Here is a 52,335-nt window from a genome sequence, read left to right as displayed (position 1 = left end):
TACACGGTGGCTTGGGTGTACTGCTTCTCCAGCGCCGTCGTCAGCGGAACGTCGAAAGACACCTTGTCGCCGTGGATCGCGGTGATCTTCCGCTCCGAGCGCAGGCTCCAGTTGGGCTTCCAAGCATTGGTCATGCCGATGGCATCGATCCATGCCTGGGTGGTGGGCCGCTCCACCACCACCTCGTCGCCGACGCTCAGCCCGGCCGTGCTGCCCAGCGTCAACGTCGTGGCGCCGACGGGCACGTAGGCGTCGGTGACCTGCTGTGCGGTGCCGGCGGGGGTGTAGCGGGACTTGTCGCCGATGGTCACCAGCGTCCGCGCCGACGGCTTGTCGGCCACCAGCACCGTGGAGTTGGTGGCCGCGCCGCGCAGCACGACACCGCTCGCGCCGATGTGCAACTGTCCGGCGACGTGGTAGCGGCCGGCCGAGAGCTGGACCGCGCCGCGGAGGCCGTCGCGGCCCTGCGGCAGGGCGGCGACCTTGTCGATCGCCGCCTGCACCGCTGCCGTCTCGTCACCGGTGCCCGGCGTCGGGACCGTCACCTTGACCGGCGCCTGCGGCAGCGGCACCCCGCCGCCCTCGTACCCGGCGAACGAGTAGTCGGGGATCCGGTTGCCCTGAGCGTCCTGGCCGTAGCTGAGGTGACCGTTCTTCATGCCCAGCCAGGCACCGCTCGTCGGGCCGGATGTGGCGCTCCGCGCCGGGGAAGCGGTGGCCGCCATCGCCCCGGACCATTCCAGGCCGACGCCGAGGGCTCCGGCCAGGGCGGCCGCGGCCACGCCCGCGTACACCGCACGTCGCCGGGATATGCGCACTTTGTCCCGTGCCACGGGACACCTCCTTGTTCTTGCGTTCCGACCGACGAGTGAGGCATCGGCCGCTCGCAGGCTTTCAGCCGGAGGCAGTTGAAAGGTTGCCGGCAGGTTGACGGGAGTGGGGGCGCAAGGCGGCGGCGTACGGCGCCGCACCGGCACGGTTTTGCCCGGGCAACCGAATCGGATACCTTTCGTCGATATTTTGTCCAGTGTGTGATTCCCGAAAGGCACGAGGTGGCGGAGGCAGACCACATCGCGTTCGCGGTGCTCGGCCCGGTACGTGCCTGGCGCGCGGAGACCCCGCTGGACGTCGGCCGTCCCCAACAACAGGCGGTACTCGCCGCGCTGCTCCTCAACCGGGGCCGCCCGGTCGAGCGGGACGCGCTGCTGCACGCGGTGTGGGGAGAGGAACTGCCGCCCTCCGCGCTGAACACCTTGCGCACGTACGTTTCCAGACTCCGACGCGGCCTGCGGCCGGCCACCGGGCCGGGCCCGCTGGTCTCCGCCGGCGGCGGATACGCCCTGGAGACGGCGGCCGGAACCCTCGACACCGACGCCTTCGAGGACGGGCTCGCCATGGCCGCGCGGGCCCGGGCGGCTGGCCAGTCGCACCGGGCCGAGGAACTCCTCGCCCGGACCGTGGCCCTGCCGTACGGCACGCCGCTGGCCGGACTTCCGGGCCCGTTCGCCGCGCACGAGCGGGACCGGCTGACCGAGTCGTCGCTCGGCGCCGAACAGCAGTTGGCGGAGGTGCGGCTGGAACTCGGCCGCCACACGGAGGTGATACCCGGCCTGACCGGCCTCGCCGCACGGCACCCGCTGCGGGAGCGCCTGCGCGAGCTGCTCATGCTCGCCCTGTACCGCGCCGGACGCCAGGGCGAGGCGCTCGGGGTCTTCCTCGACACCCAGCGGTACCTCGACGACGAACTCGGCGTGGCGCCCGGACCGGAACTCCAGTCGCTGTACGAGCGCATACTCCGCGCCGATCCGAACCTGGCAGCCCCGACGGCGGCACGCGCGTCCACCGTGGCGCCCGCCGCCCCGCCCGCCTACCTCGCCCCCCAGACCCTGCCACGTCCGCCGGCCGGCTTCGTGGCCCGCCCGGACGAGCAACAGCGGCTCGACGAGTTGTGCGGCGACGGGGCCGACGGCGGCCCCGGACAGACCGCGCTGCTCGTGGCCGCCGGGGCCGCCGGGAGCGGTAAGACCTCGCTGGTCGTGCAGTGGGCGCACACGGTGGCCGACCGCTTTCCCGACGGCCGGCTCTACGCCGACCTACGCGGCTTCGACGACCGGGGGCCCACGCAACCCGGGGAGATCCTGCATGCCTTCCTACGCGCCATGGGCGTACCGGACGACGAGATCCCGGCCGGCACCGCGGCGCGCGCCCGGCTGTTCCGCGACCGCACCCGCGGCCGTCGCCTGCTGGTCGTCCTCGACAACGCCCGGTGCGGCGAGGACGTGGCCCTCTGCTTCCCCGGAGACGGGCCCGCGCGCACCGTCGTGTGCAGCAGGCAGGCGCTCAACGACCTGATCGACCGGCACCAGGCCGCCTTCCTTCCGGTCGGCTCCTTCAGCGCCACCGCGGCGCATGAACTGGTCCGGCTGCGGCTGGGCGACCGGCGCGCGCTCCAGGACCCCCAGGCGGCGCGTCGCCTGGTCGAACTCTGCGACTTCCTGCCGCTGGCGCTGAGCATCGCCGTCGCCCGACTGGTCACCCACCCGCAGTGGACGGTGGCCGACCTGGTCGCCGAACTGGCGGACGGGCAGGCCCGGTTGGATGCCCTGGGACTGTCCGGCGGCCGGAGCGTCGAGCGCGAACTCACGCTCAGCCGGGGCCGCTTGTCCCCCGGCGCCGCCCGGTTGCTACCACTGCTCGCCCTCCACCCCGGCAGCGACATCGACTCCCCGGCCGCCGCCGCCCTCCTCGACGGCCCGCCGACCGAGGGCCGACGGGCCCTGGCGGACCTGGCCGCGCTCCACCTGCTCACGGAGTCCCGTCCGGGCCGCTACCAGGCCCATGATCTGGTCCGGCTCTACTGCCGCCGCCTGCTCGACGAGGAACTCTCGCCCTCCGACCGGGCGCACGCCATCGAGCGCCTGGTCGACCACTGCCTGGCCATGACCGCCGCGGCCTCGGCCGTGATCTTCGGTGACGACCACATCCCCTGCCCCCCGGTCGGCGGCGCCCCGCCCCGGGGTCTGCCCGGGTTCGCCAACCCCCAGGAGGCGCTGGGCTGGTGGGCGCCCCAGGCGTCGACGATCCGGGCACTCATCGACGTCTGCATCGCGTCGCGCGACTACGAACGCGCCTGGCGGCTGGCCACCAACGCCGCCGGCTACTACATCTGCACCGACATCAGCGCCTGGCTCGACTGCGCCACCGTCGCCCTGCGCGCGGCCGAACTGCTCGCAGAACCAGGCGCGTTGGCGCGGACGCACAGCGCCATGGGCACCGTCCTCGGCCAACTCGACCGGCCTCAGGAAGCCCTGAGGCACCTGGAACGCGCCCTTTCGCTCCACCCGCCGGGCGACCGCCACCGGACCATCACGGTCGGCATTCTCGGGGGCGTCCACCACGACCTCGGCCGCCCGGACCTCGGGGAACGGTGTTTCGCCGCAGCCCTCGACGCCGCCCGTTCCGCGGGCGACCCGTTCCTGGAGGCGTTCGCTCTGCACCGCATGTGCCTGGCCGGCATGAACGCCTTCGCCCCCGAGGAGACGCTCGGCCACGCGCGCCGCATTCAGAGGTTGGTCACCGACCGGCCTCTCTCCCAAATGGCCCTGGGGGCCATTGGTTTCGAGGCCCACGCGCTGGACCGGCTGGACCGTGCCGCGGAGGCTGAGGCCGCCTGGCTCCGACTCATCGAGTTGAGCGCCGAGGCCGGCGACGACTTCCTCCATGGGCACACCGAGGTCCAGTTCGCCGGGTTCCTCAACCGTCGGGGCCGCAAGGGAGAGGCCACGGTCCATCTCGACGTGGCAATCGCGCTGTACCGCAAGCGGACCGACGGCCGTACCGTGGCCGCCCTCACCCGACAACTCACCACCCTCGGCCCCTCCGGCCAGATCCGCACCCCCGAAATCCCGTGAGGGCGCAGGGCATGGACTGTCGGGCCAAGGGACCTCTCGGCGAACGCGCCCGCCGCCTCGAACGGACTTTCCCCGAAGGCCAGTTGTCAGGCGAGCCGGCGCTTCGCGAGTGCGCCTCGGATCTTCATGGAGTTCAGGAATCGACCGGGTTGTAGGTCTGCGGGCGGTGGACCGTACGGCCTGCGTTGGCGTCGTCGTAGAGGTCCTGGGCCTCCGTGCCGTACAGGGGTGAGTAGGTGACGCTGTCGTCGTCGGCGTCGTTCCCGCCACCGTTGTAACCGCCTACGTTCCCGATGACCTTGCCGGTTCTCGTGGAAGGGCTGTAGTCGCTGATCCACGGGCCGCCGGAGACGCCCGCGTAGAAGCCCCCGCAGCCCATCTGCATCTGTCGAAAGCCCGGCAGTCGACGGGTGGCGGCATCGCAACGCACCGCCTGGTGACCCCGGTTGACGGTGTCGGAGTAGGGGTAGCCGACCACTGTGACGTGGTTGTCGTAACCGGGTGTCCGGGCGAATGTCAGCGCACCGGCGGCGGCCTCGACGGTCTTGCCCTCGGCGTTCGTGGAGACCTGGACGAAGGCCAGGTCCAGGTCCGATGTCGCCTGTTTGGTGTTGGCCTGGTAGCGGGGGTCCATGAAGAGGCGGGTCACCGGGTAGATCCCGTAGGGCTGAGCGGTGGCGGAGGATCCGAAGCGGTAGTCGGGTACGAAGATGGCGTGCTTGGCCTGAGTGAGGCCGGAGGCACAGTGCCCGGCTGTCAGGACGAGGCTGTGACCGTTGCTGTGCACCACGCTGCCCGTACAGAACGTCGCCTTGCCGTCCACCGGGCTGCCGTCGAAGAAGAAGGTCCCGACCATGGGCATACCGTCGAAGTGCTCGGCCGCCCGAGGGAGCTCATCGTTGTGGGGAAGTTCCTTTGTGGCGGTCAGTAGTGACGTTCCCCTGCGAAGGGTGTCTGCCACATCGATCGGGACCGCTTCAGCCATCCTTTGGGCGGTCCAGTACGCCTTCTCCTCATGGTTGCGCGCCGGACCCGGCAATGGAAGGTGCCCCAACAGTCCCGTTGCCAGCGGATTTCCCTCACGAACGGTCGGCAGAATGGAAGCGCCCGCATCTTGCCCGGCGGATGCCGGAGCCACTGTCCCCAATCCGACGCGAAGAGCGTCTGCACACAACGCGAATCCCACCACCCCCAGGAACCATTTCCTACGCCGTGACACCGAATCCCCTTCATTGAAAGCACGTGCCACAAAGGGCCTTTGGTTGAATGCAGCCGGATGACCGACGACATGTTGCCCGAGTCCGACGCCCCATGAGGCATGGAGCGCCAGTCGGGCCCGACGGCGACGGCCATCGCCATTCCAGTCGAACCAGCAGTAACGAGCGTCTTGACAGCCGCCGAGAGCTATCTTCGACACTAGCCGTCCTGGACGGCCTCTTGGGCACCGAAACGCCAACGGCCCCCTTCAAGTGCCGTGCAGCGGTTGGCCTCAAGATGCTTCCTCGCACGGCGCAGCGCTACCGAAACACCGTGCGAGGAGTGCTTCACCCGCCAACAGGACGGTCTTGCGGGCCACTTGCGGAGATGTCGTCAGGGCGTAGATGCCAGGACACGTTGCGCACCCCGGGCTCGCGGGTCAATTGCACGACCAGCCGTTCCAGTGCTGCGGTAGCGGTGCTGTCCGGAGCGATAGCGACCCGTTCGATCACGGTGACGCCGCCGCCCGACCGGGTGACGTGGCGCCCGTCCAAGCGCGCGTCAACTCCTGTGAACATACGAACGCACAGGCCATGAATCCTGCCCTCCGCCTGCCGGTCACACATGACACGGAGCGTGCAATGCACCGTCATAGGGCGCCCAGAATCCTTGGGACGCACTGAACGCAGACCAGACAGAAGCACCATGAGGACACCTCTTGAAGATTTCAGACACCTACTGCGCGGAAGGTGTCCCGGTTGACGGCGCAAGAAGCACCGCGGCACGAGACGGGAGAATACTTGCTGTTTGGATGCGAGGCACACCGAACCCGAGACCGCGGACACCGAAAGCGAGTTGACCGGAGAGACCCAACTCGCCCCCAGTCGACAGAATTTGCGCTGCAAGGTCAACCCGTAGAACGTGAAGGCTACTTGAAGCCGTCCGCCACCCGGGCCCTACTCTCTGAAACCAGACATACGGAGTCAGTGGTCTTTGTTCGTTCAGACGCCTCACGGTGGAGAGTAGCGGCACACCTGCGTAAGGATGCAAGTGTTGACGCATCCTTGACATCGCATCCGCCTCTCCCCGCCGGAGCCTTGAAATCCTCGCCGGCGAAGGGGCCGACACCGGTAACCCTCTTGGGTATTGTTTGCCGACGTGTTGCGCATGCATGGGAAAATTCACAGCATGGAAATCGCACAAAGGCGCTAACCGGCCATTCCTTGGGGGCTTTGGCCGCGTGGAGCCCTGGTTGATCGCGTGACGTATGGAGCGCGAGACGGCCTTCACTTCCGCAGTCGGGATGGGGCCGGCCGCGCACGCCGCCCCTGGCCGGCGTTACACCTTGGCTGCCGCCTGGGGTTCCGCCCCGGTCCGGAACGTCCTGCGGTACGCCTGCGGCGACACCCCGATCGTCGACTGCAGGTGCTGCCGCAGCGACGTGCCCGTGGCGAAGCCGACCTCCGCCGCGATGCGGTCGACCGACAGGTCGGTGGATTCGAGCAGGTGCCTGGCCCGGTGCACCCGCTGCTGGATCAGCCACCGGCCGGGACTCGTACCGGTCTCCTCCTGGAAGCGCCGCGCGAAGGTGCGCGGGCTCATCCGGGCGTGCGTCGCCAGCTCCCGCAGGGCGAGCGGCCGGTCGAGGTTCGCGAGGATCCAGGCACGGGTGGCGGCGGTGCTGCTGGCCTCCTCCTCCGGCATGGGTTGTTCGATGTACTGGGCCTGTCCGCCCTCGCGCCACGGCGGCACGACACAGTGCCTGGCGACGTGGTTGGCGACCGCGCTGCCGTGATCACGGCGCACCACGTGCAGGCACACGTCGACGCCGGACGCGGCGCCCGCCGACGTCAGTACGTCACCGTCGTCGATGAACAACACCTCAGGGTCCAGGGCGACTTGAGGGAACAGCTCCCGGAACAGGTCCGCCATGCCCCAGTGCGTGGTCGCGGTGCGCCCGTCGAGCAGGCCGACCGCGGCGAGCGCGAAGGCGCCGGTGCAGATGGAGACGATGCGGGTGCCCGGCCTGATCCGGGCGAGGGCGTCGCGCACGGGGCCCGGCAGCTCACGGGTGAGGAGCCGGAGATCGTACGGCGGGATGACGACCGTGTCCGCGGTTTCCAATACCTGCGGTCCGTGCTCGACGGTGATCGTGAAGTCGGCGTTGGTCGCCACCGTGCGATCGTCACTCACCGTGCACGTGACGACCTCGTACGCGTCACCGGGGACCAGCGGGAAGATCCGGTTGGGGATGCCCAGCTCGAAGGCGTAGACGCCGTCGAGGGCGAGGACGACGACGCGGTGCGGGCGGCGCTCAGCAGTCATGGCACGATTCTATCGACAAATGACAATCTTGCCATTGCCCAGGTCGGGGGCGCCCCGGCAGGCTGGATGCATGACTGAGAACACCACCTCTACCCCCGCCCCGACGATGAAGGCCGTCAGCCAGCGCACGCTCGGCGACACCGACGTCCTTGAGCTCGTCGAGACCGCGCGCCCCGAGCCGGGCGTCGGCCAGATCCTCGTCGCCGTCCATGCGGCGGGGGTCAACCCCACCGACTGGAAGCACCGCAAGCACGGCAATTTCCTGGGCGAGCCCCCGTTCACGCTGGGCTGGGACGTGTCGGGCACCGTCGAGGCCGTCGGGCTCGGCGTGTCCCTCTTCCAACCCGGCGACGAGGTGTTCGGCATGCTGCCGTACCCGCACGGCGTCGGCTCGCACGCCGAGTACGTCACCGGGCCCGCCCGCGCCTTCGTGCCCAAGCCCGCCGCGTTGAGCCACGTCGAGGCCGGCGCGCTGCCGCTGGCCGCCCTCACCGCCTGGCAGGCACTGGTCGACAACGCGCAACTGGAGCCGGGGCAGCGGGTGTTGGTGCACGCGGCCGCCGGCGGCGTGGGACACCTCGCGGTGCAGATCGCCAAGGCGCGGGGAGCCTATGTGATCGGCACGGCCAGCGCCGCCAAGCACGACTTTGTTCGGGGCCTGGGCGCGGACGAGATGATCGACTACCGCACCGTCGACTTCACCGAGGCCGTCACCGACGTCGATGTGGTGCTCGACACGCTGGGTGACGAGACCTCCCTGCGCTCCCTGAAGGTGCTGCGGCCCGGCGGCATGCTGGTGTCGATCCTTCCCGGGGACGCGACCGAAGTGGTCGAGCGTGCACGGGAGTTGGGCGTGCGGAGCAGGTTCATGATCGTGGAGCACGACCAGACGGGCATGGCGGCGATCGCGGCGCTGGTCGAGTCCGGCCAGTTGCACGCGCACGTGTCCGGCACGTACCCGCTCGACGAGGCCGCGAAGGCCCACGCGGAGGGCGAAACGGGCCGCGTCACGGGCAAGCTGGTGCTCACGGCCCGCTCGTGACCGAAAATCACCGTCCGCACGACGCCGCCCGTTTGGGACCGCAACGGGCGGCACATCACCTCAGATCACCTCACCCAGGTCATCCGGCTCCGGTGATCTGACTCAGGACGTCCGACTCACGTCGGAGTCGGACTCACGTCATCTGGTCGATCAGCACGTTCAGGAAGTCGCCGGTCTCCTCCGGGGTGTTGGCCTCCGTGCACAGGCGATCCATCACGGCCGTGTACTGGTCGATCGACTCCTGCTTGTCCAGATACAGGGCGCTGGTGAGCTGCTCCAGATAGACCTTGTCGGGCAACTCCGGCTCGGAGAAGCGCAGGATGCTGAAGGGTGCACCGGCAGCCGCGTTCGCCCCGACGCTGAACGGGGCGATCTGCAGCGTCACGTTGGGCATCTGCGCCGCCTTGAGGAGGTACTGCAACTGGGCGACCATCACCTCGGTGCCACCGAAGGGGCGGCGCAGCACGGCCTCGTCGACCACCGCCCACAGTCGCGGGGCCTCGGGCCGGGCGAGCAGCTTCTGGCGCTCCATCCGCAGGGCGACCATGCGGTCGACCTTCTCCTGCGGTGCGTTGGGGTAGCCGATGCGCGTGACGGCCTGGGCGTAGTCCTCGGTCTGGAGGAGTCCCGGCAGGAACTGCACCTGGTAGGTGCGGATCAGCGCGGCGGCTTCCTCCAGGCCGAGGTGGAGCTCGAACCAGTCCTCCAGGACGTCGCTGTACTCGTGCCACCAGCCGGGCGAGTTGGCCTGGTCGGCGAGCTCGAAGAACTCGGCGCGGCGATCGGGGTCCAGCACCTTGTAGAGCGTGAGCAGATCGACCAGATCCGGTCTCTTGAAACCGACCTGGCCCCGTTCGAGACGGGTGATCTTGGCGTGCGAACCACGGATGGCCCGGCCCGCGTCCTCACGCGAGATCCCGGCCGCGGTACGCAGCCGCCGGAGTTGGGCGCCCAGCACGATACGCGCCGCAGTGGGCCCCACTTGGGGCTCCTGCAGGTAGCGCGCTATCGACAGCTCGCCTTCCGGCCGCATCGTGGCGGTCATCCCAACTCCCGTAAGCGACAGTGTTGATACGCCAAGTGTCGCACTTACCGGCCGTCAGGTACAGAATCACGCCATCCTTCCGCCGAGGAGGCTGAGCATGCGCCGCCGAGCCCGCTGGGGCGGTCATGCAGGGCGGGCCCACCGGGATGGGCCCGCCACCAGGTTGGCGCCTCAGGCCACCATCGCGTCGAAGTCGCCGTCCTTCGCGCCGCCGACGAACGCGACCATCTCAGCCCGCGTGTAGATGAGCGCCGGCCCGTGCGGGTCACGGGAGTTGCGGACGGCGAAGCCGCCGTCGGCCAGCTCGGCGACCTCCACGCAGTCGCCGCCGGGGGCGCTGCGCTTGCTCTTCCTCCACACCGCGCCCTCGATCAGGTCCGCGGACACACCGTTGTCGAACTGCTGCATCCCGCTGCTCCCTCGCTCTCCGTACAGGCTTCTCAATCCAGCATCACGAACTGCCGCACGTGCGGCTGCACTTACCGATGCAATTACGTTCGTCTCGAATGTAATTGCAGATGCACTTGCAGCGCCAGCGCTGGCCAGGGATAGTGGTTCAGGATCACCGTTCGTGACGAAGGTCTGAGAGGCGCCACGGAGTTCGTGATGACCATCCGCTCGGCAGGTTCGACTGCCGCCCCGTTCCCCACCCTGCCCCTCGGCCACTGGCTCGCGCAGGCACCGCGCATCCTGCCGTTCACCGACGACCGCACCGCCCACCCCGACGGGCTCGCCGCCCGCGCCCTCACGGCGGACGGCCAAGCGGCCGCGGAGGCACGCCGGTTCACCCACACCACGCTCAGCGGCTGGAACCTCAAGCCCGTGGTCGACAACGCCGTCCTGGTCGTCACGGAGCTGCTCACCAACGCCCTGCGCTACGGGCTCACCAAGCCCACGGGACAACCCCGCGACGCCGCCCCGCATCCGCTCTGGCTGGGCCTGTTGCGCTGTCGGGACCTCGTCCTGTGCACGGTCTGCGACCACAGCCCGGACGTTCCGGTCCTGCGGGAGCCCGACCACTTGGCCCAGAGCGGGCGCGGGCTGCACATCATCGACTGCCTGAGTTCCTCGTGGGGATGGACCACCCCGACCGCCGACGGCAAGGCGGTCTGGGCGGCACTACCGGCCGCCGACTGACCGACCTCGTCCGGCGCACCCCAACGCGCAGGACGGCGCTGACAAGGGCCCCACCCGCAGCGCCAGCGCGGGTGGGGCCCTTCGCTCTGCGGCTCAGCCCTTGCGGCCGACCCCCGCATACAGCGGCACGTCCACATCGGACCAGGTGATCGCGCCCAGCTCCACCGGGTCCGGACGCCAACGGTGGACCACCGTCAGGCCGGGATCGACCAGTTCGAGGCCGTCGAAGAAGCGCAGCACCTCGCCCTTGCTCCGCGCGTTGACGTGGGAGCCCTTGGACTCGAAGTTCTCCGAGACCTCCTGGAGCGCCTCCGGCTCGAAGTCGGCGGTGACATAGGTCAGCGCCAGATAGCTGCCCGGCGCGAACGCGTCCATCAACTCCCCGACGACGGCGTACGGATCGCACTCCGGCGGGAGCCAGTGCAACACCGCGATCAGGGTGAGGGCCACCGGTTGACCCAGGTCCAGCGTCTGTTGCAGCTTCTCGTTGCGCAGGATCTGCCCGGGGCGGGTGAGATCGGCCTGGATGTAGGCGGTGCGGCCCTGCGGGTGACTGGTGTGCAGCGCCCGCGAATGCGCCAGCACGATCGGGTCGTTGTCGGCGTAGACGACGCGGGACTCGGGTGCCCCGACCTGAACGATCTCGTGGAGGTTGGGCGGGGTCGGGATGCCGGTGCCGATGTCCAGGAACTGCTGGATGCCGGCCTCGGCGGACAGGTGGCGGACCGCGCGGTGCATGAAGCCACGGTTCTGGCGGGCGATGGTGGCCGCGAACGGCAGCGCCGCGAGCGTCCGCTCGGCCGCCTCCCGGTCCGCCGGGTAGTTGGTCTTGCCGCCGAGCAACACGTCGTAGACCCGGGCGGCATGCGGCCGATCCGTATGCAGCTCGACCGGCTCCTGCAGCCGCGCCCCCATCCAGTCCTCCGGCACCGCCATCTTTCGGCCACCTTCCGTCCACTACCGACCGGTCGTTCAACTTCCTTCGTCAGCTTAGTGCGTTGACCGGTCAGCACGTTGACCTACGACGGCGGACCACACGGAGGAGACGCCCGCGACGCGGCCGGCTGACGTGCGGAACGCGCGACCTCTGGCGGGCATCGCGAGCCGCGGCATGACACAGTGTCGGTAAGGGAGGGTTTGCGTACTGTGTCTGCTCACATAGCTCGGCGGGGCCGCTCCGCGCTGCTCGCCCTCCTCACCACGCTCGCCCTGCTCGTCCCCGGGCTCACGGAAATCGCCGCATCGACCGTCAACACGGCGGTGTCTGGCACGACGACCGTCGACACGGCGGCGCCCGGCGCGGCGACCGTCAACGGGACGCCGTCCGGCACGACGACCTGCGTGCGCCCCGCCGCCTCCGACGACGCCGCGGGACACCCCCGCGATCTTCCCCGCCTGACCCTCCCGACACCCCGTCACCTCCCCCTCCCCACACCGGTATCGGCCACCCTTCCGCCACCCCGCTCGACGGGCCCGCCACGCCCCACGTGGTTGTCCGTCCCGCCCACAACCACCACCCCCGACTCCCCCCACTACGCCGGCCGATGTCGCGACCGCGCCCCGCCCCCGCCTCCAGCCCCCTCACACCCCCATCCCACCGGGCCGCACCCGCGGCCCGCGCATGCCTGCTGGAGGCATCTTGACCCGCGCCACGAGGGTGCGGGCGCTACTCGCGCTCGCGATCCTTGCCCTCTCCACCTTCCTCGCGCTGACCCAACCCGTCCGACTCGGTCTCGACCTGCGCGGCGGAACCCAACTCGTCCTGGAGACCAGGGACTCCCCCACCGCAACCGCTGACCGCGACGCCACCGACCGCACCCTGGAAGTGCTCCGCCGACGCGTCGACGCCCTCGGCGTCAGCGAACCCAACCTCACCCGCGCCGGCGACCACCGCATCGTCGTGGAACTGCCCGGCGTCCACGACCCCGACGAGGCCGCCGAGATCCTCGGCCGTACCGCCCAACTCACCGTCCACCCGGTCCTGGGCACCGCCGCCAAGGGCACCAAGCCCGCCGACGGCGACCGCAACACCGTTCTCCCCGACGAATCAGGCACCCCACTACGGCTCGGCCCCGCCGCCCTGACCGGAGCCGAAGTGCAGCGCGCCGAGGCCGAGTTCGACGCGGAACGCGGCGGCGGCTGGTCCGTCGGCCTCGGACTGCGCGGCACCGGCGAACGGGCCTGGGCGCAGCTCACCGGCCAGGCAGCCTGCGCCGCGGCACACGACCCGGCACGCCGCGCAGCCATCGTCCTCGACAACAAGATCATCTCGTCACCGGCGGTCGAACCGTCCGTAGCCTGCGGCACCGGCATCACCGGCGGCCACACCCAGATCACCGGCGGCTTCGACCAACGCGCCGCCCAAGAACTGGCGCTGCTCATCAACGGCGGGGCACTACCGGTACCGGTGGACCTCGTCGAACAACGCGCCGTCGGCCCCACCCTGGGCGCCCAGGCAATCACCTCCAGCGCCACCGCGGCAGCCATCGGCATCGCCCTGACGGCCCTCTTCCTCACCGTCATCTACCGCCTGCTCGGCGCCCTCGCCACGCTCGCCCTCGCCTGCTACGCACTCATCTCCTACGCGGCCCTGCTGGCCCTGGGCGCGACCCTCACCCTCCCCGGCCTCGCCGGGTTCGTACTGGCCATCGGCATGGCCGTGGACGCCAACGTCCTGGTCTTCGAACGCGCCAGGGAGGAGTACGCGGCCGGCCGCGGCACCCGGCCCCGCACCCTCCGCAGCGCCCTGACAGCCGGCTTCCGCAACGCACTCAGCGCCATCGCCGACACCAACATCACCACCCTCCTCGCCGCGGGGCTGCTCTTCGCCTTCGCCTCCGGACCGGTACGCGGCTTCGGCGTCACCCTCTGCATCGGGGTAGCCGCCTCGATGGTCAGCGCGCTACTGATCACCCGGGTCCTCGCGGAATACGCGATCGCCCGCGGCCCGGTGCAACGGCGCCCGCGACTGACCGGCCTGGCCGGCCTCGGCCGCATCCGCACCTGGCTCACCCGCCGCAGCCCCAACCTCATGCGCCACCGGCGCCGTTGGCTGGCGCTGAGCGGCGCCGCCGTCCTGCTCGCCACGTCCGGCATCGCCGTCCGCGGCCTCGACTACGGCGTGGAGTTCACCGGCGGCCGCATGATCGAGTACACCACCTCCCGCCCGGTCGACGCCGAACGCGCCCGCACCGCCCTCGGCACCGCGGGCCTGGACCGCGCCCAGGTCACCACCTCCGGCGACCGCTCCCTGACCGTACGCACCGAACACCTCTCGGCCGACCAACTCACCACCACCGACCGCGTCGTGAACGAACTCGGCAACGGCGCGGAGAAGATCCGAGACGAACTCATCGGCCCGAGCCTGGGCGACGAACTGCGGAACGGCGCCCTGATCGCCCTCGGCCTGGCCCTGGCCGCACAGTTGGTATACCTAACGGTGCGCTTCCAAGGGGCCTTCGCCCTGTCCGCCGTCATCGCCATGGCACACGACGTGCTCGTGCTCGTCGGAGTCTTCGCCTGGCTCGACAAACCCATCGACGGCGTCTTCCTCGCCGCCCTGCTGACCGTGATCGGCTACTCCGTCAACGACACCGTCGTGGTCTTCGACCGCATCCGCGAACTGCGCACCACCGCCCGCGGCACCCCGTTCCCCGACCTCGCCAACCACGCGGTACTCCAGACCGTCCCACGCACCATCAACACCGGCATGGGCGCGGCCTTCATCCTCGCCGCACTCGCCGTCCTGGGCGGCGACACCCTCACCGACTTCGCCCTGGCCCTACTGATCGGCATCACCGTCGGCACCTACTCCTCGATCTTCACCGCCACCCCACTGGCCATCGCCCTCACCCAACGCAGCAACGGCAACGGCAACAACCCCGCACCACGACGGTCCCGCCGCCCTGCGCCCCGCCGCAGGGACCCACGGGACAACGGCGCTCGCGTCTAACGACCATGCCGCTGCCCGACCACTGAACAGACCACTGGACAACCGACGGGGTGGACCACTGAAGGAAGACCCCTAACACCCGCTACCGCACGCCCGCTTCCTCACCCCGACCGCCGCGACCGGTATCGCCATCACCGTCGCTACCGCTCGGCGGTGAGGAAGCGGGCGTGCACCACGGCGCGCCCCATCATGCCGGGGAGTTCCCGCCCAAACCCCGCGGCGACCTCCGGCACCGGCACGGCCCGCACCTCCCACCCGGCGGCGGCAAGCTGCCGATCGGGGTCCTCCTTGCCCTCGAAGTGCCACAACTCGGCAATATCAACCCCGAGTTGCCGTGTCACCACACGAAACTCCGGATCCTCCACAATTGGTCGAACACTCGACGCCAAATGCTCCGCAGCCAACTGACTGCCAGGCGCGGACAACGCGCTGATCCGCTCAAAGAACAACCGCTCCGCCTCCCCGGGCAAAAACGGCAACAACCCCTCCACCAACCACACGGCCGCCCGCCCCGGATCGAACCCAGCACCCCGCAACGCCGTCGGCCAGTCACCCCGCAGATCAACCGGAACGACGTGCCGACCACATCGAGGACGCGCCCCGAGCCGACCCAGCACCCCCTCCTTGAACTCCAACACCCGCACCTGATCGATCTCGAACAACTCCACGCCCGCCGGCCAGTCCAACCGAAACGCCCGCGCATCCAACCCCGCGGCCGGCACCACCACCTGCCTGATCCCCCCAGCCACCGCCCCCATCAAGAACCGATCGAGAAACCGCGACCGCACGCCCATATACGCCGCCAACGAGACCCACATCTCACGTGCGCTCTCGGACAGTTGCGCAAGCTCCCCGATCCGCCGCGGCACCGGCACCGGCGCCTCCTCCGCCGCGGCCGCAAACTCCCCGGCGTACGGATCGCTCACCAGCCGATCGTCCCGCTCACTCTCCAACGCCCGCCCAGCAGCCACGCCAAGCGCCGTCAACCCCACCCCGGAGACGATGTCCCACTGCTCAAACTCCACCACGCGGGACTCCTCCATAAATGCACACGAACCAGAAAAATCAGACTCGACTAAGCCCCTGTCACTCTGACCCGACCAACGGGGGCACGCAAGCACCTCCGGGTAGTGGTCGCACTAGATCAGCCAGGAGGCGTGCTCGACGAGTGCGTGCGGGACGTCGAGCACGGAAGAATACGGAACCAAACGTGCCCCTCGGATACTGCGTGTTGAGTGAGATCACCACGCCAACAACGAGGGGGCTCGCCTCATCACCCGCACCCGTCTGACCAACCTCTTCACTCCCCCGGGTCCAGGATGAACAAGGCTCCTTGCCCTACTTCGCACTGACGCCGTTTGCATGCCGACAGTGGGCGGCCACAGGTTCCTGCGGCCGCCCACTGAACGGGCCATTACCGAGCCATCGATTGAACGGCATTCACCCAATGCCACCACCCTTGCGTGTCGCGAAATTACGATAGATGGCACTTTCTTCCACCGATTCGAATGCGGTCTTGTCCCACCCGACCATCATCTGGCGATCAGCGCCGCAGAAATCGCCCGCGTTATGGACAAGCGCTGCCCTGTCACCGGCAATCACATAGCAGGCACCAAGGTTGACAAGGGTTAGGTGGTGCACCCGCCGGCGGGAGGCACCCCATGCGTTGACAGCATCTGGGCGCACGTCACGGTCAAACCGCTGGTTCCCCTACCGCGACCCGTAACATCCTGGCGCGCACATTTCGCGCATGTTGACCCATGGGGCAATAATCCGTCAAGGTTAATCAAAGTGAACGCATGCAACGCGTCTCGCGTTCCGTTGCCGGCAGGACCTCAGCTCCCCGCCCCAAGGTACGAACACCCACGCATTCCAAGCAGCTTTCCCAACTCGTCACTGCCATGGACACACTGGGGTCTCCCCGGTCGTGGGAGCTGTTCCTGGCCAGCAGAGAGTGGCCACGCCTGGCGCAACTTCGCGGCTCTCGCAGTCGAGACAGTCTCCAGAACGCGTGGATGGATCACAGGGGGTCCGCAGATCCGCCCACGCGAGCGCCGCCGATGGTTTGTTGCGCCCACCGCAGCAGCAGAACATGCTGTGCCCCTGGGCCATACACCTCAACATGCGCTGGCAGGAGGGCTGTACTGACAGTGGCCCGCTGTTCCACGAAATCCAGGCGCGTGGTCACCGCAGCAGCAGACGCAGCGTCCGTTCTCGGCTTGAACCCCAGCGAGCCTTCAGCGCGCCACCACTCAAGACGCCCTGAGCAGCCGCGGTCCAGCAGGCCCTCGCCTGGCTCACCGCAGGCCAAGAACTCCACCGAAAGCGCACCCTGACCAGTTGCCTCAAACTTGCCGATCCCCAACTACGCCCCATCCCCTACCCCCGCAAGGTCTCCGAGGGCGACTCCCCGAATCGTTCGCGGTATGCGAGGGAGAAGCGGCCCGGGTGGAGGAAGCCCCAGTGGGTGGCGACGGTGGTGACTGTGGTGGTGCCTGGGTCGGCGGCCAGGAGTTCCTTGCGGATGCGGTCGAGGCGGACCTCACGGAGGTAGGCGAGCGGGGTCGTGTCGAGGTGGCGGCGGAAGCCTTCCTGGAGGGCGCGTACGCCGACGCCGACGCATTCCGCGATCTCCGCGACGGTGAGCGGTTCGGCGGCGTGGCCCTCGATGATTTCCATGGCGCGGCGGACCGTGGGGGGCGCGACGCGGGGCTGCTCGCCGAGCAGTGCCGGCGTGTAGTTGTTGGGCTGGGCCATCAACAACTGGGTCATGAGCAGGGATTCGAGCTGTTTGGTGACGATGGGCTGGTTCGTCATCGTCAGGCCCTCGGGCCCCTCCGCCTCTCGGCGCATGAGGTCGACGATGTTGAGCCAGGAACGAGCGCCCGGGGTGGTGAGGTTCATGCCCAGCGAGAAGAGGATCGGGCGGCGGACGGCGCGGCCGAGCAGGCTGCCCAGGTGCGATTCCAGGGACGCCCGGTTGAACCACACGATCAGTTGCGGATTGCCGGCGCCCCAGCGCATGTCCAACTTTCCGGTCGGAGAGGGGACGGAGGCGAGTTCGGGGGAGGAAACGATCTCCTCGCGGCCGCAGGTGATTTCGGCGTAACCGGCGAGGGGGATCTGGACCAGGAAGAAGCTCTCCAGGTCACCCGGCGTTATCCGGACTTCCGTTCCGTAGTCGAGGTAGTACAGACCCGTCTGGTCGAAGGGTGCGCCGTGCAGCCGGGCGTCGAGCGTCGCCGAGCGTTGCGTGATGCGCAGCTCGTGCGGACAGAAGGCCCGGCCGACCTCGGCCCGCGCTTCCCAAATGTCCGTTGTGTGGAACCGCTGGTGGTTTGCGAGGGGCGGCTCTTCAGCGGGCATCTGGAACCTCCACCGCCGAGATGCGCAATCGGGACAGCGATCCGCGCGATGCGGATAGCAAAGGTGATCTTTCCATACCAAGGTTGATCACCGACCGCCGCGGGCCCGAGAAGAAACCAGGGAAGCAACGATGCAGGGAGTGCCGGGCCGGGCTGCGCCCGTCACGGGCGGAGTCACGTCCAGCGGACAGCACGCCGTATGCGCGGCGCCTCGCGTGCCACCTGCCACCGGGCCGGCGGGAGTCGACGAGAGCGCGCCTCCACACCCCGCGGCACCCGTGCAACTGCTGCCCCAGTTCGCAGAGTCGGCCGGTCCCCTTTAGCCAGCCGGGTGCCCTAGGACCAATCCCCCGGTCCTAGGTGACCCAGCTCCCCGCGGCTGCCCGCCGGTCCCCCCTCCGGCGGGCAGCCGCTTTCCTCCCCCGACCGCCCCCCGTTCGTCGGCGCCACCTCGTCACGACGTCGCCGAACCGAACGCCGGAAGCAGCGCACGCCCCACACCGCACGACGCCTCTCCCAAGACCGCACACCCCGACCCTCCGGAGATCCCCTCATGCGCAAGATCACCATCGTCGGAGCCGGCCAGGCCGGCCTCCAGCTCGGTATCGGCCTGATCGACCACGGTTACGACGTCACCATCGTCTCCAACCGCACCGGCGACCAGATCCGCGAGGGCCGGGTCATGTCCAGCCAGGCCATGTTCGGCACCGCGCTGGCGCACGAGCGCAACCTCGGCCTCGACTTCTGGGGCGACGCCTGCCCGTCGATAGCCGGGCTCGGCGTGAACATCGCCAACGGCCAGGGCGGCCGGGCACTCTCCTTCGACGCCCGCCTTGACGCCACCGCCCACTCCATCGACCAGCGCGTCAAGATGCCGCTCTGGATGGGTGAGTTCGCGCGCCGCGGTGGCCGCCTGGAGATCCACGAGGCCGGCGTCGCGGACCTGGAGCGCTACGCCGCCGAGTCCGACCTGGTGATCGTCGCGGCCGGCAAGGGCGAGATCGCCGGGCTGTTCGAGCGGGACGCCGAACGCTCCCCGTACGACGCCCCGCAGCGCGCGCTGGCCCTGGCCTACGTCACCGGCATGGCGCCGCTGCCCGACCGCCCCGGCGTCAGCTTCAACGTCATCCCCGGCCTGGGCGAGTACTTCACCATGCCCAGCCTCACCACCAGCGGCCCCTGCGACATCATGTTCTTCGAGGGCGTCCCCGGCGGCCCGCTCGACTGCTTCGACGGGCTCGCCCCCGACGCACAGTTGGCGAAGTTCCAGGAGCTGCTGCGGGCATACGTCCCGTGGGAGGCCGAGCGCTGCACCGACGTCGCGCTCACCGACTGGAACGGCACCCTCACGGGCCGCTTCGCGCCGACCGTCCGCAAGCCCGTCGCCACGCTGCCCTCCGGCGCGCAGGTGCTCGGCCTCGCCGACGTCGTGGTCCTCAACGACCCGATCACCGGCCAGGGTTCCAACAACGCCTCGAAGTGCGCGGCCTCCTACCTGGCCACTCTCCTCGACCACGGCGAGCGCCCCTACGACGCCGCGTTCATGGAGCTGGCCTTCGGTCGCTTCTGGGACAACGCGCAGTCCGCCACGGCCTGGACCAACGCGATGCTCGGCGCCCCGCCGCAGCACGTCCTGGAGCTGTTCGCCGCGGCGACCGCCAACTCCCGCATCGCCGCCCGCTTCGTCAACGGCTTCGACGACCCGCGCGACTTCTTCCACTGGTTCATGGACCCGGCCGCCGCGAAGAGCTACCTGGCCGGAGTCACTGCCTGAGCGGCGATGATACGTACGTAGGTACCGAGAGCCGTAGCGAGAGACATAACGAGAGCGGGTCATGAGAAGGATCGCGGTGGTCGGGGCCGGGCAGGCGGGGTCCCAACTCGCCCTGGGGCTCCAGGCACACGGCTATGACGTCACCCTGGTCACCGACCGCGATCCCGACGCGATCCGTCGCGGCCCGGTCATGTCCAGTCAGTGCATGTTCGACACCGCGCTGCAGAGCGAGCGCGAACTCGGCCTGCACCACTGGGAGGACCAGGCCCCGGACATCTCCGGCATCGCGCTCTCCCTCATCGGCCCGCACGGGACTCCGGGCGTCTCCTGGCACGCAGCGCTGGAGGGCTCCGCCCACTCCGTCGACCAACGGGTCAAGTGTGCCGCCTGGATCGAGCAGTTCGCGGACGGCGGCCGCGGCGAGATCGTGCTGCACGAGGCGGGCGTCAACGACCTGGAGTGGTACGCCCGTACGCACGATCTCGTCGTGGTCTCCACGGGCAAGGGCGAGCTGAGCCGGCTCTTCCCGCGCAACCCCGAACTCTCGCCGTACGACCGGCCGCGCCGCGCGCTCGCCCTGACGTACGTCAGGGGAACCGCGCCGCGGGAGGGGGAATCCGCCGTCCACTACCGCCTGATCCCAGGCGTCGGCGAGTACTTCTCCTTTCCCGCCCTCACCACCACCGGCCCCTGCGACATCATGGTCTTCGAGGGCGTCCCCGGCGGCCCGATGGACTGCTGGGACGACATCCACACACCCCAAGAGCACCTCACCCGCTCCCTGGAAGTCCTCCACCGGTTCTTCCCCGACGAATACGAGCGGTACCGGGACGCCCAACTCACCGACGCCGGCGGTGTGTTGCGCGGTCGGGTCACTCCGACCGTCCGGCACCCCGTCGCCCGTCTGGCCTCCGGCCGGCACGTCCTCGGCATGGCCGACGCCGTCGTCCTCAACGACCCGATCACCGGCCAGGGCTCGAACAACGCGGCCCAGGCAGCGACCCACTACCTCGACAGCATCCTCCGCCACGGCGCCGCCGAGTTCACCCCGCAGTGGATGCAGCGCACCTTCGACAACTTCTGGCGCGGCTGGGCCCAGTGGGCCGTCGGCTGGACCAACTCCCTCCTGGCCGACCTGAGTCCGCACCACCGCGAACTGCTGACGGCCGCGGCCGAGATCCCCTCGGTCGCAAGCGCCCTCGCGACCGGATTCGACGACCCGCGCACCCTCTACCGCTGGTGGTTCGAGGAGGCCGAGGCACGCCGCTTCCTCGCCGAGAAGCGCGCCCGGCACGCCGCCCGCTTCGACGGCCGCGAACTGCGCCGCGCGCTGGGCCAGTACGCCACCGGCGTGACCGTGGTGACGGCCCGCGCCCCCGACGGCCGCAACGTCGGCATGACCGCCAACTCCTTCACCTCCGTCTCCTTGGACCCACCCCTCGTCCTGTGGTGCCCCGGCAAGAACAGCCCCAGCCTCCCGGACTTCACCGACGCCACGCACTTCGCCGTCCACGTACTGGCCGCCGACCAGCACCACCTCTCCCGCCAGTTCGCCACCCCGGCCGACGACAAGTTCCACGGCACCCCCACCACCCCCGGCATCGCCGGCACCCCCCTCCTGGACGGCGCGGTCGCCCGCTTCCAATGCCGCACCGTCCAACGCCTCGACGCCGGCGACCACATCATCTTCCTCGGCGAGGTCGAACAGTACGAGGCCGACGGCGGCACCCCACTGGTCTTCCACTCGGGCTACTACCACGTGGCAACCAAGCACCCTGACTTGTGAACGAGCGTGCAAGCAGTGTGTGCGGCTTCGGCGGAACGCCCCTCTCCCCCAAGGGCCCCTACATGATCCCCGGCGCCGCCTCCGCCAACCACGCCCCACCCCGGACCGGCCCACTGACCCACACCGGACGGAACAGGATCGCCCGCCGGGCAGTCGACTCACCTCATCACGCGAGCCCCCTGTGCATGCGCACAGTTCCCGCATAGTCACAGAGAACGTCGTCCAGGATTAGCGCATCGGGATACGCGAGCGGCTTCCCCACACTCCACGCCCCACCCTCACCACACATGCCCTCAAGTTCCCCAACGGCTTTCCGCAAGGCGCTCTCCACATCGATCGACGCGTTCACGACCTCGTGCGGGGACTCCAAGTCCTGTTGCAGCGCCAAGTCCCCCAACACGTCCAAGAGTCGATACGCCTCGCCCGAGATCTCCCGCACCTCGGCAGCACGCCCAGGCGCCCACCCCTGCTCAACCTGCGCCCACCACTCATGAAGGCACTGGCGAACCGCCTGAGCCCCACGGAGGAAGTTCCGAAACACATCCCCATGGAACTGCACGTCCTCGACGGTGAGCTGGCCTCGCAGCGTCCCGATCTGAACAGCGTTGTTGATGCTTCCGCCGCTTACCTCATTCGTTGCCACCTGGTGAGCCTACGGCGTCGTCTCAGGTGGTGATCTTGGCGAGACGGCGGGCGGAACGGGCTTGGTGATGGGCTGTCGCCCTGCGGACCGCAGCGATGGCCGGTCCGCAGCGCCCCTCGCCGCGATGCGATCCTGTGGGTTGTTGCCTGACGTCGATGGCGGGCGATCTCACTGCACCTGCAACGGCCGTAACAGGACACGCCGGTCTGTGGAGGGCGGCCTGCCCGCGGGAGAAGGGCCCGCAGGAAGGCCGCCTTGCGTCAGGGGTACAGAGGCGACCTGCTGGCCTCGGCCTCCGCGGCCTTCTGGAACCGCGCGACGTGGCCGGCATCCAATTCCGCGTGCCCGCCGGTGAAGCGGTTGCGCATGCGGCGGTCGTGGGTGACGACGACGACGACCGCGCCGTGGTAGCTGGCCACAGCTCCTTCCAGTTCCTCGACCAAGGCCGGGGAGAGGTGGTTGGTGGGCTCGTCCAGCAACAGCAGGTCGACAGGTTCGCTGACCAAACGGGCCAGTTCGATCCGGCGTCGCTGCCCGTAGGACAGCTCGCTCACTGTCAGACGCATGTCGGAGGGGCTGAACAGGCCGAGGGACAGGAGCTGGTCGGTGTGCTCCTCCAGGTCGCCTCCCCGGCCGCAGGCGAACGCTTGCGGGACTGTCAGACCGGGTGGCCACGGTGTTTCCTTCTGCCGCAAGTGCCCGACGCGGCCCCGCGTGCGTACCGTCCCCTCATCGGGCTGCAGTTCACCCGCCAGCACCCGCATCAACGTCGTCTTGCCAGCCCCGTTGGGCCCGGTGACCAACAGCCGCTCCCCGCCGCCGATTCGCAACGACGGCACGTGCAGCCGATCCCCGACACGGACGCCGGTGAGCTCCGCCGCGGCCCGCGACGTCGAAGACTCGGTGGTGGCGAGACGGGCGGCGAACACCAGCGGTTCCGGTGGCGGCGCGACAGGGTTGTCCGTCAGCCGTTCGACACGCTCCTTGGCGTTGCGGACGCGCCCCATCGCCCCGTGACCCCGGCCGCGGGAGCGGAACGCGCCGTGGCCGAACACGGCGAACGGCAGCTTGCGAGGTATCGCCTCCAGCCGGGCCACGTTCGTGGCGGCCAGCTTCCGGTTGCGGGCCAACTCCGCGCACCAGTCCGCGTATTCCTGTAGACGGCGCCGCCGCTCAGCGCCCTTGGCGGCAAGGTAGCCGTCGTAGCCGTCGCCGTGCCGCGTCACCTTGCCTTCGTTGACCTCCAGGATCGTGGTGGTGACCCGTGCCAGGAACACCCGGTCGTGGGTGACCGCGAGCACCGTGCCGCGATGTGCCCGCAGGTGTGCCTCCAACCACTCCACCGCCTGGTCGTCCAGATCATTGGTCGGCTCGTCCAGCAGCAACAGCTCCGGCTGGGACGCCAGGGTCGCGGCCAACGCCAGCCGCGACCGCTCACCGCCCGACAGCGTGCCCAGGGCCCGCTCCCGGGCCAGGCCAGGCAGGCCGAGCCCGTGCAGGGCGATGTCCACCCGGGCATCGGCTTCGTAACCGGAGCGCGTCTCGTACTGGGCGACCAGGTGGGCGTAGCTGTCCAGCGCGGTGGTGAGCTCCGCACCCGCCAAGCCCACGAGCCCGGTTTCGGCGTGACGCATCCGCGCTTCGAGATCACGCAGATCGGCAAGAGCCGCATCCACCGCGTCCTGGACACGGGCCTCGGGAGGCAGAGCCAACGACTGAGCGAGATAGCCCAGGCCGCCCGGCGCGATCACGGTCAACTCGCCGTTGTCGGGCTGGTCCTGCCTGGCGACCAGCCGCAGCAGGGTGGACTTCCCGGCCCCGTTGTCGCCGATGATGCCGGCCCTCTCGCCCGGCTTGACGCTGAAGGACACATCGTCCAGCACGACGTGGTCGTCGTAGCGGCGGGTGACGTTCTGAAGAGAGAGCTGTGAGGTAGGCATGGAGTCCCCCTGTTCTCGGCCGGGCCGATCGGCATGGGTGGTTGGGTGCGTCCGCGCGCGCCAGAGTCACTCCGCGGCACGCCGCGCAGGCTGCCTCGTCAAGGAAGCGGAAGCACGGATGAGAACGCGCGACGGCGGAGCGAGCTCAACGCGGTCGCACGGGGACTGTCACAGGGAACCCATGCGCGGCACAGTAGGCGGGGCGCCCATACGCCCGCAAACCCTTTCTTCGATGAGGCGGTAGAAGGGGTGAGGGAGTCGGACGGATACGCGCGACGCGTATGACATCGGCGCGGCCGGCATCACCACCGGTCCCTTCGCCAGTAGTTCTCGCCCATTACGCAGAGCTGTGGTGGGAGCGTGCCGGTACTCCCGACGGCAAGCTCCGGGACTTCGCGCGCGAAGGAGGCGACCCGGACGAAGACCGCATCGCTCAGTACCTCCGTGACGGCGAGGAACTGTTCTGGGCAAGGGGTACCGTCGGCAAGATGAAGCTCGGCGGCTTCGCCGAGTACGCCACTGTCGACGAGGACCTGGTCGCGAGGGTGTGGAAGGGCGGCGTGCCATCGGCCAATGACTTCCGCGGCACGCCGGGCTTCAGTGGGCGTCGAGGTGGTAAGGCGATGCGACGAGGTCAGGACCTTGTTGCGGTTCCCAGGGCGGGAAGGTAGCCCCTGCGCTGGCCTTGTGCGGTGGGGTGGTACGACACGTCGGCGGTGAGCAGTGACGGGGGATTGATCCAGGAGTCGGCGGAGCAGACCCCGTGTCCGGCAAACGCCGGCCGAACGTCGGCGAAGACGGCCCCCTTGTGCGCCCGCGCGCGGCCGGCGATGACGCGATCGAGGTGGTCGGCCGCCGCGTTGAGCGCTGACTGGCTCCTCCGCGTCACCATCCCGGCGGCGCAGGCCCGGTCGGCGTACAGGTGCGGATAGCCGAGCACGATCACACGGGCATGGGGCGCGGCCTTCGTGACGCGCTGCAGGAGTCCGTCGTACGCACTCGGCAGGGCGTGGTCCATGGTCCGATCGGCGCGGGCGACGCTCTCCAGGCAAGCCTTCTCACCGCGCGCCACGCAGGTCTTCATCACGTCGGCGAAGCCGATGTCGTTCCCGCCGACCGTGAGGCTCACCAGTGCCGTGCGAGGGCTGAGGCCGGAGAGCTGGGAGGTGACGACGTCGTGGATCTTCGCGCCCGAACAAGCGGCGAAGCCGAACGGTTCACCGTGGTGAGCCGCGGCCCACAACGCGGGGTAGGCGTTCGCGGCACGGCGGCAATTACCGCTGGACGCACCGGCACCAACGCCCGAGGCAAACGAATCACCCAGGGCTACGTATCCACCTTGGCGGGTTTCAACAGGCGGCTTACTGTCGGCATAGGCGGAGGCGGATGTGGCGGCCCCAGCCAGGAGAAGGGACAACGGACATGCGAGCACCGCTGCAATACGACGGCGCCATGTAGTTCGCCTCATGTCTCAGCCAACGACGAGGGCAACCGGAAGTCACGGCGCATGTCGATTATCAGAACCCGGACGGACCATCGGCGCTGACACGCGTCGAACAGACCGGGGGACGCCCTCGGCTCGCCTCGCGTGATCGATTCCACTCCCATACTCAGCGAACCAAGTACGGACCAACTGGCTCCCCTCAAGCAGTCGAATGCCGCACGGCCCGCCGCTGCGTCAGCGACGCTGCTCTAACTCGCCGAAGATTCACCACAGTTGGCGCCATATCTTGTGTGTGTGCGACAGCGCCGCTCAGTCAACCGTTCCAGGCGTACACCCGCACCGGGTCGAGATGTAGTTCGTGCGGCCCCATGCAGTCCGCGACGAGGGTGGCTATGAGGGTCCCGCACTTGCAGGCCATGTTGCGGCCTCCGGTGCCCAAAGGGCCGCAACAACCCCAATGGCGTCGGTCGGGGTTGGTCACGGTCAGGATCGGGAGATCTTCCGGGTGAACGATCGCAGAGTCCTTGGGGCCCGCCGAGACCACATTGCCCCAGGCCGCTGGCATCATCAGCGATCGGTCGCCCTCCGAACGCCGGCGTTCGTCCCCGACGGATTCGAAGGGAGCCCCCCAGGGCTCCGGATCAATCGCGTAATACCCCCGCGGTACCGTCGAGGGCGCAAGGAAGGTCTTCTTGTCGCGATCCTTGTCGTCCACCGAGACCTCCGGAACAGCGGGCAGCCGTCGTAGTTCCGGTGTGAGTTGCGCGGCGCACTTCGCGCAGTAGAAGACCGTCATGCCCGTATTTCTACCTGTTGCCGACGCATCGACACAGCCGGTTTTCCCGACGGCTCCCCGCTACCGCGAAGCGCACGGTCACCGAGGGGATGTCACCGTCAGGCCAGGTACATCGCATGCTCGGCGCGACGACCAAAAATGATTAATTCTGGCAACAAACTCTCCGCTTGGGGAGCGACACAGGAACTCCGGCACCGAGCCAACCCGCATAAAGCGGCGCATTGCGGCACCTGTGGACCAAAGGACACGCCCCCAACTCGGCCACCGAACCCGGGGTCATGACGCTTCTTCCGCTCGACCCATGCAGGGAGGCGTCAAAACGACTTACGACGTCTTCTATAGTTTCTGTATGGCTCAGAAAGTAGTAACCATCATCACGGACGACCTCACGGGCGAGGAAAGCTCGGAGGCCGCCACTCATCGCTTCGGCCTCGACGGCGTCGAATATGAAATTGACCTGGCACCCGACAGTTACGACCAGCTACTGGAAGCTCTTGCACCGTTCACGCGGACTGGACGACGGGTCGGCAAGTCCCGCAAGGGCCAGAAGCCCGTGGCTCGGCGCGATGACAGCGCGGCCGTGCGCGCTTGGGCGCGGGAGGCAGGTTACGAGGTCTCCGAGCGCGGCCGCGTGCCGGCGGACGTTCGCGAGGCATACGACAAGGCCCACTGACCCACCCGTCCCTCGGGGGGCCTTTCACCATGAAAGGCCCCCCGAGTCGACTTTCAGGGCAGCCCTCCCCCCTCCAGTCTTAGCAAGCCAGTTCCGCAGTCACTTCCGTGAGCTTGCCTGACTCGCTCCGTTCACTCCGTCTCAGCTCGACTCCGTCAGCGGGCGGGGCTGCGGACAACGCCCAGCCCCGACGGAGGTGCGGACTCGACTCTGCCTAACGCCGTGCCCATGCCCATGCCCATGTCATCCTCATGCGCTGTACCCCACCGCCCGGCCCCTGGCCAGCACCCGTCGCCGAGGTCGCACAGAGGGCGAAAACAAACGTGGGCCGAATATTCGCTGGCGTCGCTCGATAGCAGCCCCTTATTCTCAGCCGCAACGCGATGACGGAGACAAGTAACCCGGATCCCGCGAGCCGAGAGAGCCGCCAGATGCTGTGAAGGCGGCCTCGCGTCCCGGAGCGAATCCCCTCCTGAGTGCGAGGAGGAACGGTCACGGAGTGTGGCCCGATGCCTCGCCGGCCGGCCCCCGTCACAGGGTTGCGAACGAGGCCGCCACACCGCTGGCGGCGAAGGCGCGGTGGCACCGCGAGTTGCCCCTTCTCGCCCGCGCCCCCAAGGGATCACGCCCTCGTCGAGGGCCTGGTCGAATTGGAGAACCAGCTGATGCTGGACATCAACCTGATCCGCACTCAACCCGAGTACGTGCGTACGGCGTTGGCCAAACGCGCCGTCCCTCTCGACATCGACGCCTTTCTCCGCCTGGACCACGAGTTGCGTGAGGTGCGCGGGGAGGTGGAGCGGCTGCGCGGCGAACGGAACGCGGTCTCGGGGGAGATCGCCCGTAGGCAGCGCGCCGGTGAGGCCGTCGAGGACCTGCGCGCCCAAGCCAAGCTGCTCGTCGAGCAGTTGGGCGAAACCGAGCAGCGAATGCGAGAGCGGGCGGAGGCCCATCGGGCCTTCCTGGAACCGTTGCCCAACGTTCCCGACGACGACGTGCCGGCCGGCGGCAAGGAGAACAACGAAGTCGTGCATACCGTCGGTCGGCCACCCCGGTTCGCCTTCCCACCCAAGGACCACGTTGAGCTGGCCGGCGAGCTCGGGCTCGTCGATCACCGGCGCGGCGCCAAGCTCGCGGGCAGCGGGTACTGGGTCTACCGCGGCAACGGCGCGCTGCTGGAGTGGGCGCTGCTCAACTACTTCATCGAGGCGCACGTCCGCGACGGCTACGAGTTCGTGCTGCCGCCGCACGTGCTGACGTACGCAGCGGGGTACGCGGCCGGGCAGTTCCCGAAGTTCGCCGATGAGGTGTTCACCGTGGAGGGCGACGAACGCGGCCCGGGGAGGTTTCTGCTGCCGACCGCGGAGACCGCGTTGGCCAGCCTCCATCGCGACGAGACGTTGCCGGAGGCCGAACTGCCCAAGCGGTACTTCGCCTACACACCGAGCTACCGCAAGGAGGCCGGCGCCCACCGGGCTGCGGATCGTGGGACGTTGCGTGGGCACCAGTTCAACAAGGTCGAGATGTTCCAGTTCACTACACCCGACCAGGCGCAGGCCGCGTACGACGAGCTCCTCGGCAAGGCCGAGCGCCTGGTTGCGGGGCTGGGTCTGCACTACCGGGTCAGCCGCCTGGCGGCGGGCGACATGAGCGGTGCGATGGCGAGGACCTTCGACGTCGAGGTGTGGTTGCCGAGCCTGGGCACGTACGTCGAGGTCAGCTCGGTGTCGAACGCCCACGACTACCAGGCCCGGCGCGGCAACATTCGTTACCTCCCCAGGCAGGGCAAGTCGGCCTACATCCACACCCTCAACGCCTCGGGTCTCGCCACGAGCCGCCTGCTGCCGGCCATCCTGGAACAACACCAGCGGCCCGACGGCACGGTTCCCGTGCCGGAGGTGCTGAGGAAGTGGATGCCGTGCGAGCTCCTGGCACCGAACGCGGGACGGTGACGGCAACGGTCTGAGGGCTGCCCATCGGGCGTCAGCCCGAGTTCTGCCGCATCGCGGCACGAGGCAGGGCGAACGGCATGTGTCGCCCAGGCCAGGCTGCTGCGGACACTCGGCGGCGCACGGCGCACCAGCCACCGCATCACGCGACGCGGTGACAAGGACAAGTGGGGTGTGGCCCACTGGGCCACACCCCACACCTCCAACTCACGTGAGTCGGAGGCCATCTCACCAAGTCACGTGACGGGGTGAGATGACCTACTCGATTGAGCCGGCGCGCAATGGCGAGCACGCGGCTCTTCGCCAGACGCGCCGTGTCGCGCACGCCAACCCCACACCCCGAGCACACAACCTTTACACGCTCTTGATGGTCACACCTGTGTCAGTAGTCATCTGCTCGGGAGACCGAACGTGAAGCGCACCGCCATCGCCTTAACCACCCTGGCCCTCGCCACGTCGCTCGCTGCCTGCAGCAGCTCGGACGGCGTCAAGACCGAGAAGCCCCCCGTACGGAGTACGCCGGCGGCAACGGCTTCTCCGGGCAAGGCGATTCAGGATGTGGAACGGGACCGCGGGATTCCACCCAGGCCCGACGCGGCTACGCAGGCGAAGTACATCCGCGCGCTGAACGCCATCTCGCCGGCCATCGTCAACGGCAAGGAAGACCGGGCGGTAAGCCGCGGCCGCGACACCTGCGGCACCGTCCACAGCTTCCCCAACGACCATGCCAAGCAGGTGGACATCACCCGCCAACGGTTCAGCGGTGCGACCGAGTTCACCGCCTCGCAGGCCGAGCAGATCCTCACCGCAGTACAGACTCACCTCTGCCTCAAGAAGTGACTCACAGAGGGGACGGCTGCGCCCTGGTCCCTGCACCTGCCCCGCAGCAGGTCGGCTCGGGCCTGATCATCATCGTCGGGCGCAGCCTGCAAACCACCGCATGCAACTATCCCGCCCCTTCCGACATCGCGCCGAAGCCGAAGTGGGGGGCCACGCCGCTGCCCTCCACTCCTCTTCTCACCGTCCCTACCGCTGCTGACGGCAGTGCCGGAATCGCACCGCCGCGTAGCCCAGTGAGAACACCACGGCGACCACCGCGCACCAGAAGCCGAACGAGGTGACGTCCGCATTGCGCAGCACATCGAAGTTCGCCACCGTGACGGCTGCCGCGAACCCCCCGGCCAGATATGCCTTGTGACGGTGCGTCCACCTCGTACGACGGGGGCCGCCGGCAAGCCGGGCCGCGTACGTCTCCACGTCCCCGAACTCGTCGCGCGCCGTCAGGTCCGGTGCGCTTGCCAGGTGGGAACGTGCTTCAGCCACATGTTCCCTGGCCTGGCGCGCCGGGAGGCCGTGCCGCCCCCTGAGCAGCCCGTCCAGCTGTCGCAGCCACTGCGCGTCACCCTCGGCCCGCTGCGGGGTGAACCACTTGTCTGCCGTGGCGTCCGGGAAGTGATACGCACCGACCATCACGGCGGCCGATGCGGCCACCAACACGGGTATCGGTAGAGAGAAAAGTACGTGCTGCGGGAGCATGGTGAAAGCGGCGGCCCCGGCTGCGACCATGACCACCACCGCAGCCCCGCACACGAGGGCGGCTTGCACGCGCCCCGCGGCACGCAACGCCTCAACGAGGCACAGGAGTACGGCACATATGGCCAGGGCGCCGACTCCCACCAGTGACGCTGCAGACACATCGGCCCACAGGCCACCGCGCACCCAGTACACAGCGGACACCAACATGGCCACAAAACCCGCCGCCAAAACGGTGCCGGTGAGCCGTTCACCGGGCGTCATGCCGTCTGAATTCCTCTTGCTCGCGTGCGTTTCGTCGATGCGCTCGGCCGCAACACAGGCCGCGTACTGCTGCGGTTCACCGAACAGGTCGCCTGCCGGCTGGCCCGCCTCGGCCACTGCCTCGTAGACCTCGGACAGCACTTGATCGGCCAGTCCCTCAGGGGGAGAGAACTTCGTGATGAAGTGAAGCTCGAAGGCCGCGGCCCACCTCTCGTCCTCCCCCTGCGCCCACCGGATTTCTTCTGCCACTGTCATCAGCTCTTCCCCTCTGCTAGCGCCGTAACGGCGACCCTGAAGTCGCCCCACGCCCTGCGCTGACTCTCAAGATGCGCCCGCCCCTGCTCCGTGATGGCGTAGTACTTGCGCCCCGGGCCGCTCTCGCCAGCCGCCCACTGCGCCTCGACCGCGCCCTCCTCCGCGAGACGGGTCAGCGCGGGGTAGAGCGTGGCGGGTTTGACGGTGTCGAGGCCCGCCTCCGCCAGTCGATTGAGCAACGCGTACCCGTAGCTGGGCCCTTCGGACTCCAGGACACCGAGCAGGCATAGCTGCAGCAGCGCCCGAACCCACGCCCCTTGAGGTGAAGCCACCGCCATCAGCCCACGCTCCTTCGTAGCCTCGACTAGTCTGAAATTTAGAATAGTAGGAAACTTGGCGACTGTCGAAGTGCTGCGCTGGTTCCGTGGCGGGTAGGCGCCGGATCCAAGGGGGGCCCGCGGTGAACGCGGTCGGGGACCTTCGCCGGTTCCTGTGCAGATCGTCGGCGGCCCGCTGTGATCGGGCGCGGAAAACGCGCAGAGGGGCGGTCGAGTCGCTGCGGCGCCGATCGCCAACTCCCTTGCCCTGGCGGGCTGGAGTGGTCCGGTGCTAGGTTTTTTACCGTGCGGTCAAAAAATCGATCCAACGGTAAGCAAGAGCGAACGTTCATCGAGCAGGCACGGCGATCGCAGTTGGTGGACTGTGCGATCGCGGCCATCGTGGAGGTGGGGTTGCCCCGGGCATCGCTGGCGGAGATCGCGCAGCGGGCGGGGATCACCAAGCAGGCGATCTTCTACCACTTCACCAGCCGCGAGGAGCTGATCCACGAGGTCGTCGCCGCGGTAACGAACCAAGGTGCGGAGTTCATGGCTGCGCGGTGGCGACACCAGCCCAGTCCCGCCGACGAGTTGACCGCGTACGTCGAGGCCAATGTCGAGTACATCGCGACCCACCGCGACCAAGTCAGGGCACTGGTGGCGATCGCGATGAACTTCACCGACGAAGACGGCCGCTCCCGGCTCGCACTCGACGCCTCGGTCTACGGCGACAGTCTCGCGCCGTTGCAAGACATCCTGCAACGGGGCCAAGAGCAGGGGCAGTTCGGCGAGTTCAACACACGCACTGTGGCGGTGACGATCCGTGCGGCCATCGACGCCATCGGACCGCAGCTCAGCGTGATTCCGGACCTCGACCTAGGCGGCTATACCCGCGATCTGGTGGCACTGTTCCACCGCGCGACCGCAGAGAATCGGACGTGAACGTCCAGGCAGGCAGTAACAGTTGTTCACATAGGGGGAGATTTGCGGTGACGGGGACTGACGAAGCGGATAACGGGCGCGGGTACGGGCACGGACACACGGACGGACCGGGCGCAGCGGAGACATCGCGTCGGCACGCATGGATGGCCTTGGGGCTTGACGTTGTGGTTCCTCTCGCGGTGTTCTACGAATGCCGGGCGGCCGGGACCGATCAATGGCTGGCGCTGGTCCTGGCGGCCATCGCGCCGGCCTCCGGCCTCGCCTTGACCTGGGCGCGGCAGCGGCACGTCGACGCCACCGCGCTGTTTGTGATCGCTTCGATGACACTGTCGCTGCTGGTGGCGATGGTCACCGGCGATCCCCGGGCGCTGTTGGCCCGGGAAAGCTGGATCACCGGCGTACTGGGCCTTTGGATCCTCGGGTCTCTGGCCCTGGCCCGGCCGTTCCTCCTCGACGTCGCCGTCAAGGTCAGCCCACCAGGCGCCGCACGACGTTTCAACGAGCTGTGGCGGGACAGTCCCGTGTTTCAGCGGTGGCTGCGGTTGGCCAGCGTTGGGTGGGGAACCGCGTTTCTCCTCGACGCCGTTGCCCGCGTCGTCATGGCCTACACGCTCCCCCTGGACAGCGTTCCGTTGCTCGGCGTGTTGATACTGGTCGTCATGCTCGTTGCCGCGCAGGCCATGGTGATGGTGTACGGCCGTCGCGGCGGAGCTCTGGCCTTGCTGCGCGACCGTGAACGACCAGGCCGGGCTACGCTCGGAGGTTCGTAGCAGGCGGGTCGGGGCGGCGAGGGAAGCGACCCGGGTTTTCGAGCAGGAGGCGGTGGCGCGTATGGGTAGGACCGAGTACTACGACGATCCTGGTGCTCCGAAGGCGAACAGCCTTGTTCCGGCGAGCAATCTGCTTGTCGTTGATGGGGACGGGGCGATTCTGTTGCAGCGGCGACGGGACACGGGGCAGTGGGCCCTGCCTGGCGGCGCTCAGGACATCGGGGAGACTGCGGCGCAGTGTGCGGTGCGGGAGTGCCTGGAGGAGACTGGCATCGTTGCCGAGATCACCGGGTTTCTGGGGGTCTACTCCAACCCCCGCCACATCGTTGCGTACAGCGACGGGGAGATCCGGCAGCAGTACGAGAACACCTATCTCGGGCGGCCGGTTGGCGGTGAACCGACCGTCAATGACGAGGCCGACGGGGTGCGGTTCGTGCGGCCGGGGGAGCTTGGGAGTACGACATCCATGCCAGCATGCGCCAGCAGATCGGGGACTACCTCGCCGGGACGTATCCCTCTCTGGGGTGAGTTGCGGGGAGGGGCGGTCGGGATATCGATTGGGATGTCCTGATCGGGGATCGGGGGCGGTGCCTCGGTGGAGGGGCACCCAGGCACCGCCGGGAAGGGCAAGTCTGGCCGAGCCAGGCCAGACCAGGCCCGCAGAGCAAGCCGGGTGACGCGCTGCTACGCGGTCGGGCGGGTGAGCCTGCGGGTTGCCAGTTCTGCGTAGAGGGCTGTGCCGTCGGCGAGGACGGTGTCGTCGAATTCGGCGCGCGGGGAGTGGTTGTTGGGGGCCTGCTCGGGGTCGGCGCCGGCGGGTGGGGCGCCGAGGGTGAGCATGGCGCCGGGGATCTCGGCCAGGACGCGGGAGAAGTCCTCGGAGCCGTGCAGGGGGCGGGGCATGGGCGCGAAGCGCTCCTCGCCGAGCGTCTCGCGGACGGTGTGGGCCGCGAATTCGGCCTCGGTGTGGTCGTTGACGGTGACGGGGTAGAGGTGGGTGAACTCGGCGTCCACCTCGACCCCGTAGGCCGCGGCGATGCCCCGGCAGACCTCCACCGTGCCGTCCTTGAGCCGGGCCTGGGCGGCGGACGAGAAGCTGCGGACCGTGGCCTCGAAGACCGCGGTGTCCGGGATGACGTTCTGCTGGGTGCCGGCGTGGAAGGTGCCGACGGTCAGGATCACCGGGTCGAAGACGTCGAAGGTGCGGGTGATCCATGCCTGGAGCGCGGTGACCATGGCGCAGCCTGCCTGTACCGGGTCCTTGGCGCGGTGCGGCATCGAACCGTGACCGCCGGCGCCCCGGACGGTCACCCGCAGGTCGTCGGCCGCGGCCAGTGCCGGGCCGCCGCGGGTCCCGAAGACGCCGCTGGGCAGCCCCGCGGACATGACGTGGACGGCGTACGCCGCGTCGGGGCGTCGGCCGGCCGCGTCCAACAGGCCCTCCGCAAGCATGTGTCGGGCGCCGTCGAAGCCCTCCTCGCCTGGTTGGAACATGAAGACCACGTCGCCGGCGAGCTGGTCGCGGTGCGCGGAGAGGAGGGTGGCGGCGCCGGTGAGCATGGTGGTGTGCAGGTCGTGGCCGCAGGCGTGCATCCGTCCGTTGTCGGCGGCGAAGTCCAGGCCGGTGCGTTCGGCGACCGGCAGGGCGTCCATGTCGCCGCGGAGCAGGACGACGGGGCCGGGGGTCGCCCCGCGCAGCACCGCCGTGATGGAGCTGAGTCCCTCGCCGAGGGTCAACTCCAGTGGCAGGCCGTCCAGTTCGGTGAGTACGGCCTCCTGGGTGCGGGGCAGGTCGAGGCCGACCTCGGGGGTGCGGTGCAGGCTGCGGCGCAGTCGTACCAGGTCGTCGGAGAGAGCGCGGGCGTCGTCGCGGAGGTTCATGCGTGCTCCTTGCGGGTTGGGGAGGTTGGGGGGCGGACGAGGTAGGTGCCGAGCAGGGAGAGGGCGGCGGCGCCGGCCGCCCACCAGGGCACCAGGGTCAGGCGGCCGGCATCGGCGAGTGCCTGGGCCAGCAGGGGGAAGGTCCCGCCGAAGAGGCCGGTGGCCAGGGTGAACGGCACACCCATCGCCACCACTCGCACCGTCACCGGGAACAGCCGGGCGAAGAGCACGTTCGCCAGTCCGATGGGGGCCGCGATCAGCAGCAGATAGCCGACGGTCACCAGCCACATCGGCAGTGCCCGGCGGGCCAGCGCGGTCATCAGCGGAACGGTGCCCAGGGCGAGCAGCACCAGTCCCGTGCGCAGGGTGGGCAGCGCGCCGAACCGGTCGGCAAGCCGTCCGACGCCGGCCATCGCGGCGATCAGCGCGAGCAGCGGCAGCAGCATGGCCGCGGCCGAGGCGGTGTCCGAGGCGACGCCGAGTTGGGCGGCGTAGTGGGGGAGGTAGGTGGTGCCGAAGTAGTAGCCGACGGTCGTGCCGAGGGTGATCAGGAAGACGGCGAGGAGGTGGCGAGCGTGGGTGCGCAGGAGTGCCCGCCGTTCGCGGCCGGGGGGCCGGTGGCCGGCGTGCGCGGTGAACTCCTCGCTCTCCTGCGCCCCGCGCCGGATCCACAGCGCGAACAGTCCGAGCGCGGCCGCCACCAGGAAGCCGATCCGCCAACCTCCGCCGGTCACCCCGTCGTTGCCGAGGGTGGTCAGCAGCAGGGTCAGCACGCCGAAGGAGAGGATGTTGCCGACGACGACGCCGGAGTAGGAGAGCGCGCTGTAGAGGAACCGCAGGGCGGGCGGCGCGGTCTCGGCGACGTACGCGGCGGCGCTGGGGTTCTCGCCGCCCATCGACAGGCCCTGGACGAGCCGCAGCGCCACCAGGAGCACCGGTGCCGCCGCGCCGATCGCCCCGGCCGTCGGGAGGGCCGCGACCAGCACGCTCGCCACGGAGATCACGGCCATGCTGAGGGTCAGGCCGAAGCGGCGGCCGCGGGCGTCGGCGATCCGACCCATCAGGTACGAGCCGAGGGGGCGGACGACGAAGCCGACGGCGAAGCCCAGGTAGGCGCCGAGCAGTTGGACCACCGGGGTGTCGCCGGGGAACACCTGGGCGGCGAAGTACGGCGCCAGGACGGCGTAGAGCGTCCAGTCGAAGGATTCGACGACCCCGCCGACGGTCGCCGCGAGCAGTGCGCGGCGACTCCGGCGGGCGTCGTCGCCCTCTCCCCCACCGCCGCTGTCGCCGGCCGTTGACGGGGAAGGCGCCGCGCGGCCGCCCGCGAGCGGGCAACCGGCTTGCTCGTCGGCGGTCTTGGCGCGCGGCTGTCCATGCGCTGCAGATGTCCCCGTCGGCGCCCCGGCAAACCGCCGGTGATCCGAACGCCCCGCCCACCGCCCGTCAGTCAGGCGGTCAGCAGGCGGTCAGACAGTCAGTCGCGGATGCCTACCGCGACCCCGGTCGCTCGGCGCCGGGCAGGAGGACCCGATCGCCGGCGTACGTCTTGGAGCGCCGGGCCACCGGCGGAGGTGGGGCGCGCCCGCTCCGTCAACTGCGCAGGAAATCCAGGACGGTGGTGGTCTGGCCGAGCAGGGCGTGGCCGTGTTCGGGCAGGAGGTGCACCTGCGCGTGCGGTACGCAGGCGCGCATCCGTCGGGCGGTCCTCGCGGAGTCGAAGAGGACGTCGCGACCCCCGACGATCGTCAGTACCGGCATGGTCAGCCGTCCCAACTCCTCGTCGGAGAAGGTCGGGAGTCGTTCCATGCGCGGTTTGAAGTGCGTGAAGGTCAGGACGACGGTGTCGAGCACGGGCGCGAACTCCGGCGCGTCCAGGCCCGTGCCCTTCTGCGCCGAACGACGCACTCCCTTCGGGCCGAGGGCCCGTAGCAGCAGCGCCTTGAACAGCCAGCCCGTGCGCTGCCGTCCCACGCCGCCGGGGCAGAGCAGCGCCAGTCGCGTCACCCGCTCCGGTCGGCGGTTGGCGTAGTCCAGTGCCAACCATCCGCCGAGCGACGTCGCCACCACGGCCGTCTCGTCGAGGCCGAGGGCCGTCAACACGTCGTCCAGCCAGTCCGCATGGCCGTCGGAGGCCAGCGGCAAGCGGGTGGGGGCGCTGTAGCCGGGCTCGCCGATGAGGTCCACGGCGTAGGTGCGGAAGTGCCTGGACCAGGCGGTGATGTCGTCGCGCCACATCGAGGCGTTCGCCCCCGAGCCGTGCAGCAGCAGGACGGGCGGCGCGTCCGTCGGCCCGGAGACGACGACGAAGGTCTCTCCGTGCCGGGTCGGCACCCGCATCCGCTCCGCCGGCACCGGCCAGCCGTCCAGCGCCTCTTGGTACCGGCCCAGGATCGCCGCCGCCCCGGCCTCGGAGTCGTAGAGGGCGCTCGCCCCCACCGAGGCGCCCGCGGATGTTCCGGTGGCTGTTTCCGTAGACCTTTCCGTAGACCTTTCCGCGGACCTTTCCGTGGACGTGTCCGCGGACGTGTCCGTCGGCGCCTCGTTCGACGTTGCCTTCGCTCGGCTTGTCGTCGCTTGGCTCGTCGTCGGTTGGCTCGTCGTTGCGTTCTTCTCCGCGCGCGTACTCATGACGCGAGCACCCCCTCTATGCATTCCAACAGCCGGGCCGTGTCGGCCAGTCCGCCGAGGACGATGACCTTCATCCGGGCCCGTTCCTTGTCGTAGACCGTCTCGATCCGCAGCGACCGGGAGCCCGGGCCCCGGTCTACGGCCGCGGCCATCAGCATCGTGCTCAGGCGATCGACCATGGCGCGGTCGATGTCCTCGATCTCGACGATCGTGGACGCCTCACTGTGGCCCGGCCGCCCGGCAGTTGCGCCGTCGGACGCGGGGACCGGGCGACCGGTGAAGGTCTCCAGGTCCTCGTGGGCGATGCGGTACTGCTTGCCGATCCGGACCGCGGGGAGCCGCCCGTCGCGGACGTAGTTCCGGACGGTGCGGACATGCAGCTCCAACCAGGAGGCCACCTGCTCCACGGTGTAGAAACGATCACTCATGAAAATACCTTAACCTTCCCCATCTGCAAGGTGAATAGGGAAGGTTAAGGAAAGCAGGGAAGTCGAGCGAAGGTAGGGGGGAGGTAGGGGTGCCATACCCAATGGTTATGAGGCCGATGATGAACGTGTCTTGGACAGGCTCATATCGGACTGTGCATAGTCAAGTTCCGGCGCCCCATACGACACGTCGGTGGGGCCGGGCGCAGGTCCGGTAACGGACGAGGTGGACGGGAACGGGGCGATCACGCCCTCCTTCCACCCGCGCCGCACAACGGAAGAGGAGCTACGGATGGGCCAGCAGACCGGTGATGACGTGCTCGCCACCGGGCATCGGCTCGACGCCGTCGAGGTCGCCGTCTACCGGTGGGTGGCCCAGCACGGTTGCCTGGCGACCGCCCAGTTGACGCAGGCGGAGGAGCTGTCCGAGGAGCAGATCCACCGGGCCGTCGAGAGGTTGGAACGGCTCGGACTGGTACAGCCCGACGCGGACGAGGACGGCCGACTGTGGGCCGTCGATCCCCAGCTCGTCGCGGCGGTTGTCACCAGCCCCCTGAAGGAGTCCATCCGCCAGCAGCAGACCCAACTGCGCACCGTACACGACCAGTTCGCCCGGCTCGCCGAATACTACGGCGACGGTTTGCGGAGCGCGCCCTCGGACCTGTCCACGATCCCCGGCCCCACCGAGGTGCGGGCCGCGCTGAACCGGGCCGCCGACGAGTGCCGGGAGGAGATGCTGACCGTCCAGCCCGGCGGAACCCGACGCCCCGAGGTGCTCAAGGAAGCCCTGGCCCGGGACACCGAGTTGCTGCGGCGCGGGGTCGCCATCCGCACGCTGTACCACCACACCGCCCGCTTCAACAGCCCCAGTCAGGCATACGTGGCCACGGTCAGCGCGATGGGGGCGGAGTACCGTACCGCGCACCAACTGTTCGGCCGGGCCATCATCTTCGACCGGAAGCTCGCCTTCCTTCCCGACCACCGGGGCACCTGGGGCGCGGTGGTGATCCGACAGCCGTCGGTGGTCCACTTCCTGTGCAACCTCTTCGAGCAGTCCTGGGCCCTGGCCCAACCCTTCTCCGACGCCGCCGAGGACGGCCTGGAGTCCGTCGCCAAGGACCTCGACCGGACCATCCTGCGGCTGCTCGCGGCCGGGGTGAAGGACGAGACGATCGCGCGCCGACTGGGCATGTCGCTGCGGACGGTGCGTCGCCATATCGCCGACATCATGCAGATGTTGGGGGCGGAGAGCCGCTTCCAGGCCGGGGTGGCGGCGGCGACCCGAGGGCTGCTGTCGGCGGACGAACCCCCGTCGGACGTCTCGGAGACGGACACCCAGGCAGAGGGTGTCCAGGCCACGGGCACCCAGGCAGAGGGTGGCTCGACGGCGGGGGTGTCTGCCCGCGACGGCGTCGCCGTCTGAACCACCCGAGACCAACACCCCTGACGCCATCCCGCCAACCCCTCAGCCCTCCTCCCCAAGTACGAGTACCACCAGGACCGTTGGGGTGTGCACGTCCGACACCTCGTAGACGTGGCCGGCCGGCACGAAGAGCGACTCGCCCTCCCGCAACCGTAGGTCCGGCGCCGCGCACTCGGCGCCCGCGAGCGACCACAGGCGCAACCGGCAGGCGCCCTCGGCGACGCTCAGGGTCACCTCGTCGTCGCCGAAGCCGACCCGGTCACTGGCCCCTCCCGCGGGCAGCACGTGGTAGTACGCCCGCGCGAGGCAGCCGAGGTTCCGGCCGAGGGCGGCGACGAGCGGCGCGGCCTCCGGACCGGCGGCAATCGGGACGCGGGACGCAGGCACGCCAGGTACGGGCATGCCAGATACGGGCGTGCCAGGCCCAGGTACACCAGGCATCGACGCCAGGCGGTCCAACAGCCACACGTGGTACAGCAGGAGGAGGTGTTCGTCGGCCTCGGTCCACAGGAGGGCGGCCCCCTTGTCCCCGTATGTAGCCACGCAGAGCGCGAGTTCGTCGACGAACGACTGGAGGACCGGGGGGAGCCGGCTTTTCTCAGACACCTTTCCTCCGATGGTGCGGATGACCCGGGAAAGCGAATGGCTCAGGATGATGGATGAGTTGGGGCGGCGGACGAGTTCGGGCGACGGACGAGTTGGGCCGGCCGTCGCGGACGCCGCGGTCCGCGGTGGGTCAGCCCCAGCCGCTGTCCCCGCCCGACTTGCCGGCGGCCGGGTGAGCGGCCGCGACCTGGGTGCCCCGGCCGGCGTGGGCGGTCGTTCGCGCGGCGACCGGGCCGGTGGTCAGCGCGAGGCCGAGCAGCGCGATGCCGAGTAGCTGAAGGGACTTCATCGGACCTCCTGAGCGGGCGTGGAGAGTTGTGGGGAGGTGCGGCGCAGCAGCGTTGTCGTGCAGGGGAGTTGCCCTTCCAGGGTGATCACCCGGAGGCACCCCCGCCACGCCATTGGCTCGTCATCAACCTGCCGGGCGCCAAAGCGACAGGGGGAGGAGACGGGCGAAATTCAAACGAAACGGAAACCTGGGCTTCGAAACAGACAGGCTCGCCGGGTGACACCGTGCAGCAGCCCGATGACACGGCGGCGAAGACCACCGAACCGCACACCCCACGACTCCGGGCCCCGCGACTCCATGACTCCATGACTCCACACCGGTCACCGCCCGGATCGACTCCATACCGACCACCGCCCGGATCGACTCCATACCGACCACCGCCCGGATTGACTTCATATCGATCAGCGCTCGGATGTTGCTCCCGGCAAATAGGGGGGAAGGGGACAAAGAGTGCGTGACGTTACCGACCCCCTGTTGGATCTCGTCCGGCGGCACACCGAGCCGGTGGTCGCCCAGACGCTGCGCTCCACCGTCGCCGCGGTGATCTCCTACGTCGTCGCGCTGCTGCTGAGCAGTGAGCCGGCCCCGCTGACCGCACCGCTGACCGCGCTCCTCGTCGTCCAAGTCACCCTCTACACCACGTTGACCACCGGTGTGCGCAGGGTGAACTCGGTGGTGGTGGGCGTGGTCATCGCGATCGGCTTCAGCGCCCTGGTCGGCCTGACCTGGTGGAGCCTGGGGTTGATCATCCTGGCGTCGTTGGTGGTGGGGCGGTTCGTGCGGGCCGGTGAGTTCGTGCCGGAGGTGGCGATCAGCGCGATGCTGGTGCTCGGGGTGACCACGACGCAGGTGGCGGCGACCGCCTGGGACCGGGTGTTGGAAACGCTGATCGGCGCGATCGTGGGCCTGCTGTTCAACGTGCTGTTCGTACCGCCGGTGTGGGTACAGCCCGCCGGCGAGGCCATCGAGGGCCTCGCCGGACGGATGCACGATCTGCTGCTGGGCCTGGGCCAACAGGTGCGCGGCCGCACGACGGTGCCGGAGGCGGCCGAACGCCTGCACCAGGCACGGCGGCTGGACCACGACATCGTGCAGGTGGACGCGGCACTGCGGCGGGCCGAGGACAGCCTGCGGCTCAACCCCCGCGTCAAGGAGGGCCGGCTCTCCCGCGTCGTGCTGCGCACCGGACTGGACGCCCTGGAGATCTCCGCGGTGGTGCTGCGGACGGCCTGCCGCACGCTGACGGACCTGGCCAAGGTCCGGACCGACGAGCCGCTGTTCGCCCCAGAGACCGGCGAAGCGCTGCACGAGCTCTTCGGTCATCTGGCCCGGGCGGTGGAGAGCTTCGCGGTGCTCATCACCACGCAGGTCAGCACCAGTGCCGAGGAGGCCGAGCAGCGACTGGTGCGGGCGCTGGCCGCCAGCCGCGCCAGTCGGGAGGTGGTGGCACACCTGCTGTTGGACGGGGTGCGGGAGCATCCGCGCCAGTGGCAGTTGCACGGCGCGCTGTTGACCGAGATCGACCGGATCCTGGACGAGTTGGACGTGGAGAAGCGGTCCCAGCGGCTCGTCGAGGAGTTGGACGGCAAAACGGGCGCCCAACGGGAGAAGTACCCGCTGGTGGACCGGGCGCGGGCGCGACTGCGGATCACCCGCTCCGTAGCGGACAGCTCCGTCGACACGCGGTGACCCCGAGCCCCGAGCCGCAATCCCCGCCCCCTCCCCCACACGCGTCCCGTCCGCTCAACAAAGCCCCTAGTGACCGCGGCTGTTCGGTCGATTACCGTTGCTGTCCCGAACCACCGTTCGCCCTACGCCCCATGCGCCCCACCCCCGGGGAGGAGACCCCACATGCCGCAGATCACCGTCGACTACGACGCCTCGCTACGGGAGTTCCTCGACCGCCGACGCTTCGCCCGCGAGCTGCACGCCCTCGCCGCGAAGACCGTCGACGGCATCACCGTCGAGAGCTGCAAGACCCGCTTCCGCTGCGTCGACGACGCCGTCATCGCCCACGACGAGCCCCAACAGGCCCTGATCCACCTCGACTTCGCGATCCTGCCGGGCCGCACCGCGGAGGCCAAGGCCACGCTCGGCGAGGTGACGCTCGACCTGGTGCGCCACCACACGGCGGCCGCGACGGGCCTGACGGTGCATGCCTCCGTGGAGGTCCGCGACCTCGACGCGGCGTATCGCAAGCACGTCGCACCGGCCGGCGACCGCGGCTGACCGGCCGCCCCGCGGGGCGCGCCGGGCCCGGAGGTCGTCCCCCGGCCGCGCCCCTTCCCTTACAGTCCTGCTCATGCTGCGGAAGCACGTGATCGTGTCCGGAACGGTGCAGGGAGTCTTCTTCAGGGACACCTGCCGCCAAACCGCCGTCGAGAGCGGCGTCTCGGGGTGGGTGCGCAACCTGCCCGGCGGGGAGGTCGAGGCGGTCTTCGAGGGCGCCGAGGAGGGCGTCGCGCGGATGGTCGACTGGGCACACCAGGGGCCACCGTCCGCCGAGGTGACGCACGTGGAGATCCGCGACGAGGAGCCGGAACTGCTCAGCGGATTCGAGGTCCGCTCGACGCCACGCTGACGAGACGCCCCGCTGAGCCGACGAGACGCCCCGCTGTTGAGCGCGGCCGTCGGGCCGTTTGCCGACGGTGGTTGGCCATCGAACCGCGCATCCTCCTCGTGACGGCCTGGCTTCCCACCCCCGTCGACGGCGTGCACCGGCGACCCGAAGCCGAACTCGCCGCCGGACAGCCCTCGTTGCGCGTCAATGCTCCGGCCCCACGGGCAACGCGCCCAAGCAATGTGCCCAGGCAACGCACCCAAGCCACGCGCCCAGGCAGCGCGCTCAAGCGCCGTCGTGCCGCCCCCGCTGGTTGAAGCGGTCGGCCGCCCGCTCGTTGAGCACCCCCAACCACTCGCGCAAGCGCGGTGCCGGCGCCTGGCCCTGTGCCTGGACCTCGATCCCCTCGGCCGTGCCCGGCCCACCGCCGGTGGGCAGCAACCGGCTCGCGGCCGTGGTCAGCCGCGTCGTGGTGGTCGGCGCCAGGCCGTGAGCCACCGCGCCCAGCTTGGCCAACGGGCTGAGGACGATGCGCGGCCGCCGGCGCTGGACGGCCGTCACGATGCGTTCCGCCGCGTGTTCGGCGTTCATGGACAACACGGGTGCACCGGCCAGGGCCTGGAACCAGGCGTACTCGCGCCGCCGGTCACCGCCGAACCGGGCATGGAGGTGCGAGCCGGTCCGCATCAACCCGGGGTGGATCCCGGTCACCGAAACGCCGTGCGGCGACTCCTCCGCGTACAACCCCTCGGCCAGGACGGCCACCGATGCCTTGGCGCACGAGTACGGCAGCAGGTGCGGCACCGCCAGCAGCCCGCCCACCGAACCGATCAGCGCCAGCCTGCCGCCCGCCGGGCTGCTGCGCAGATGGGGAAGCGCGGCGAACGCGGTGTTCAACGCGCCGTTGAAGATCGCGTCCATCGCGTCGTGGAACCCCTCCGTGCCGAGCGCGTCGGCCGGCCCCACCTGAATGATGCCGGCATTGGCGAAGACGACGTCCAGGTGGCCGTTGTCCTCGACGACCTCGTCGATGCGCTCCCGCACCGCGGCCTTGTCCCGCACGTCGCAGATCACGCCGCGTACGGAACCCATGGTCGACGGCGTGAGCCGGCCGACCGCCCGGTGCAGTTCGTCCCCGTCACGGGCGAACAGCACGACGTCGCAACCGCGGGCCATCAGCTCCCGGGCCATGAGAAACCCCAGTCCGCGCGAGCCGCCCGTGACCACCGCGGTAAGCCCCTCGATCGACGGCGGCGCCGGAAACATCCCCATGTCGCTCCTTCCGCTGGCCGCACGGGGCAGGCCGGGCCGGACGCACCGCGCCCGGCACCCACCGCTCACGACCGATCGCTCACCACACGGCCTGGGTGCGCCGTTCCCGGGCTCAGTCGCCCGGTCCCCAGTCGTGGACGTTCCGGGGGCGCGACCACCGGCAGACCAGCCGCGCCAGGCAGGCCAGCGCCAGTCCCCAGACCGACGCGCACACCGACACCACGGCCGCCGCGACGGCCGTGCCGGCCTTGGCCAACAGGCCCCGGAACACATCTCCCACGGAGTGGGTTCCCGGTTCACCGTCGAGCCGCGTGGCGGACGACGGGTGCGGCCCCGGAGCGTCCCAACGCATGGCCGTCAGACGGCGGTCCAGCGTGGTGTCCTCCGCGCTCAGGTCCTGTTCGATCTGCGCCAGGAGAAAACGCTCCCGGCGGGAGAGTGCCTCAGTCATTGCGGTACGCCTCCCTACGAACGCGCCCACATCTTCCGCCTCCCTCCCACTCTGATCCCGCCCCGCCGCCCAGGCAATCGCACCCGGACCGCGTCCCGACACCGGCCGCGCCACCACGTTCCCAGGCACAACCCCACCGATCCGGCAAGTCGGACCGTAACCAGCCCGCATCCACCAGTCAGCAGGCCAACAGCCCTCGCCGGGCGCGCTCGCAGCACAGGCTCACAGCGTGCGCAAGTTCCCGCCGCGGGCGAGCTCTTCGAGGGTGTCCAGGGCACGCCGCGCCTGGGCCGCCGCGTCCGGATCGCGCGCCTCGATCCCGCTCTGCGCGAATTCGTCCTCGTCCAGCCTGAGCACGCGCGCGCCGTCGGCCGACTGCCACAGATCCAGGTCCAGGTCCTCGACCTCGATGCCGTCGGCCCCGATCAGCGCCGGGCGCACCACATCGCAGTACCAGCCCTTGACCGTGTCGTCGGCGTCCCGCACCTCCTTGACCGCGTACCAACGGTCACGCCAGTAGTGCTCGATGAAGACGTCGCCCGGCTCGAACCGCACGAACCCGAAGTCCCGGACCGTGGGCCGCGCCCACCGCGCCCGCACCACGGCACACGTCCCGTCGTCGCTCACGACGGTCGCGGGATACCGCACCTTCGTCCGCCCCGCCTTCACCAACGTGACGCTCACGTCGCTGCCCACCACCAACGCCGCCGCCGATCCGGTCGTCACAGTCCGCATGCCCCTCTCCTCGCGGGGCCGCCCACGGCAACCACCCCGCCCCAACGGCCGTACACCGAACGCACCCTCTCCCGCACCGAGGCGCCCCGGCCACTCAATTTCCGTACGAACGCGCGGAGTTGTCGTACAGACGGGGCAAAACACCTCGGGCCATGTCACCAGGACATGGCCCGAGGAGCTGAGGAGACTTGCGAGGCTGGGTCAGCGGACGACTGGGTCAGCAGACGATGTACATGCTCCGCCAGCCGAACGGAGTGGACTGCTCCGCGCCGCGGTTGCTCTGGAGGACGGTGTGGACCGCGTCGCGTCCGTCTGCCGCGTTGTGCATCCGGCCGCTCTGCCCTCGCGGAATCCACCGGTAGGAGCCGTGGAACGGGATGCCATGGAATCCACAGCCGTTGATGTCTTGAGACCGCCCCGAGTAGCTTGTCCCCTCGTAGGCGACAAACGACGAGGTCATGCCGTACGCACGGGACTCGGCCGCGGTCGCCGGAGCCGCCGTGAGGCCGCCGACCGTCACTATCGCCGCCAGTCCCGCCCCGACGCGGCGGACGAACGTCGAGCTCAGCAGGGAACTGCGCATGGAACTTCCCCCTCCGTTGAAAACCGCGCGCTGAGCGCGCAGGTGCCTTGAACCCGGCACACAGCTTTGATGGTTGCCCCCGCCCGCGCCGCCTCCATGCACCGCCCCAGGGGCGCGATGGTGCGCAAGAGGCGCATTCGTCAGCGCTCACCCCTCAGCGCCAAACGCGCCCACCAACATGCCAACGAACGCTCCCATGAAGGCCATTCACGCCCCGCCTACCACTCCTCTCGCAGACGTGCCCAGGTGTAGGTATCCAGGGTGTCGTGTGGGCCTATGCGGGAGAGTTCGGTGCCATCGTGACCGAGGGCCACGAGGACGGGACGTACTGCGCGGCTGGCGGGGCGGGACGTCCAGACGGCGGCGAGCTTGCGCCGCTCGGGGACGACGATCCGGCGGTTGCCGACGAGGAGGTGCCTGACGTCCGGCCCGAGGTGGACTTCAACACAGCCGATCCATGGGGCGGTGTCCATGGTGTGCGTCGGGTCGCGGTCGCGGGTGAGGCTGAGCACTCCCCCGCCGCCACGGATCTCGATCACGTCGACGTCGGCGGGGTCGTCCACCGACCCACTACCGCCTTCCGTACCTCCCACATACCGCCACTGCTCCCCGTACCACTCCAGGAGCACGGTGTACTCACGCACCCGCGCGGACTTCGGACGCCACAGGGCCCAGACCGCCCCGACACCGGCGCCGGTGTCGACATCGGCCGACACCACCGTCAGCACGCGCCGCGGCACCCACCGCGGCTGCGGATCCGCACCCTCCACGACGCGCCTCACCACACCCGGCAGCAGACTCTCCACCCACCGCCCCACCCACAAACCCTCACCCCACACCCGCATAAGCCTGCTGTACCCGGTACACCAGGACCTCACGCCCAGCCCAACGGTCTCACCACACAACCCTTGATCTTGATACCCCCTAGGGGTATCGTGCTCGACGTCGAGGAGGAATGCGAGCCCTTCAACCCCACCGGGAGACCTGAAGCTCATGGCCGAGACACGTGGCTACTGCACCCTCTGCAAGTCCCGCTGCGGCGCGATCTACCAGATCGAGTCGGGCGCGATGGTGGGCGTGCGCCCGGACCCCGACCACCCCACCGGCGCGGCACTGTGCCCCAAGGGCCGGGCCGCCCCCGAACTCGTCCGCAACCCGGCCCGACTGACCCGTCCGCTGCGCCGCACGACACCACGCAGCGACCCCAACCCCCGCTGGCGGGAGATCAGTTGGGAGGAGGCCATGACGGAGATCAGCGAACGCCTGGCGCACTTCCGGGACACCACCGGGCCCGAGAGCGTCGCGTTCTCGGTCACCTCCCCCAGCGCCACCCCGATGAGCGACTCCATCGAGTGGGTGGAACGCTTCATCCATCTCTACGGCAGCCCCAACATCTGCTACGCCACCGAGAACTGCAACTGGCACAAGGACTTCGCGCACGCCTTCACCTTCGGCACCGGCCAGCCCTCCCCCGACTTCCCCGCCACCGACCTGACGGTGCTCTGGGGGCACAACCCGGCCAAGACCTGGCTGGCACGCTCGGCGGCCCTCGCCGAGGCGCGCGCCCGCGGGGCCCGGCTCGCCGTCATCGACCCCCGCCGGACCACCAGCGCGATGCAGGCCGACCACTGGCTGCGGGTCAGGCCGGGCACCGACGGGGCCCTCGCGCTCGGGCTCGCCGACCTCGTCCTGCGCCGCCACGGCGGCGACCAGGACTTCCTGCGCTCCTGGACCAACGGCCCGCTCCTGATACGCGAGGACAACGGCCGCTTCCTGACCGCGGACGAACTCGCCCCCGGCCAGGCCGGTTACGTCGTCTGGGACGAGGCCGGCCACGGCCCCGAGGTCTACGACACGGCGTTCGCCGCCACCGCACCGCACCGCTTCGCGCTCCGCGGCAGCTACCGGGTCCGCACCCCCTCCGGCACGCTCACCTGCCGGCCTGCCTTCCAACGCTATCTCGACGCCGTGACCGCCTGGCCGCTCCAACGCACCATCGACGTAACGGGAGTTGACGCCGCCGCCCTCACCGCCTTCGCCGATGACGTGGCCACGGCCCGGTCGGTCAGTTACGGCACCTGGACCGGGGTCGGCCAGCACTCCGACGCGACCCAGACCGACCGCGCCATCGCCACCCTGTACGCGCTCACCGGCAGCTACGACGCCCCGGGCGGCAACGTCGTCCTGCCGCAACAGCCCCTCGCCCCCGCCGCCCGGCCCCTCGCCCCCGAGCAGGCGGCCAAGGCACTGGGACTGGCCGAACGCCCCCTCGGCCCACCGGCATCCGGCTGGATCACCTCGCGCGACCTGTGCCGGGCCATCATCGACGGCGAACCCTACCCGGTGCGGGCCCTCGTCTCCTTCGGCGGCAACATGCTGCTGTCCCAACCCGACCCCCGGCGCACCGCGCAGGCCCTCCGACAACTCGAATTCGGCGTCCACATCGACCTGTTCGAGAACCCCACCTCGCGCTTCGCGGACCTCCTCCTGCCCGCCGGTACACCCTGGGAGAGGGAAGGTCTACGCGCCGGCTTCGAGGGCTCCCACCAGGCCCAACAACGCGTCCAACTGCGTCCCCGGATGCTCGAACCGCTCGGCGAAACCCGCTCCGAACTCGACCTCGTCTTCGACCTCGCCGGCCGGCTCGGCCTCGGCCCGGAGTTCTTCGACGGCGACGTCGAGGCCGCCTGGAACCACCAACTCCAGCCCCTCGGCCTGACCGTGGACCGGCTCCGCCAGGCACCCGGTGGCATCGACGTGCCGCTGCCGATGCGGTACCGGAAGTACGCCGACACCGGGCCCGACGGACGGGTGGCCGGCTTCGCCACCCCCACCAGGCGCGTCGAGCTGTACTCGCAGCGCCTCCTCGACCACGGCTACTCCCCCGTGCCCGAGCCGGCCGACCCGCCCACCGACCCCGCCTTCCCCCTGACCCTGACCTGTGCGAAGAACGGCTACTACTGCCACAGTCAGCAGCGCGGCCTGTCCTCCCTGCGCAAGCGCTACCCCGAACCCCTCGTCGAGATCGGCGAGCAGGTGGCGGCCGACCGCGGCATCGGCCACGACGACCTGGTGGAAATCAGAACCCGCAACGCCACCGTCCGGATGCGCGCCCGCATCGAGCCCGGCCTGCACCCCGACACCGTGCTCGCCGACTACGGCTGGTGGCAGAGTTCCCCCGACCTCGCCCTGCCCGGCTCCGACCCCCTGGTCGACGGCGAACAGAACTACAACCTCCTCATCGACGACACCGCGCACGACCCGGTCAGCGGCTCGGTGCCGCTGCGTGCCACCGCCTGTGACCTCCGGCGCGTACCGACCCAATCCTGGGACGGCGCACGGGAGTTCATCGTCGACACGACCCATGCGGTGACCGACGAGATCCGCGAACTGCTGCTGCGTCCCGCCACCGGCGGCTCGCTCCCCGCCTTCCGCCCCGGACAGCACATCACCCTCGCCCAGACAAGCAGCCCCACCACCACCCGCGCCTACTCCCTCACCGGTCCGGCACGCGACGACGCCCTGGGGACCTACCGCCTCGCCGTCCGACGCGTCGACGGCGGCACCCTCTCCCCCCTCGTCCACCGCGACCTGGCCCCAGGCACCCGCGTGCTCGTCACCGCCCCCTCCGGCGTCTTCGCGATCCCCACCGACCACGACCTGCCGGTGGTCCTGCTCGCGGCCGGCGTCGGCATCACCCCCTTCCTCGGCTACCTCGAAACCCTCGCGGCCGACGGCGGTTCGGTGCCCCGGGTCGTCCTGCACTACGGCAACCGCAACCGCCGCACCCACGCCTACGCGGCCCGGATCGCGGAACTGCAGCGGTCGATCCCCCAACTCACGGTGATCGACCACTACAGCCGCCCCGACGCCACGGACCGGTCCGGCGAGCACCACACCACCACCGGCCGCATCGGCGCGCACCACATCGACCCCGAACTCATCCGCCGCCGCGCCCGCTTCTACCTCTGCGGCCCGCAAGACATGATCGACGCGTTGACCGACGGGCTGACCGCGCGCGGCGTACCGAAGTTCGACATCTTCGCCGAACGGTTCCACGCCACCCCACGCACCGTCGGCCTCCCCGCGAACGCCACCGCAACCGTCCGCTTCGCCCGCTCGCAGCGCGAGTTGACCTGGACCAGCGGGGACGGCACCCTACTCGAAGTCGGCGAGAAGGCGGGGCTCGCCCTCCCCAACGGCTGCCGCCTCGGCCAGTGCGAAAGCTGCGCCGTTCCGCTCCTGCGCGGCCAGGTCGCCCACCTCGTCGCCCCCGCCGACGACCTGCCCGAGGACCAGATCCTCACCTGCCAGTCCGTCCCCCTCACCGACGTCGAACTGGACGCCTAGGCCGAGCCCCCGAGGTACGTGACGTCGCTGCCGTACAGCGGCTTGGTGACGGAGGAGAGGTACTTGCTGGCGTCGGTGTCGGGAAGGTTATAGGTGTTGAAGACGCCGTAGCCGTTGTCAACGGTCTGCTTCGCCAGGCCGTTGGCCTCCTCCGCCGAGGTGTTCTGGATGTCGATCGCGGCCGGGCCCAGGTGCGCCTTGTCCAGATGGGGCACGGCAGGCACGCCCCAGGTTCCGTAGTACGGATTCCAGCTGTAGTCGAGCAGGTCGCCGACCTCGATCCCGTCGTAGGACAGGGTCTGCGAGGCGGGCCCGATGAAGTACAGGGAGATGATCTTGTCCTTCGGCAGTTCGTTGCGCAGCGCCCTGACCAGGTAGGGGAACGACCAGGCATTCGGCTGCCCTGAGCCACTGGTGGGGTAGTCCGCGTACTCGTCGTCGAAGTCGATGCCGTCCAGGCCGTAGGTGGTCACCGCCTTGGCCAACTGCGACGCGAACGCCTTCGCGGCCCCCTCGTCGGCGAAGTTGGCGAAACCGACCCCCTGGTGGTTGCCGAGGACGGACAGCAGGACCTTGATCCCCTTGGCCTGGAGCGGGGCGATCTCCTTGGCGGCGTTGTCGAGGACCGCCTTGACCCGTTCGTTGAAGGACAGGTAGGCGTTCTTCCCGTCGGAGTTGATGTTCGCGGCGAAGACGATGCCGATGTCGAAGACTTGGGCGCCGTTCGAGGCCAGGACGTACTTGCCGACGTTGGCGATGCTCGCGTTGTTGACCTCGACATAGGCGGTGGCGATCGGGCCGGTCTTCGCGCCTGCGGTGGCCGGAGTGTTCACGGGCAATCCCCTCTGATGAGCTGTCAATTCACGCCAACTTACGTGGACTGGTGGAACGTTGGGCGTGCGCACTCACCGTCTCAGGTACCCGCCGCAACACGTCAAGTGTCAGCCGTAAACGCCTGGTTGGTGCCCCGAGCGGGCCTTCCGCTCCGCCTGGCGCGCTGGGGCGCCCACACGGCTGCCGATCGAACTCCGGGGGTAATGTGCGGGCAGCGCCGGCTCGGCAGAGGCTCTGTGGCGTGGGCCGGTTCTCCTGAGGTTGGTTCTCCTGAGGTTGGTTCCCCTGGCGTGAGGGCGGTTCTTCGTTGAGTGTTCCCGGTAGTGCGCACACCCGCTTGATCGTGCTGCGGCACGCGAAATCCGCCTGGCCGGAGGGGGTGCCCGATCACGAGCGTCCGCTCGCGGGCCGGGGCCGTCGGGACGCCCCGGCGGCCGGCCGTTGGCTGTGGCAGCAGCACTGCGCCCCGGACGTGGTGCTCTGCTCGACGTCCCGCCGCACCCGCGAAACCTGGGCACGGGTCGCCGGCGAACTCGGCACGACGGAGCAGGAGCAGGCACCCCAGGCATCCCAGACTCCGCAGGCACTCCGACCCTCCGCGACGTCCCAGCCGCCTTGTCCGGGGCTTGCCGTGCATCCGGTCCCGGAGGTGGTCTTCGAGCCGCGGGTCTACCAGGCGAGCGGGGCGGCCTTGTTGGAGCTGGTCCGCACGGTTCCGGAACGGTGCCGGACGGCGCTGCTGATCGGCCATCTGCCGGGCGTGCAGGACCTGGTCGTCTCGCTCACCGGCGGCGGGGACGACGAGGCGCTCGCGCGGGCCCGGGAGAAGTTCCCCACCTCGGCGCTCGCGGTGCTGACGCTGCCCGGCGGGTGGGCCGACCTCGCGCCGGGCCGCGCGGAGCTCACCGACTTCGTCGTGCCCCGCGGCCCCAAGGACGGTGCGTGACGGCCTCGGCCCGTTGAGGCGCCGGGACGTTCACCCCCATGGTCCGCACGCCCCCGCGGGCCCGCCGTGCGGACCGGGAAGTCCCCGGTGATCCTTTTGGACATGGCGGAAGGCACAGGCACCGAAGGCCCGGCGGACGACGGCGAGCAGGGGCTTCGCGCCCGGTCGGACGAGCCGCACGCGCCCCACGCCGATTACGGGGGCGCGGTCTACGGCTCCCTCCAGGCCGCCTCCGTGGTGGCCGGTACCGCCGCGTTCGGACCGTTCCCCCGGCCCGGACTCGTTCTGC

At 69.7% G+C, this 52,335-nt stretch carries 45 protein-coding genes and 3 pseudogenes (1 of these 48 only partly in view); 21 read left to right on the top strand and 27 right to left on the bottom strand.

The window, feature by feature from the left end; genetic code table 11:
• Window positions 1-833 (bottom strand): annotated as a pseudogene (locus ACIQU6_RS24090) (peptidoglycan-binding protein); the annotation flags it as partial.
• A 219-nt stretch (window positions 834-1,052) separates the two neighbouring features.
• On the opposite strand from ACIQU6_RS24090, the gene ACIQU6_RS24085 reads away from it, so the two are divergent.
• Window positions 1,053-3,911 (top strand): BTAD domain-containing putative transcriptional regulator, encoded by a 2,859-nt coding sequence (locus ACIQU6_RS24085; RefSeq protein WP_403483740.1) that lies wholly within the window; start codon window positions 1,053-1,055, stop codon window positions 3,909-3,911.
• A gap of 133 nt (window positions 3,912-4,044) precedes the next feature.
• Here the strand turns inward: ACIQU6_RS24085 and ACIQU6_RS24080 are convergent, their stop codons facing one another.
• The 3 genes from ACIQU6_RS24080 to ACIQU6_RS24070 all read right to left on the bottom strand — a co-directional run bounded on the left by ACIQU6_RS24080 (window position 4,045) and on the right by ACIQU6_RS24070 (window position 7,433).
• Window positions 4,045-4,767, bottom strand: coding sequence for a trypsin-like serine peptidase (locus tag ACIQU6_RS24080; RefSeq protein ID WP_403483739.1), 723 nt, complete (start codon window positions 4,765-4,767; stop codon window positions 4,045-4,047).
• 688 nt (window positions 4,768-5,455) lie between these two features.
• Entirely contained in the window at window positions 5,456-5,734 is a 279-nt protein-coding gene (locus tag ACIQU6_RS24075) for a hypothetical protein (protein ID WP_403483738.1), read from the bottom strand.
• A gap of 712 nt (window positions 5,735-6,446) precedes the next feature.
• On the bottom strand, window positions 6,447-7,433 hold the full coding sequence (locus tag ACIQU6_RS24070; protein WP_403483737.1) for a GlxA family transcriptional regulator: 987 nt from the start codon (window positions 7,431-7,433) through the stop codon (window positions 6,447-6,449).
• A 70-nt stretch (window positions 7,434-7,503) separates the two neighbouring features.
• Between ACIQU6_RS24070 and ACIQU6_RS24065 the strand changes: the two genes are divergently transcribed.
• Entirely contained in the window at window positions 7,504-8,475 is a 972-nt protein-coding gene (locus ACIQU6_RS24065; protein ID WP_403483736.1) for an NADP-dependent oxidoreductase, read from the top strand.
• A 133-nt stretch (window positions 8,476-8,608) separates the two neighbouring features.
• On the opposite strand, the gene ACIQU6_RS24060 is transcribed toward ACIQU6_RS24065, so the two are convergent.
• Together ACIQU6_RS24060 and ACIQU6_RS24055 are read right to left on the bottom strand one after the other, a co-directional pair.
• Window positions 8,609-9,520: a helix-turn-helix domain-containing protein gene (locus ACIQU6_RS24060; protein ID WP_403483735.1), complete on the bottom strand. Its 912-nt coding sequence runs from the start codon at window positions 9,518-9,520 to the stop codon at window positions 8,609-8,611.
• Between the two features lie 171 nt (window positions 9,521-9,691).
• Complete coding sequence (locus tag ACIQU6_RS24055; RefSeq protein WP_403483734.1) at window positions 9,692-9,928, bottom strand: DUF397 domain-containing protein; 237 nt, start codon at window positions 9,926-9,928, stop codon at window positions 9,692-9,694.
• A gap of 198 nt (window positions 9,929-10,126) precedes the next feature.
• Between ACIQU6_RS24055 and ACIQU6_RS24050 the strand changes: the two genes are divergently transcribed.
• Window positions 10,127-10,657 carry an ATP-binding protein gene (locus ACIQU6_RS24050; protein ID WP_403483733.1) on the top strand — a complete coding sequence of 177 codons (531 nt, stop codon included), beginning with the start codon at window positions 10,127-10,129 and terminating at the stop codon, window positions 10,655-10,657.
• A 93-nt stretch (window positions 10,658-10,750) separates the two neighbouring features.
• On the opposite strand, the gene ACIQU6_RS24045 is transcribed toward ACIQU6_RS24050, so the two are convergent.
• Window positions 10,751-11,593 (bottom strand): SAM-dependent methyltransferase, encoded by an 843-nt coding sequence (locus ACIQU6_RS24045; protein ID WP_403483732.1) that lies wholly within the window; start codon window positions 11,591-11,593, stop codon window positions 10,751-10,753.
• A gap of 685 nt (window positions 11,594-12,278) precedes the next feature.
• Here ACIQU6_RS24045 and secD point away from each other — a divergent pair.
• On the top strand, window positions 12,279-14,609 hold the full coding sequence (gene secD / locus ACIQU6_RS24040) for a protein translocase subunit SecD (RefSeq protein ID WP_403483731.1): 2,331 nt from the start codon (window positions 12,279-12,281) through the stop codon (window positions 14,607-14,609).
• Between the two features lie 140 nt (window positions 14,610-14,749).
• Here secD and ACIQU6_RS24035 read toward each other — a convergent pair whose 3' ends face one another.
• Window positions 14,750-15,637 carry an SAM-dependent methyltransferase gene (locus ACIQU6_RS24035; protein WP_403483730.1) on the bottom strand — a complete coding sequence of 296 codons (888 nt, stop codon included), beginning with the start codon at window positions 15,635-15,637 and terminating at the stop codon, window positions 14,750-14,752.
• 1,351 nt (window positions 15,638-16,988) lie between these two features.
• Window positions 16,989-17,975, bottom strand: a complete 987-nt coding sequence (locus ACIQU6_RS24030) for an AraC family transcriptional regulator (RefSeq protein ID WP_403483729.1) — start codon at window positions 17,973-17,975, stop codon at window positions 16,989-16,991.
• A 552-nt stretch (window positions 17,976-18,527) separates the two neighbouring features.
• Between ACIQU6_RS24030 and ACIQU6_RS24025 the strand changes: the two genes are divergently transcribed.
• From ACIQU6_RS24025 to ACIQU6_RS24015, 3 genes and pseudogenes are all read left to right on the top strand, one after another.
• Window positions 18,528-19,748 (top strand): styrene monooxygenase/indole monooxygenase family protein, encoded by a 1,221-nt coding sequence (locus ACIQU6_RS24025; RefSeq protein ID WP_403483728.1) that lies wholly within the window; start codon window positions 18,528-18,530, stop codon window positions 19,746-19,748.
• 61 nt (window positions 19,749-19,809) lie between these two features.
• Window positions 19,810-21,024: pseudogene (locus tag ACIQU6_RS24020) on the top strand (styrene monooxygenase/indole monooxygenase family protein); the annotation flags it as partial.
• A 42-nt stretch (window positions 21,025-21,066) separates the two neighbouring features.
• Entirely contained in the window at window positions 21,067-21,534 is a 468-nt protein-coding gene (locus ACIQU6_RS24015; RefSeq protein WP_403483743.1) for a flavin reductase family protein, read from the top strand.
• A gap of 166 nt (window positions 21,535-21,700) precedes the next feature.
• Here the strand turns inward: ACIQU6_RS24015 and ACIQU6_RS24010 are convergent, their stop codons facing one another.
• Window positions 21,701-22,177 (bottom strand): hypothetical protein, encoded by a 477-nt coding sequence (locus ACIQU6_RS24010; RefSeq protein ID WP_403483727.1) that lies wholly within the window; start codon window positions 22,175-22,177, stop codon window positions 21,701-21,703.
• Between the two features lie 260 nt (window positions 22,178-22,437).
• Complete coding sequence (locus ACIQU6_RS24005; RefSeq protein WP_403483726.1) at window positions 22,438-24,117, bottom strand: TlrC/CarA/OleB/SrmB family ABC-F type ribosomal protection protein; 1,680 nt, start codon at window positions 24,115-24,117, stop codon at window positions 22,438-22,440.
• A gap of 281 nt (window positions 24,118-24,398) precedes the next feature.
• Between ACIQU6_RS24005 and ACIQU6_RS24000 the strand changes: the two genes are divergently transcribed.
• Window positions 24,399-24,788: a hypothetical protein gene (locus ACIQU6_RS24000; RefSeq protein ID WP_403483725.1), complete on the top strand. Its 390-nt coding sequence runs from the start codon at window positions 24,399-24,401 to the stop codon at window positions 24,786-24,788.
• Here the strand turns inward: ACIQU6_RS24000 and ACIQU6_RS23995 are convergent.
• Window positions 24,752-25,534, bottom strand: a complete 783-nt coding sequence (locus ACIQU6_RS23995) for an SGNH/GDSL hydrolase family protein (RefSeq protein WP_403483724.1) — start codon at window positions 25,532-25,534, stop codon at window positions 24,752-24,754. The genes ACIQU6_RS24000 and ACIQU6_RS23995 overlap by 37 nt on opposite strands.
• Before the next feature lie 340 nt (window positions 25,535-25,874).
• Entirely contained in the window at window positions 25,875-26,357 is a 483-nt protein-coding gene (locus ACIQU6_RS23990) for a hypothetical protein (protein WP_403483723.1), read from the bottom strand.
• Between the two features lie 349 nt (window positions 26,358-26,706).
• Here ACIQU6_RS23990 and ACIQU6_RS23985 point away from each other — a divergent pair, with 349 nt between their 5' ends.
• The 3 genes from ACIQU6_RS23985 to ACIQU6_RS23975 all read left to right on the top strand — a co-directional run bounded on the left by ACIQU6_RS23985 (window position 26,707) and on the right by ACIQU6_RS23975 (window position 29,819).
• Entirely contained in the window at window positions 26,707-27,030 is a 324-nt protein-coding gene (locus ACIQU6_RS23985; RefSeq protein WP_403483722.1) for an Lsr2 family protein, read from the top strand.
• Window positions 27,031-27,695: 665 nt separating this feature from the next.
• Complete coding sequence (gene serS, locus ACIQU6_RS23980) at window positions 27,696-28,982, top strand: serine--tRNA ligase (RefSeq protein WP_403483721.1); 1,287 nt, start codon at window positions 27,696-27,698, stop codon at window positions 28,980-28,982.
• 408 nt (window positions 28,983-29,390) lie between these two features.
• Window positions 29,391-29,819, top strand: a complete 429-nt coding sequence (locus ACIQU6_RS23975; protein WP_403483720.1) for a hypothetical protein — start codon at window positions 29,391-29,393, stop codon at window positions 29,817-29,819.
• A 186-nt stretch (window positions 29,820-30,005) separates the two neighbouring features.
• Here the strand turns inward: ACIQU6_RS23975 and ACIQU6_RS23970 are convergent, their stop codons facing one another.
• Both ACIQU6_RS23970 and ACIQU6_RS23965 read right to left on the bottom strand, forming a co-directional pair.
• Entirely contained in the window at window positions 30,006-30,917 is a 912-nt protein-coding gene (locus tag ACIQU6_RS23970; RefSeq protein ID WP_403483719.1) for a hypothetical protein, read from the bottom strand.
• Between the two features lie 113 nt (window positions 30,918-31,030).
• A complete protein-coding gene (locus ACIQU6_RS23965; protein ID WP_403483718.1) occupies window positions 31,031-31,369 on the bottom strand; it encodes a PadR family transcriptional regulator in 339 nt (112 codons plus the stop codon).
• Between the two features lie 285 nt (window positions 31,370-31,654).
• On the opposite strand from ACIQU6_RS23965, the gene ACIQU6_RS23960 reads away from it, so the two are divergent.
• The 3 genes and pseudogenes from ACIQU6_RS23960 to ACIQU6_RS23950 all read left to right on the top strand — a co-directional run bounded on the left by ACIQU6_RS23960 (window position 31,655) and on the right by ACIQU6_RS23950 (window position 33,588).
• Window positions 31,655-32,290: a TetR/AcrR family transcriptional regulator gene (locus ACIQU6_RS23960; protein WP_403483717.1), complete on the top strand. Its 636-nt coding sequence runs from the start codon at window positions 31,655-31,657 to the stop codon at window positions 32,288-32,290.
• A gap of 143 nt (window positions 32,291-32,433) precedes the next feature.
• Window positions 32,434-33,060 (top strand): VC0807 family protein, encoded by a 627-nt coding sequence (locus tag ACIQU6_RS23955; protein WP_403483716.1) that lies wholly within the window; start codon window positions 32,434-32,436, stop codon window positions 33,058-33,060.
• 61 nt (window positions 33,061-33,121) lie between these two features.
• Window positions 33,122-33,588, top strand: a pseudogene (locus ACIQU6_RS23950) (NUDIX hydrolase).
• A gap of 156 nt (window positions 33,589-33,744) precedes the next feature.
• Here the strand turns inward: ACIQU6_RS23950 and ACIQU6_RS23945 are convergent.
• The 4 genes from ACIQU6_RS23945 to ACIQU6_RS23930 form a co-directional block, all read right to left on the bottom strand.
• Window positions 33,745-34,941: a M20 family metallopeptidase gene (locus ACIQU6_RS23945; protein ID WP_403483715.1), complete on the bottom strand. Its 1,197-nt coding sequence runs from the start codon at window positions 34,939-34,941 to the stop codon at window positions 33,745-33,747.
• Window positions 34,938-36,179, bottom strand: coding sequence for an MFS transporter (locus tag ACIQU6_RS23940; RefSeq protein WP_403483742.1), 1,242 nt, complete (start codon window positions 36,177-36,179; stop codon window positions 34,938-34,940). The genes ACIQU6_RS23945 and ACIQU6_RS23940 overlap by 4 nt, the downstream gene beginning before the upstream one ends.
• Before the next feature lie 355 nt (window positions 36,180-36,534).
• Window positions 36,535-37,380, bottom strand: a complete 846-nt coding sequence (locus tag ACIQU6_RS23935) for an alpha/beta fold hydrolase (RefSeq protein ID WP_403483714.1) — start codon at window positions 37,378-37,380, stop codon at window positions 36,535-36,537.
• Window positions 37,381-37,568: 188 nt separating this feature from the next.
• Entirely contained in the window at window positions 37,569-38,000 is a 432-nt protein-coding gene (locus ACIQU6_RS23930) for a helix-turn-helix domain-containing protein (RefSeq protein ID WP_403483713.1), read from the bottom strand.
• Between the two features lie 289 nt (window positions 38,001-38,289).
• Between ACIQU6_RS23930 and ACIQU6_RS23925 the strand changes: the two genes are divergently transcribed.
• Window positions 38,290-39,420, top strand: coding sequence for a LuxR C-terminal-related transcriptional regulator (locus tag ACIQU6_RS23925; protein WP_403483712.1), 1,131 nt, complete (start codon window positions 38,290-38,292; stop codon window positions 39,418-39,420).
• A 42-nt stretch (window positions 39,421-39,462) separates the two neighbouring features.
• Here ACIQU6_RS23925 and ACIQU6_RS23920 read toward each other — a convergent pair whose 3' ends face one another.
• Together ACIQU6_RS23920 and ACIQU6_RS23915 are read right to left on the bottom strand one after the other, a co-directional pair.
• A complete protein-coding gene (locus ACIQU6_RS23920) occupies window positions 39,463-40,026 on the bottom strand; it encodes a hypothetical protein (protein WP_403483711.1) in 564 nt (187 codons plus the stop codon).
• 130 nt (window positions 40,027-40,156) lie between these two features.
• Entirely contained in the window at window positions 40,157-40,315 is a 159-nt protein-coding gene (locus ACIQU6_RS23915; RefSeq protein WP_403483710.1) for a hypothetical protein, read from the bottom strand.
• A 450-nt stretch (window positions 40,316-40,765) separates the two neighbouring features.
• On the opposite strand from ACIQU6_RS23915, the gene ACIQU6_RS23910 reads away from it, so the two are divergent.
• From ACIQU6_RS23910 to ACIQU6_RS23900, 3 genes are all read left to right on the top strand, one after another.
• Window positions 40,766-42,004: an aromatic acid exporter family protein gene (locus ACIQU6_RS23910; protein WP_403483709.1), complete on the top strand. Its 1,239-nt coding sequence runs from the start codon at window positions 40,766-40,768 to the stop codon at window positions 42,002-42,004.
• A 162-nt stretch (window positions 42,005-42,166) separates the two neighbouring features.
• Window positions 42,167-42,544, top strand: a complete 378-nt coding sequence (locus ACIQU6_RS23905; protein WP_403483708.1) for a 5-carboxymethyl-2-hydroxymuconate Delta-isomerase — start codon at window positions 42,167-42,169, stop codon at window positions 42,542-42,544.
• A gap of 73 nt (window positions 42,545-42,617) precedes the next feature.
• Window positions 42,618-42,896 carry an acylphosphatase gene (locus tag ACIQU6_RS23900; protein WP_403483707.1) on the top strand — a complete coding sequence of 93 codons (279 nt, stop codon included), beginning with the start codon at window positions 42,618-42,620 and terminating at the stop codon, window positions 42,894-42,896.
• A gap of 264 nt (window positions 42,897-43,160) precedes the next feature.
• Here the strand turns inward: ACIQU6_RS23900 and ACIQU6_RS23895 are convergent, their stop codons facing one another.
• The 5 genes from ACIQU6_RS23895 to ACIQU6_RS23875 form a co-directional block, all read right to left on the bottom strand.
• Window positions 43,161-44,147 carry an SDR family NAD(P)-dependent oxidoreductase gene (locus ACIQU6_RS23895; RefSeq protein WP_403483706.1) on the bottom strand — a complete coding sequence of 329 codons (987 nt, stop codon included), beginning with the start codon at window positions 44,145-44,147 and terminating at the stop codon, window positions 43,161-43,163.
• Between the two features lie 112 nt (window positions 44,148-44,259).
• A complete protein-coding gene (locus tag ACIQU6_RS23890; protein WP_403483705.1) occupies window positions 44,260-44,598 on the bottom strand; it encodes a hypothetical protein in 339 nt (112 codons plus the stop codon).
• A 222-nt stretch (window positions 44,599-44,820) separates the two neighbouring features.
• Window positions 44,821-45,333: a DUF402 domain-containing protein gene (locus ACIQU6_RS23885; RefSeq protein WP_403483704.1), complete on the bottom strand. Its 513-nt coding sequence runs from the start codon at window positions 45,331-45,333 to the stop codon at window positions 44,821-44,823.
• Window positions 45,334-45,550: 217 nt separating this feature from the next.
• The gene (locus ACIQU6_RS23880; protein ID WP_403483703.1) at window positions 45,551-45,916 is read right to left on the bottom strand and encodes a MiAMP1 family antimicrobial peptide; all 366 of its coding nucleotides are present in this window, start codon (window positions 45,914-45,916) and stop codon (window positions 45,551-45,553) included.
• A gap of 218 nt (window positions 45,917-46,134) precedes the next feature.
• Complete coding sequence (locus ACIQU6_RS23875) at window positions 46,135-46,722, bottom strand: hypothetical protein (RefSeq protein WP_403483702.1); 588 nt, start codon at window positions 46,720-46,722, stop codon at window positions 46,135-46,137.
• A gap of 187 nt (window positions 46,723-46,909) precedes the next feature.
• Between ACIQU6_RS23875 and ACIQU6_RS23870 the strand changes: the two genes are divergently transcribed.
• A complete protein-coding gene (locus ACIQU6_RS23870; protein ID WP_403483701.1) occupies window positions 46,910-50,266 on the top strand; it encodes a molybdopterin-dependent oxidoreductase in 3,357 nt (1,118 codons plus the stop codon).
• Here ACIQU6_RS23870 and ACIQU6_RS23865 read toward each other — a convergent pair.
• Complete coding sequence (locus ACIQU6_RS23865) at window positions 50,263-51,099, bottom strand: endo-beta-N-acetylglucosaminidase H (protein WP_403483700.1); 837 nt, start codon at window positions 51,097-51,099, stop codon at window positions 50,263-50,265. The genes ACIQU6_RS23870 and ACIQU6_RS23865 overlap by 4 nt on opposite strands.
• Before the next feature lie 308 nt (window positions 51,100-51,407).
• On the opposite strand from ACIQU6_RS23865, the gene ACIQU6_RS23860 reads away from it, so the two are divergent.
• Window positions 51,408-52,046, top strand: a complete 639-nt coding sequence (locus tag ACIQU6_RS23860; protein WP_403483699.1) for a SixA phosphatase family protein — start codon at window positions 51,408-51,410, stop codon at window positions 52,044-52,046.
• Window positions 52,047-52,148: 102 nt separating this feature from the next.
• A protein-coding gene (locus tag ACIQU6_RS23855; RefSeq protein ID WP_403483698.1) for a hypothetical protein crosses the window boundary here: on the top strand, window positions 52,149-52,335 show its start. 359 nt of this gene lie beyond the right edge of the window; 187 of the gene's 546 nt are visible here — the first part of the coding sequence; its start codon is at window positions 52,149-52,151; the stop codon falls past the right edge of the window.

The sequence above is a fragment of the Streptomyces sp. NPDC090442 genome, assembly GCF_044769405.1.
Classification (GTDB): domain Bacteria; phylum Actinomycetota; class Actinomycetes; order Streptomycetales; family Streptomycetaceae; genus Streptomyces.
This window is presented reverse-complemented; position numbering and strand designations above follow the sequence as displayed.

Bases quoted from the DNA above. Each gene is read 5' to 3' on its own strand.
- ACIQU6_RS24080 (WP_403483739.1), bottom strand. From the start codon at position 4,767: ATGGTCGGGACCTTCTTCTTCGACGGCAGCCCGGTGGACGGCAAGGCG.
- ACIQU6_RS24075 (WP_403483738.1), bottom strand. From the start codon at position 5,734: ATGTGTGACCGGCAGGCGGAGGGCAGGATTCATGGCCTGTGCGTTCGT.
- ACIQU6_RS24070 (WP_403483737.1), bottom strand. From the start codon at position 7,433: ATGACTGCTGAGCGCCGCCCGCACCGCGTCGTCGTCCTCGCCCTCGAC.
- ACIQU6_RS24065 (WP_403483736.1), top strand. From the start codon at position 7,504: ATGACTGAGAACACCACCTCTACCCCCGCCCCGACGATGAAGGCCGTC.
- ACIQU6_RS24060 (WP_403483735.1), bottom strand. From the start codon at position 9,520: ATGACCGCCACGATGCGGCCGGAAGGCGAGCTGTCGATAGCGCGCTAC.
- ACIQU6_RS24055 (WP_403483734.1), bottom strand. From the start codon at position 9,928: ATGCAGCAGTTCGACAACGGTGTGTCCGCGGACCTGATCGAGGGCGCG.
- ACIQU6_RS24050 (WP_403483733.1), top strand. From the start codon at position 10,127: ATGACCATCCGCTCGGCAGGTTCGACTGCCGCCCCGTTCCCCACCCTG.
- ACIQU6_RS24045 (WP_403483732.1), bottom strand. From the start codon at position 11,593: ATGGCGGTGCCGGAGGACTGGATGGGGGCGCGGCTGCAGGAGCCGGTC.
- secD (WP_403483731.1), top strand. From the start codon at position 12,279: ATGCCTGCTGGAGGCATCTTGACCCGCGCCACGAGGGTGCGGGCGCTA.
- ACIQU6_RS24030 (WP_403483729.1), bottom strand. From the start codon at position 17,975: ATGCCCGCTGAAGAGCCGCCCCTCGCAAACCACCAGCGGTTCCACACA.
- ACIQU6_RS24025 (WP_403483728.1), top strand. From the start codon at position 18,528: ATGCGCAAGATCACCATCGTCGGAGCCGGCCAGGCCGGCCTCCAGCTC.
- ACIQU6_RS24005 (WP_403483726.1), bottom strand. From the start codon at position 24,117: ATGCCTACCTCACAGCTCTCTCTTCAGAACGTCACCCGCCGCTACGAC.
- ACIQU6_RS24000 (WP_403483725.1), top strand. From the start codon at position 24,399: ATGACATCGGCGCGGCCGGCATCACCACCGGTCCCTTCGCCAGTAGTT.
- ACIQU6_RS23990 (WP_403483723.1), bottom strand. From the start codon at position 26,357: ATGACGGTCTTCTACTGCGCGAAGTGCGCCGCGCAACTCACACCGGAA.
- ACIQU6_RS23985 (WP_403483722.1), top strand. From the start codon at position 26,707: ATGGCTCAGAAAGTAGTAACCATCATCACGGACGACCTCACGGGCGAG.
- serS (WP_403483721.1), top strand. From the start codon at position 27,696: ATGCTGGACATCAACCTGATCCGCACTCAACCCGAGTACGTGCGTACG.
- ACIQU6_RS23965 (WP_403483718.1), bottom strand. From the start codon at position 31,369: ATGGCGGTGGCTTCACCTCAAGGGGCGTGGGTTCGGGCGCTGCTGCAG.
- ACIQU6_RS23955 (WP_403483716.1), top strand. From the start codon at position 32,434: ATGGCCTTGGGGCTTGACGTTGTGGTTCCTCTCGCGGTGTTCTACGAA.
- ACIQU6_RS23945 (WP_403483715.1), bottom strand. From the start codon at position 34,941: ATGAACCTCCGCGACGACGCCCGCGCTCTCTCCGACGACCTGGTACGA.
- ACIQU6_RS23930 (WP_403483713.1), bottom strand. From the start codon at position 38,000: ATGAGTGATCGTTTCTACACCGTGGAGCAGGTGGCCTCCTGGTTGGAG.
- ACIQU6_RS23925 (WP_403483712.1), top strand. From the start codon at position 38,290: ATGGGCCAGCAGACCGGTGATGACGTGCTCGCCACCGGGCATCGGCTC.
- ACIQU6_RS23915 (WP_403483710.1), bottom strand. From the start codon at position 40,315: ATGAAGTCCCTTCAGCTACTCGGCATCGCGCTGCTCGGCCTCGCGCTG.
- ACIQU6_RS23905 (WP_403483708.1), top strand. From the start codon at position 42,167: ATGCCGCAGATCACCGTCGACTACGACGCCTCGCTACGGGAGTTCCTC.
- ACIQU6_RS23900 (WP_403483707.1), top strand. From the start codon at position 42,618: ATGCTGCGGAAGCACGTGATCGTGTCCGGAACGGTGCAGGGAGTCTTC.
- ACIQU6_RS23895 (WP_403483706.1), bottom strand. From the start codon at position 44,147: ATGGGGATGTTTCCGGCGCCGCCGTCGATCGAGGGGCTTACCGCGGTG.
- ACIQU6_RS23890 (WP_403483705.1), bottom strand. From the start codon at position 44,598: ATGACTGAGGCACTCTCCCGCCGGGAGCGTTTTCTCCTGGCGCAGATC.
- ACIQU6_RS23885 (WP_403483704.1), bottom strand. From the start codon at position 45,333: ATGCGGACTGTGACGACCGGATCGGCGGCGGCGTTGGTGGTGGGCAGC.
- ACIQU6_RS23880 (WP_403483703.1), bottom strand. From the start codon at position 45,916: ATGCGCAGTTCCCTGCTGAGCTCGACGTTCGTCCGCCGCGTCGGGGCG.
- ACIQU6_RS23870 (WP_403483701.1), top strand. From the start codon at position 46,910: ATGGCCGAGACACGTGGCTACTGCACCCTCTGCAAGTCCCGCTGCGGC.